The sequence below is a fragment of the Kitasatospora sp. NPDC058478 genome (assembly GCF_042720345.1).
In the GTDB taxonomy this organism is placed as follows: domain Bacteria; phylum Actinomycetota; class Actinomycetes; order Streptomycetales; family Streptomycetaceae; genus Kitasatospora.
In genome coordinates this window covers 1-44,919 of sequence record NZ_JBHXML010000084.1, presented here as the reverse complement: position 1 = coordinate 44,919, position 44,919 = coordinate 1, and the positions used below count along the sequence as shown (strand labels likewise).

Sequence of the window (44,919 nt, the reverse complement as noted above, 5' to 3'; positions counted from 1 at the left end):
TGGCACGCTGTTGAGTTCTCAAGGAACGGACACTTCCTTCGGACCGCCTTCCAGCGGGCCCTCCGGGCGCTTCGTTCTTTCGTGTTTCCAGCTTATCAGATCCTCGCGGCCGTTCTTACCGGCTTCGTTTCTCCGAATTCCCGCTGGCGGGATTTCCTTCGAACTTCGCTCCGAAGCTTATCAAAGCTTTCGGTGTGCTCAGTCCGCGGGATTTTGCTTCGTCGAAGGATGCGCATTCATAAAACGCGCTCACCTCGATTTGGCGGTGTCGTAGACACTAACGCCCGGGACTGACCGTTGTCCAGTCTGTCCCAACCGTTCAAACCTACTAGCCCACCCTCACCACGTCAATGGTTTGGTCGGGATGCGAGAAGAGTACCAGGTCAGAGGCGTGTGGATCACCTCGCCTCAGGCCGCGACGGGTTGCAGATCCGCCCGATCGGCCGCGTCCAGATCACCGACTTCGCCGGCCTCGGCGGCCTTTCGGCCCCACACCAGCGCGTAGAGGAGGAATGCCGCCTCGGCCAGCACGCCGATCGAGATGCGCGCCCAGGTGGGCAGTCCGGAAGGGGTGACGAACGCTTCGAGTACACCGGAAACGGCCAGCACCGTCGCGAGGCCGATGGACATGCCGATGATGGAGCGGCCCTGTTCGGCCAGGGCCGTTCCACGGGTGCGCGGGCCGGGGTCGATGACCGTCCAGCCGAGGCGCAGACCGAGGCCGCCGGCCACGAACACCGCGGTCAGCTCCAACAGGCCGTGCGGGATGAGCAGGCCGAGGAAGACGTCGAGTCGCCCGGCGGAGGCCATCAGCCCGACGCCGACACCGAGGTTGACCACGTTGGTCCACATCACCCAGAGCACCGGGAGACCCAGCGCGATCCCGAACAGCAGGCACTGCACGGCGATCCAGGCGTTGTTCGTCCAGACCTGTGCGGCGAACGAACTCGCCGGGCGGTCCGAGTAGTACGACTCGTACTGCCCGCCCGGGCGGGTCATCTCCCGCAGGTGATCCGGGGCGACCAGGCTGTTGCGGACCTCGGGGTGGGTGGCCATCCACCAGGCGAGCACCGCAGTGGCCAGCAGCGAGACGACCGCGACCGGCACCCACCAGCGGCGCGCGCGGTACAGCGCGGCCGGGAAGCTCACCGTGTAGTACCGGGCGACGTCGTGCCAGCCGCTGCTGCGCGATCCGGTCACCGCGCTGCGCGCCCGCGAGACCAGGCCGGTCAGTCGGCTGAGCAGGGCCGGGTCCGGTGCGGCGGCCTGGACCTTGGCCAGGTGGCCGGTGGCGCGCTGGTAGAGAGTGACCAGTTCGTCGGCCTCCTCCCCGCTGAGCCGGCGCCGTCGGGCGAGGGCGTCCAGCCGTGCCCACTCCCCCTGGTGGGTGGCGACGAAGACGTCCAGGTCCATTCGGCGGCTCCATGGTCGGCGGTGGGCGCGAGGGGCCCGGTCGCGGGCGGGCGGACGGGCGGGTACGTACGGACACGCGCGGCCCAGCATGCCAGGAGCGGTGGGCACCCCGGCCGCCGGGATCTCACTTCCCGTGCGGCCACCGGGCGCCGTATGTTTGCGGCTGCGGATCAGACTGCGGAGAGCAGGTCGTGGGGGTCGGTCCGGGTGACGTCCCTCCCCTCGTCCGTGCCGCCCTCGGCGGCCTCCATGAGTGAGCTGTACGGCTCCACGAACGTGAACGGACAGGTGTCTTGAGCGACCTGGTGACGGGTGAGGCGGTCGTCCTCGACCTGCAGACGGCGAAGCTTCCCAGCCGGGCGCTGGCGATCACGCTGGACCTGCTCGTGGAGTTCGCCGCCCTGTTCCTGGTCTCGCTCACCCTGAGCGTCGCCCTGATCGGACTGGACGGTGCAGCGCTGGCGGCCACGCTGATCGGGTTGCTGGTGTTCTTCCTGGTGGCCGTGCCGGTGATGGTCGAGACCTTCAGCCACGGGCGCTCGCTCGGCAAGGCCGCGCTCGGCCTGCGGGTGGTGCGCACCGACGGCGGCCCGGTGCGGTTCCGGCACTCGCTGGTGCGCGGGCTGGTCGGCTTCATGGAGCTGGTCGCCATGACCGGCGTGCCGGCGGTGATCACCTCGGCCGTGAACGCGGACGGCAAGCGGCTGGGCGACATCTTCGCCGGGACGGTGGTCGTCCGCGAGCGCACCCCGGGTGGTGGGACGCCGCCCCCGCTGCCGCCCGTGCACCCGCACCTGCTCCAGGCGATGGGCCGGGAGCTGGTCGCGATGGACCTGTCCGCGGTGCCGGAGCCGCTCTGGCTGGCGATCCGCCAACTGCTGGGCCGCATAGGCCAGTTGGACCCGGCGGTGGCGCTCCAGATGTCCACCCGGCTGGCCGGCGACCTGGCCGCCCGGACCGGTCACCCGGTGGCGCAGGGGCTGCACCCGGCGGCGTACCTGGGCGCGGTGCTCACCGAGCGCCAGCGCCGGGAGTGGACGCGGGCCCAGGCGCAGTGGCAGCGGACCGCGGCCCCCGCACCCGCCGCGTGGCCGGCTCCCGCGCCCCAGCCGGCCGCCCCCTCCTTCGAGAAGCCCGCCCCGCCCACCGCCGACCAGCCGTCCCCGGCACCGGCACCAACCCCGGAACCGGCCCCGACACCGGCCCCCGACACCGGCTTCGCGCCGCCCGCCTAGGCTCACCGCGCCCTCGGGCCCGCCGCCCGACCCACTCAGCCCGGCCCGCGCAACCCGGACCTACTCCCCGAACTGCGCCGGCCAGGCGTTCGGCGGCGACGCCAGCTCCTCCAGTTCGATCCCGTCGGCCGCCAGCACCACGTCCCCCGCGAGGTGCACGACCTGCTGCTCGCCGGTCTCCAGGTCCGCGACCTGGTACCGCTCGACCAGCAGCGGCCCGGAGTCGGTCTGGTGCGTGTCGACACCCTCCAGCAGCCACCCCTGGTCGAAGGTGCGCGGCGCCAGCACCGGTTCGGTGAACGCGACCAGCCGCACCCGCGCGCTCGCCCCCTCCCGCAGCCGCAGCAGCCGGGCGGTGGCGACCAGGAAGGCCGGCGAGCCGCCGGTGAACCCGTGCGCCCGGTCGTGCCCCTCCACGCTGTGCTCGCCGCCCGGGTCCGCCGCGTCCGTCCGGACCCAGGCGACGCCGTCCACCGCGCCGCCGCGCACCTGCCAGCCGCCGGCCCGCAGCTCCATCCGCAGCGGGCGGGCCCGCGAGTCCAGGGTGAGGTCGACGCTGCCGATCACCCGCCCGTCCGGCGCGTAGGTCTTGGAGACGTACCGCCAGCCGGCCGCCCCGGGGGCGCAGCTGAAGCGCTCCTCCCCGAGCAGCACGCGGTCGTGACCCAGAGGAGTCATGGCTGTATGGAGCGAGTACCGGCCGTTGGGCATGCCCGAAAGCCTACGTGCGCATTCGCATGCAACGTTCGGGGCGGGTGCCCGCATTAGGGGGGTGGACGGCGCGCACGAGCGCCGACGACACGAGGGAGAAGGGGGGCGCAGATGGCGAAGCAGGCACGCGACGAGGAGTTCACGGAGTACGTGACTTCCAGGAGCGGCTGGCTGCGCAAGGTCGCCTATCTGCTGTGCGGGGACTGGCACCGCGCGGACGACCTGGTCCAGGAGACCATCACCAAGCTGTACGTGAACTGGTCGCGGGCAGGCCGCATGGAGAACCTGGACGGCTACGCCCGCAGGGTGCTGGTCAACACCTTCCTGGCCGAGCAGCGCACCTCCTGGTGGCGGCGGACCAGCCGGCCGGGCACCGACCTCGACACCGAGTCCGTGCCCGTCGACCTCGACGCCTCGCTGGACCTGCGCCACGCCCTGGCGACGCTGCCGGCCCGCCAACGGGCGGCCGTGGTGCTCCGGTACTACTGCGACCTGACGATCGACCAGGCCGCCGACGCCATGGGCTGCTCGTCGGGCAACGTCAAGAGCCAGAGCTCCCGGGCCCTGGACACCCTCCGCGGCAGGCTCGCCGCCCGCCCCACCGTCGCAGAGAGGACGCCATGACCAGCAAGGATCACCACGACCTCACCGCCCGGCTGACGGCCCTCGCCGACGGGTCGGCGCCACCTGCGCGGTTCGACGCCGACCGCTCGATCGCCGAGGGCACCGCCCGGCTGCGCCGTCGCAAGCGCGCCGCGGTCGGCGCCGTCGCCGCCGTGACGGTGGCGGTGGTGGCGACCACCGCGCTGCTGGCCCCGGGAAGCGGCACCGTCACCCCGACACCGCCGGCGGGGCCCACCCCGAGCACCTCGCCGTCCTCGACGCCGACTCCGACCCCCACCCCGACCGTGAGCGGCATCGACCCGCTGACCACCGAGGTCCACTTCGGCTGGCTGCCCGACTGGGTGGGCGGCGAGCAGCACATCGGCTACGAGACCGGCTACCACGGCATCTACGCCCAGGCCCGAGGCGCGGGCAAGAACGCTGCCCGCATCAGGCTCTCCCAGTACCCGGCGGGCTCCGAGCCCCCGATGACGGGGGTCAACGTGAAACTCAGCAAGGTCGACGCCGAACCGGTCAACGGACGACCGGCCTACCGGGTGGTCGCCGACCAGCCCGAGAGCTACCAGCCGACGCTGCGCTGGCTGACCCCCGAGGGCCGCTGGGCCGAGGTCAGCGTGGACGGCCAGACGCCCGGGGACGTCACCGACGAAGTCCTCCACAAGGTCGCCACCGGCGTCCGGTTCGGCCACTGGAACGTCCCGCTGCCGGTGCAGTTCACCGGCCTGCCCGAGACGTTCAAGGCCACCGACGTCATGCTCTCGCGTCCGGACCTGGACGGCGTCGGCGCCTGGGACCTGTGGCTGATGTTCCAGGTCGAGGGGAAGAACGTCTCGGTCAGCATGCGGCCGGTCGGGCCGCGCCCGGTCTACACCAGCACGGACGGCTCGCCCTACACCGACCCGCACCCGCCCTTGGAGTCCGTCCAGAACGGGGTGGAGATCTCCATCGGCACCGGAGCCGGCGATCCGCCCTCCCTGGAGCAGCTCGGTGGCCTCCCCTGGATGCTCGCCCACACCAAGGCCCTCGGCCCGGACGCCGCCGACTGGACCACCGACGTCATCGTGCCCTGAACACAGACCGCCGAACGCGCCGGTGGCCGGCACCCCTGCGCAGGGGTGCCGGCCACCGGCGTACGCCGCACCGCGTCAGCCGCGGTTCACCGCATCAGTAGCGGTACTGATCCGCCTTGTACGGGCCCTCGACCGGGACGCCGATGTAGTCGGCCTGGTCCTGGCTCAGGGTGGTCAGCTTCACGCCGAGCGCGTCGAGGTGCAGCCGGGCGACCTTCTCGTCCAGGTGCTTGGGCAGCACGTAGACGCCGATCGGGTACTGCTCGGTCTTCGTGAACAGCTCGATCTGGGCGATCGTCTGGTTCGCGAAGGAGTTGGACATCACGAACGACGGGTGGCCGGTCGCGTTGCCCAGGTTCAGCAGGCGGCCCTCGGAGAGGACGATGATGGTGCGGCCGTCCGCCTTGCGCCACTCGTGGACCTGCGGCTTGACCTCGGTCTTCACCACGCCGGGCAGCTGCGCCAGGCCGGCCATGTCGATCTCGTTGTCGAAGTGGCCGATGTTGCCGACGATGGCCTGGTGCTTCATCCGGGCCATGTGGGAGGCCATGATGATGTCCTTGTTGCCCGTGGTGGTGATGAAGATGTCGGCCGTCTCGACGACGTCCTCCAGGGTGGCGACCTGGTAGCCGTCCATCGCCGCCTGGAGCGCGCAGATCGGGTCGATCTCGGTGACGATGACGCGGGCGCCCTGGCCGCGCAGCGACTCGGCGCAGCCCTTGCCGACGTCGCCGTAGCCGCAGACGACGGCGACCTTGCCGCCGATCAGGACGTCGGTGGCGCGGTTGATGCCGTCGATGAGCGAGTGGCGGCAGCCGTACTTGTTGTCGAACTTCGACTTGGTGACCGAGTCGTTGACGTTGATCGCCGGGAACAGCAGCTGGCCGTCACGGTGCATCTCGTACAGGCGGTGGACACCGGTGGTGGTCTCCTCGGTCACGCCCTTGATGGTGGCGGCGACCTCGGTCCACTTGTTCGGGGAGTCCTTGAGGGTGCGGTTGAGCAGCTCCAGGATGATCCGGAACTCGTCGTTGTCCGCGGTGGACGGGTCCGGCGCGGCACCGGCCTTCTCGAACTCGACGCCCTTGTGGATCAGCAGGGTGGCGTCGCCGCCGTCGTCCAGGATCATGTTCGGGGTCTTGCCCTCAGGCCAGGTCAGGGCCTGCTCGGTGCACCACCAGTACTCGTCCAGGGTCTCGCCCTTCCAGGCGAAGACCGGCACGCCCTGCGGGTTCTCCGGGGTGCCCTCCGGGCCGACCGCGATGGCGGCGGCCGCGTGGTCCTGGGTGGAGAAGATGTTGCAGGAGCACCAGCGGACCTCGGCGCCCAGGGCGGTCAGGGTCTCGATGAGGACGGCGGTCTGCACGGTCATGTGCAGCGAGCCGGTGATGCGGGCGCCGGTCAGCGGCTTCGACTCGGCGTACTCGGCGCGGATCGACATCAGGCCGGGCATCTCGTGCTCGGCCAGCTGGATCTCCTTGCGGCCGAACGGCGCCAGGGAAAGGTCGGCGACCTTGAAGTCACCGGTGGTGTCGGTCGACATGCGTCTGCTCCTCGCTGATGGGGTGGGCGTGGCCAAGGTCCTGTGTGTGCGGTCGCAGCGGGGCGGGGCCGTACGGGTGCACGGCTACGCCGGGGCGGCCGGATCCGTGGTGCTGGACCGGTTCCCTGCTGCGCAGCACAAACCGTCGGAGGACCTCTCTCCCTCGACCGGGGCACACCCCACAGGGGCGGACCGCCGATCAACCGCCATCAGCAGCGACGTTCTGGCTCTGGTGACGAATCTACACCGGCGGCCCCACCGGCCGTCCGCCGATGAGCGATTTCGGCCTCGGACCGGACGGGTCCTCAAGCGGATCCCAGCCGGCCCCCTGGTCCGCCCCCGGCCGGCCCCGGCCAGGGGCGGCCCGGCGCCGGTCAGTGCGAGGCGCCGGGCCCGGGCCCGCCGGGGGTGGCCGCCGGGTCCTCGCCCGCGGCGGCCTTCTCGGCGCTGTAGACGTCGGGCTCCAGGTAGATCGCCCGCGCGATCGGGACGGCGGCCCGGACCCGCTCCTCCGCCGCGTCGATCGCCTGCGCGACGCGGGCGGCGCTGTCCTCCGCGTTGACCGCGATCTTGGCGGCGACCAGCAGTTCCTCCGGCCCCAGGTGCAGGGTGCGCATGTGGATCACGCCGGTGACGGCCTCGCCGTCCACCAGCGCCTCGCGGATCCGGCGCACCGAATCCCGGTCGGCGGACTCGCCGAGCAGCAGCGACTTGGTCTCCAGGGCGAGCACCACCGCGATCACCACCAGCAGGAGGCCGATGCCCAGGGTGCCGACGCCGTCCCAGACGCCGTCGCCGGTGACCACGGTGAGCGAGACGCCGAGCAGCGCGAGCACCAGGCCGATCAGCGCGCCGGCGTCCTCCAGCAGCACCACCGGCAGCTCCGGGGCCTTGGCGGTGCGGATGAACTGCACCCAGCCCTGGCCGCCCTTGGCCTTCGCCGACTCGCGCATCGCGGTGAGGAAGGACCAGCCCTCCATCGCGACGGCGAAGAGCAGCACGCCGACCGCCCAGCCCCAGGAGTCCAGCTTCTCCGGGTGGTTGACCTTGTGCCAGCCCTCGTAGATCGCGAACAGGCCGCCGACGCTGAAGAGGACGATCGCCACCAGGAAGCCGTAGACGTAGCGCTCGCGGCCGTACCCGAACGGGTGCTCCTCGTCCGCCTCCCGGCGCGCCCGCTTGCCGCCGATCAGCAGCAGCACCTGGTTGCCCGAGTCGGCGACCGAGTGCACGCCCTCGGCCAGCATCGACGAGGAGCCGGTGAAGCCGAAGGCGGTGAACTTGGCCACCGCGATCGCCAGGTTCGCGGACAGTGCCGCGACCAGTGCCTTGGTGCCGCCTTCTGTACTCATGCTTCGGGTCCCTCCGCCGCAATGGCTGGTCGCGCTGCTCCGTCGAGCGCTTACCGTACCGGCCGTGCGGCGCGGCTCAGGACTGCGCGGCGGCGAGCCCGAGGTAGACGGCGGCGAAGTCGGTCAGCGCGACCAGGTCGGCGAGCGCGTGCAGCGGGTCCGGCCGGCTGGTCGCGTACTCGGTCAGCCGGACGTCGTGGGCGCCGGCCAGCCGGTGCGCGCGGGTGACGCCGAAGCTGCGCGGGCCCGCGTCGTCCTCCGGCACCTCGGCCGGCCCGCCCTGCTCCTCGGGCGCGCCGCCGGGACGGACACCGGACTGGGCACCGGGCGCCCCCGGGACGTGCCGCAGCAGCAGGACCTGGAGGTGCAGCGGATCCGGCTCGTCGACCCGGTCGCGGAAGAAGTCGTCCGGGTCCGCGCCCGCGCCCAACTGGCCGGTGAACATGCCGCGGTGGGCGGTCAGCACCTGCGGCAGCGGCCCGGCCAGCGCCGGGCGGCCGGCCCGTTCGGCGAGCTGGGCGGCGAAGCGGGTGGCGACGGCCCCGGCGATCGGGCCCTCGGCCCACAGCAGCGGGACCGTCCCGGCCAGCCGGGCGGCCAGGCCCTTGGCCGGGTTGGTGTACGCGGCGGCGTCGGGGCGGCAGCGGACGGCGGTCGCGTCCAGCAGGTCGGCGACGGCCGGCAGCGCGTCGTACGGCAGCTGGGTGATGCCGATCTTCTGGGCGAGCGCGAGCAGCGGGGCGAGGTGGGACCACAGCGCGGCCGGGTCCTCGGCGGGGAGGTCCGGCTCGGCGGCCGGGCCGGCGGGCGCCTCGTCCTCGGGCAGCGCGGAGGCCACGTACGGCAGCGGCAGCGCGCGCACCTGCAGCGCAGCCTCGGCCAGCGGGCTGCCCGCCGGGGCGGTGACCACGATCGCGCAGCCGCGCGCGTAGGCCTGCTCGGCGAGGCCGACCAGGCCCGGTTCGCCGCCGTCGGCGGAGCTGACCACCAGGAGGTCCAGCGGGCCGGCCCAGCCGGGCAGTTGCCAGCCGAGCCCGGCGGTGAAGGCGGGCGGCGCGCCGGCCCGGTCGGCGCGCGGGGCGGCCGCCTCGGTCGGCGGCAGCGTGGTGATCAGGCCGGCGTGGCCGGCCAGCGCGGTCAGGATCTCGCCCGCCGTCAGGGCGCTGCCGTGGCCCGCGACCAGGACGGCGCGCGGGCGGCCGTCCGGGCGCAGCCGGTCCAGGCCGGCCGCGTCGGCCAGCCGCAGCGCGGTGCGGACCCGCGCGCCGGCACCGGCCAGGGCCAGCAGGGCGCGGTCGCGGTCGGCGCGCTGCAGGGCGGCCGGGTCGTCGAGCAGGGTGTCGTCGAGCATGCGGCGGGCCTCCGGCTGCTGTCCTGTGCGCGCTGGGCTGGCGGGGTGGGGGCTTCGCCCCAAGGATCAGGCCGGGCGGCGGGCCTCGTCCACCAGCAGGACCGGAATGCCGTCCCGGACCGGGTACGCGAGGCCGCAGTCCGCGCCGGTGCAGAGCAGCTCGGGCTGCTCCTCGGTGCCGCCCTCGGTGAGCGCGGCCCGGCACTGCGGGCAGACCAGGATCTCCAGCAGGAAGGATTCGAGCTTCATGGGGCTCTCCAAAAGTCGGGGGGTGGCACGGCGGTGCCCCGGCCGATAGGCAACCCTACCGGCCGGGGCACAGGAGGCCTCGGTCAGGCGCGGACGATGGCGAGCACGCCGTCGCGCAGCTCGGCCATCTTCGCCGGGTCCTTGGCCTCGGCGTTCAGGCGCAGCAGCGGCTCGGTGTTGGAGGCGCGCAGGTTGAACCACCAGTCCGGGCCGGCCACGGTGAGGCCGTCCAGCTCGTCGACGGTGGTGCCCTCCAGGCCGGCGTAGGCGGCGCGGACGGCGGCGGTGCTGGCGGCCTGGTCGGCGACGGTGCTGTTGATCTCGCCGGAGGCGGCGTAGCGGTCGTACTCGGCGGTGAGCGCGGACAGCGTGCCGGGCTGCCCGCCGAGCGCGGCCAGCACGTGCAGCGCGGCCAGCATGCCGGTGTCGGCGCGCCAGAAGTCGCGGAAGTAGTAGTGCGCGGAGTGCTCGCCGCCGAAGACGGCGTCGGTGACGGCCATCTCCTGCTTGATGAAGGAGTGGCCGACCCGGGTGCGCACCGGGTTGGCGCCGAGCTCGCGGACCACCTCGGGGACGGTCCAGGAGGTGATCAGGTTGTGGATGACGGTCGGCTCGGCCTCGCCGGCGGCCTGGGCGCGGGCGATCTCGCGGGCGGCGACCAGGGCGGTGATGGCGGACGGGGAGACCGGCTCGCCGCGCTCGTCGACGACGAAGCAGCGGTCGGCGTCGCCGTCGAAGGCCAGGCCGAGGTCGGCGCCGACCTCGCGGACCTTGGCCTGGAGGTCGACGATGTTCTTCGGGTCGAGCGGGTTGGCCTCGTGGTTGGGGAAGGTCCCGTCCAGCTCGAAGTACATCGGGACGAGCTCGATCGGCAGGCCGTCGAAGACGGTCGGCACGGTGTGGCCGCCCATGCCGTTGCCCGCGTCCACGACGACCTTGAGCGGGCGGATCGCGGTGAGGTCGACCAGGCCCAGCAGGTGGTCGGCGTAGCCGCGCAGGGTGTCCTGCTCGGACAGCGCACCGGGCTTGACGTCCTTGGCCGGGACGGTGACGGTGTCGTCCTCGCCCGTCCAGGACTCGACCAGCTCGCGGATCTCGGAGAGGCCGGTGTCCTGGCCGACCGGGGCGGCGCCGGCCCGGCACAGCTTGATTCCGTTGTACTGGGCCGGGTTGTGGCTGGCGGTGAACATCGCGCCGGGCAGGTCGAGCTTGCCGCTGGCGTAGTAGAGCTGGTCGGTCGAGCAGAGGCCGATCTGGACCACGTCGGCGCCGTAGGCGGCGGCGCCCTCGGCGAACGCCCGGGTGAGCGACGGGGAGGAGGGGCGCATGTCGTGGCCGACGACGATCGCGGACGCGCCGGTGACCTGCACGAACGCGGCGCCGAAGGCCCGGGACAGGTGCTCGTCCCACTGGTCCGGGACGACGCCTCGGACGTCGTAGGCCTTCACGAGCTGCTTGAGGTCGCGCACTGCGGCTCCACCCTGGTCTCTGTACTGGTCGGTGTGCGTGTGATCGGCGGCTGGCCGCCCACGGTCACGATACGTCGGGGTCACCGCCCGTTCGGTCGACGGTCCGCGGTGACGGTAGACGGGCAGCGTACCCAAGTCGGACGAACGCCCGGTGCAGGCCCGGGCGGGGTACGGCGTCGGCTGTGCGGCGTCAGTTGTCCGGCGAGCGCAGGACGCGCAGGTGGCCGCGGCGGCCGCCCTCGGTGGACTCGCCCTCGGACCCGCGGCCCTGACGGGGGGTCTGCGGCCGGGCGGCCTCGCGGACGGCGTTGGCGAGGGCCTCCAGGTCGTCACTGCTGCGGCGCAGCGGCCCGGCCTCGGCGGCCAACCGGACGACCTCCCAGCCGCGCGGGGCGGTGAGGCGCTCGGCGTGCTCGGCGCACAGGTCGTAGCAGTGCGGCTCGGCGTAGGTGGCGAGCGGGCCCAGGACGGCGGTGGAGTCCGCGTAGACGTACGTCAGCGTCGCGACGGCCGGCCGGCCGCACGCGGTCCGCGAACAACGACGTACAGAGCTCACGAGGGTGGACGGTACCGCACTCCTCGCCGGGGAGCGAAGACCGCCTGTCCGGCGGGTGTGCCGTGTCGCGGTCCGCACGCCGGTCCACGCCTCCGCCGCCCCGGGCGTTTCCCCGTCGGAGTAGTCCACTTCCGACCGTCCAAGGACTACCCTCGGCAGTGATATGGACAGCTCTGCACCGCAGTCATCGACGGGACCCTCGCGCCGTCCCCGGCATCGCGACCGGCACGGCAGGGGGCTGCGCGGCCCGCTGGCGCCGCCACAGGTGCCGATCTCGCTCACCCGCTCCGAACTGTTCGACGACTACGTGCGCGAATCGGTGGAGCGTCTTGAACGGCGCTGGCCGCAGCTGATCGAAGTGGAGTTCGCCGTCCAGGAGGTGCCGCTGCACGAGCCCGACGCGGCCGACGGCGAGGACGGCGTGCCGCTGGGGCGGGTGCTGCCGGGCAAGCAGGGGCGCAAGAGCCAGATCGTGGTGTACCGGCGGCCGGTGGAGATCCGGGCGAAGACCCGCGAGGACCGCGCGGCGCTGGTGCACGAGATCCTGATCGAGCAGGTGGCGGAGCTGCTGGGACTGTCCCCGGACGCCATCGACCCGCGCTACGACGAGGACTGAGCACGCGGACGGGGCGGTACCCGGGCCTGCCGGGTACCGCCCCGTCCGACCGGTCAGCGCAGGACGACGCCCGGATCCTGGCCGGCCCGCGGGACCCTGACGGTGCTGTGGTCGTCGCGCAGCGCCTGGATGGTGAACATCGGCACGTCCTTGGCGGGCAGCGAGAGCATCCGGGCGGCCATCACCGGGCCGCCGGAGACGGTCTCGACGGTGAGCGCGAAGCTGCCGTTCAGCCCACCGGGCTCGGGCGCCGGGAGGGCGACCGTGCCGCCGGCCGGCAGCTGGACGTCCTTGCTCACCGGGGTGCCGCCGCCGCTGCCGGCCGAGGCGGTGACCCGGACGGTGGCGGCGTCGCCGGCGGAGGTCAGGAACAGCGTGGACGCGCCGGCCCGGTTGTCGGCGACCGTGGCGCGGGCCCCGACCGGGCCGGTGCCGGTGAGCCAGGCCGCGTCGCTCTTGCCGCCGCCCCCGGCCCGGTCGACCCGCAGGCCCGCCACGACCCGGGTCGGGTGCTTGTCGTCGGTGGGCGACAGCCGCAGCCCGGCGACCTCGTCGCGGGTGACCTTGCCGAGGTCGACGGCGGCCACCATGCCCGCCTTGATGTGGATGGACTCGTTGCCGGCCGGGGTGAACCAGCCGTTCTTGCCGGAGAGCTGGATCTTCAGGTCGGCGTCGTCCTCCGGCGGCGCCCAGACCACCAGGTGGGCGGCGGAGGTGTCGGCGGGCAGGCCTGGCAGCACCTGGGTGGCCGCCGGTTCGGCCGAGGCCGGGATCCAGTCGGCGCCCTTGGCACCATCGGCGGCGTGCAGCGCGGCACCGACCCGCCCGCTGCGGGCGACCACGTGCACGGCGAGGTCGTTGACCGCGCCCTTGCTGATCGTCGGCAGCAGCACGGACTGGGAGCTGCCGGGGGCGACGGTGATGCCGTTGGCGGCGTCGTTCTCGATCAGGCCCTTGTCGCCGTACAGCTTGATGTCGACCACGGCGGCGGAGGACTCGGTGTTCACCAGGCTGACGTAGTCGACCCGGTCGCCGGCCGTGCTGGCCCCGGCGAACCAGAAGCTGGTCCCGGCGGGGGTGCAGGTGAGGCCGGACAGGCCGAGGCCGCGCTGCTCGGTGACCACGGTGGTCTGGGTGACGGTGAAGCCGGGGGCGAGAGCGCCGGTGGCGACGGCCCCGGTGCCGGGCGCGGTGTCGCCGTTGGCGGCCGGGCCGGTGGCCGGGGCGCCGGGCTTGGCCAGGGTCAGCCGGGCGTCGGCGGGCGCGGCGCCCTTGTCCGGAGCGGCCGGAGCGGCCGAGCCGGACGGCGCGGCGGGGGCGCCGGACGCCGGGGCGGAGGGGGCGGTGGTCGGCGGGGTCGCGGGCGCGGCGGCGTCGGAGAGCCAGCCGGCCCCGCCGGTGGCGCCGCCCGCCCCGGGCGGGGTGTAGGCGGTGAGCGTGGTCGAGCCGGTCAGGCCCTGGAGCGGCTGCGGGCAGACCGCCGCCGTCCGCTCGACCTGCGCGGTGGTCGGGGCGACGCCGCCGTCCGCCTTGGCGGGGACGGCCGGCGGGCGCGTCTCGGCGATCCCGAACACCGCCGCGAGCACGACGGCCGCGGCCAGCAGGGACTGCGTGGTCCTGGTGCCCCCGGACCGCCCGGCCGGCCGGGCGGAGGCCGCGGGCTCCGGCGCCTGGGCCGGGGCGTGCCCGGACTGCCCGGACTGCCCGGCCTCGGCGGTCTCCGTCGGCTCGACGGCCTCGGGCGCGGACTTCTTCCTGAATGCGGGCTTCTTCATCGCGGGTCAGCTCCCCGATCCGTGCTGGTGCGGGTACCGGCCCGTGCCGTTGGGGTCGTTCGGGTCGTTGGGGTCGTAGTAGGGCTCGGCCTGCGGCTGCCCCGGCACCCACGGCTGCTGGTGCTCCGTCTGCTGGTAGGGCTGCTGCTCGTAGCCGTACTGCTGCTCCTGCGGGTACGGCTGCTGCTCGTAGCCCTGCTGCGGGTACGCCTGCGGCTGGTAGCCCTCGTAGCCCTGGCCGTCGTACCCCTGGCCGCCGTACGGCGCGGCCACCGGCTGCTGGGCCGCGTACTGGTCGTAGCTGTACGGGTCGGCCTGCTGGTACGTCTGGTACGGGTCGGCGTACGGCTCGGTCTCCTGGACGGCGGCGGCCGCCTGGACCGCCTCGGCCATCGGCTCGCCGGCCGGCTGCGCCGGGATCGCGCCCGGCGGGCCCTCGTACACCCCGCCGTCCTCGCCGCCCTCGCCGCGCTCGGCCATCCGGCGGGCCCGGCGGCTGCCGGGGGCGGGCGCCTGCGCCTGGGCCGCGGCGGCCAGCGCGGCGGCGGCCACCACCTCCTCGGGCAGGTCGTCGTCCTTGTGGCTGCGGCGTCCGGGCAGGGCCAGCACCAGGACGGTCAGGCCGAGCAGCACCTGGGCCCAGATCCAGCCGGTGTGCGCGAAGCCGTCCTCCCGGGTGACGGTCAGCTTGCCGCCGCCGGCCGGGAGCTTGAAGCCCTGCGCCCAGCCGTCGACCGTGACGGACTCCAGCGCGGTGCCGCCCACGGTGGCCTTCCACTCGGGTGCGGCGGACTCGGCGAGCCGCAGCACCCGGCCGTCCGGGCCGGCCGGGACGGTGGCGGTGAGGTCGCGGGCCCCGGCCGGGACGACCACCGGGGCGGCGCCCGGGGCGGTGATCACCGCACGGACGGCGGGGGCGCCGGTGACCTGCCAGAGCGCGGAGTCGCCGTCCTGATTGGCCTTGACCAGACCGGGGGTGGTGTCCAGGACGTCCTTGTAGGTGCCGATCACCGACTGCTGGACCAGCACGTAGGCGATGCCGTAGCCGGAGAGCGCACCGGCCTGGTCGGCGCCGGAACCGGCCAGCAGGCTGCCGACCATCTTGTTCAGGCCGTCCTGGGTGCCGGTCGCCGGGTCGACGGTGGACTCGGCCTGGCCGAGCGTCAGGCCCGCGCCGCGGACCACGGTGTAGCGGACCGCGCCGCCGCCCGGGTCGCCGGTGACGACCAGGGTGCGGGACCGGTCGGTGGTACCGGCCTCCTCCGCGATGAACGCGGGCACCTGGCCGGCCTGGGCCCGGTGCAGCGGCTTGCCGGCGCCGGTGAGCGCCCACCACAGGCCGGTGCCCAGCGGGGCCAGCACCGCGGCGGCCACCACCAGCGCGGCCACCGGCTGGCGCCAGCCGAAGGCGATCCCGGCCACTCGGGCGTTGGCGCCGTCGGCACCGATCGCGGCGGCCGCCAGCAGGGCGATCCCGGCGATCAGCGAGGCCGGGCCGGCCCAGGCGGGCACCGCCGGGCCGCCGGAGGCCGGGGTGACGGAGGTGCCCGCCACCGCGACCGCGAAGACCAGACCCGCACCGGCCGCACCCCAGGCGGACAGCACCGCACGGCGGCGGTCGGCGCGCAGCAGTGCGGCGAGCGCGGCGAGCACCACGCCGGCCGACAGCCAGACCGGCGGCACCCCGGCGCCGCCCGGGTTGACCAGCAGCAGGCCGGCCGCGCTCGCACCGGTGCCGTGCAGGCCGGGCAGGCCGGCCTCCAGCAGCAGCCACTGCGGGTGCGCCAGCACCGACAGCGACCACGGCGCCAGCACCAGGACGGGCAGCGCGAGGATCACCAGGACGCGCAGGCCGAGCAGGCGCAGCGCGGCGCCGCCCGAGCCGAAGGCACCGCCGCGGACCACCGCGACGACCAGCGTCGCCAGGCACAGCGGCAGGGCGAGCGCCCAGGTCAACGGCACGAAGGAGGTGGCCAGGGTGAGCAGCAGGACGGTCATCCAGACCGGCCGCCACCCCGGGCGGGCGCCCTTGGCGGCGCTCTCGTCGCGGATGCCGAGACCGGCCGCGATCGCGGCGGCGCGGGCCAGCGGCGGCAGCAGCACGGCGAGGACGGCGGTGCCGATCCGGCCCTGGGCGAGCGCGCCGGTCGCGGCGGGCAGCAGCGCGTAGGCGGCGCTGGCCCAGGCCCGGACGAGCTTGGAGTCCAGCAGCGGCCGGGACACCAGGTAGGCGCTGACCGCGGACAGCGGCACGGTGAGCACGACCAGCAGGGTGAGCGCGAGGTCGGCGTGGTCGAACAGCACCCAGGACAGCACCGCGAGCACGCCGAGGTACGGCGGCGCGGCGGCGGCGGAGCCGGTGCCGATCGGATGCCAGGCGTCCGCGTACATCGACCAGAGGCCGCCGGCGCCGTCGGTGGCCGGCAGCAGGGCGCCGCCGAACAGCTCGCCGCTGCCGAACAGGCCGCGGCAGGCGATCAGGGCGAACACCAGCAGGGCCGCGAACAGCACCGGCGCCGGACGCCGGGCCAGCTTCTTGATCAGCGTGAACTGCTCGACGACCAGGTCCTCGTCGTCCTCGCCGCCCGGCCCGGCCTCGACCGTGCCGTGCCGGCCGGTGTCGTCCCCTCCCCCTATGCCGAGGGAGCCGATCACGCCCTCGACGGCGAGCCGGGCGGTGGCGCCGGGCGGCGGGAAGAGCGTGCGGTCGTCCAGGGCGTCGGCGGCCCGGGTGCGGGCGCGCTGCTTGCGCGCGGCCAGCAGCCGGGGGAAGCGGACGAGTTCGTGGCCGAGGCCGGTGAGCTCGTCGAAGGCCTGGCGCGGGTCCTTGCCGAGCAGGTTGGTGACGGCCCGCAGCAGGGTGCCGAGCACCAACCGCAGCAGGACGTAGGGGAAGAGCGCGCCCTTGCAGTTGGCGAGCAGGGTGTAGACGGCGCCGGCCTTGTCCACCCGGTGCGGGTGGGCGGGGCCGCAGTCGATGGCGCGGCGCTCGCGGCTGGCCGCCTCGGCGTGCCGCAGCACGGCGTCGGGGGCGACCACCACGCGGTGGCCGGCGGCGTTGACCCGCCAGCAGAAGTCGGCGTCGTCGCGCATCAGCGGCAGCGCCTTGTCGAAGCCGCCGAGTTCCTCGAAGACGTCGCGGCGCACCAGCATGCCGGCGCTGGAGACGGCGAGCACCGGGCGGACCTGGTCGTGCTGGCCCTGGTCCTGCTCGCGGCGGTCGAGGCCGGTCCAGCGGCGGCCGGAGCGGGCGATGGTGACGCCGACCTCCAGCAGCTGGCGGCGGTCGTACCAGCTGCGCAGCTTGGGGCCGACCACGGCGGCGCTGGGGGTGGAGTCGGCGACCTGGAGCAGCCGGCGCAGCGCGTCGGTCTGCGGCTCGCAGTCGTCGTGCAGCAGCCAGAGCCATTCGACGGGCTGGGTCTCGCGCGGGCCGCCGCGGCCGAGGTCGTCCTCCTGGGCGAGCGGGTCGCCGAAGTCGTCCCAGCCGCCGGTGACCGGGTCGTAGCCGGAGGGGTCGAGCCGGTACGGCAGGTCCTCCGGGCGCAGCGGCGGGCTGCTGAAGACGGCCTCGGCGACGGCGGTGCCGAAGCCGGCCCGGCGGCCGAGGAGCAGCGGGCCGCTCTCGGGCAGCCAGTCGGCGAGGGTGTCCGCCAGCAGTTGCGGAGAGTTGTCGGTGGAACCGGTGTCGACCGCGAGCACCCGCTGGACCTGGCGGTCCTGGCCGAGCAGGCCGGCGAGGGCCTGCGGCAGCCAGCGGGCCCCGTCGTGCGAGACGATCACTGCGGTGACCAGGTGGCGCGGGTAGGCGGGCGGCCTGGCAGCGGTGAAGCCGCTCTGGTGGCTGTAGACGGTCATCGAGTGCGCGGGCCTCAGTTCTCGGTGGACACAGCCGGTGAACGGCAACCGGATGGCGCACCACACTAACGGCTCCGGATGGCGGCTTCGTCCGCGGTGCCGGTGCGGGACCGGTGAAGAGCCGGCAGGGAACACGAAAGCGCCCCACCGCCGCGGTGAGGCGCCCGTACTGCCGTGTGGTTGTCGAAGGGTCAGCGGGGGTCGGCGGCCGCCCCGGTCAGACCGCGCTCTTCTTGAGCCGGCGGCGCTCGCGCTCGGAGAGGCCGCCCCAGATGCCGAACCGCTCGTCATTGGCGAGGGCGTACTCCAGGCATTCCGAACGGACCTCGCAGGCGAGGCAGACCTTCTTGGCCTCGCGCGTGGAGCCGCCCTTCTCGGGGAAGAAGGACTCGGGGTCGGTCTGGGCGCACAACGCGCGCTCCTGCCAACCGAGTTCCTCTTCCTCCTCCGCGATGCCGTCACCGATCAACAGCTCAAAGAGCTCGCTCATGTGGCGCGCCTCCTCTGCCCCTACTTGGCGTCCCCGTGGTTGCCGTTGCCTCGTGCGGCCGACGACACGAGTGAAATTACAGTTGCGTCACTCTGGCTCAGTCAAGCCGAGCTCTGGTATTGGGGCGAGGATTCACTCCCCGGCACCAAGCCGTTACGAATAGTGTACATATTCGGACACATTGGACCTTCGATCCGAAAGCCCTGAACGGCGTCGAACCAGCCACAACCCTTCGGCGAGTGACGCTCGGTCACCATCACAGGCCGGTCATCGCCCTGCCTTCCCGGCGATCTTCCCATCGAAACATAGAGCGTGATTTATCACCCCATCCGGGCAACTTCTTGGCGTAACCCTCTCGAATGCCGCATCCCTGTGTTTGACACCGGCCCCACGGATGCGGTCTCCTTTCCCCCATGTCAGAGTTCGCCAGCCCCCGGAGCGGTTCCACGCTCCGCCGTGCCGTGAACTCTTGTTGTCGCCTCTGCTCCTGCTGTATCTAGGCGCCCGCGTCCCACCGCGCGCCGCCCCCAGGAAGCACAGAGGCCGCCCGCGATTCCCGTCCCAGGACATCCCGGATCCGGCTGATCCCCGACGAACCAGCCGCCACTCCGAGGACGACTCCCGTGCGTATGACCCGCATCCGCAAGCGGAACCGCGACCGCAACAAACTCGCCCGCCGAAGCCCCTCCCCCACCGCGCCCACCGCGCCCACCGCGCCCGCCCGGGGCTGGACCGACGGCCTCAGCGACGTCTCCATCGCCGGCGACCCGCTCGCCTTCCCGCACCTGGCCCGCACCGACCTGCCCCGCCACCCCACCACCGTGGCCGGCCACGCCCGGCTGATCCGCGAGATCGCCGCCGACCGCGCCCGCTGGGAACCCCTGGTCCGCTACGACGCGCTCACCCGCTGGTACGCCCGGCTGGAGACCGGCCCCGGCTACGAGGTCTGGCTGCTCAGCTGGCTGCCCGGCCAGAGCAGCGGCTTCCACGACCACGGCGAGTCCTCCGGCGTGATGACCGTCGTCCAGGGCGAGCTGATCGAGCGCTCGCTCACCCGCGCCGGCGAGGGAGCCCGCACCCTGCGCCCCGGCGGGCAGCGGGTCTTCTCCTCCGGCTACCTCCACGAGGTGGTCAACGGCACGCTCGAACCCGCCGTCTCCATCCACCTCTACACCCCGGGCCTCACCGAGATGAACCAGTACGGCGGCACCGCCGTCCCCGAGCAGCACCCGCAGGCCCAGGCCGAGGCACACTGAGCACCCGCCCCCGTCAGCCCGGCCGTCGCACCCGCCGGCGACCGGACCTACGACCGGGCTGACGGGCAGTCGGACCGTGGCAGGATGAACCCATGCGCATCGTGGCACTGGCAGGCGGAATCGGCGGAGCGCGCTTCCTGCGCGGACTCCTCGCGGCGGTCGGACCGCAGGACGAGATCACCGTCATCGGCAACACCGGCGACGACATCCACCTCTACGGCCTCAAGGTCTGTCCCGACCTCGACACCGTGATGTACACCCTCGGCGGCGGCATCCACGAGGAGCAGGGCTGGGGCCGCACCGACGAGACCTGGTCGATCAAGGCCGAGATGAAGGAGTACGGCGTCGGCCCCGAGTGGTTCGGGCTCGGCGACCGCGACTTCGCCACCCACCTCGTCCGCAGCCAGATGCTCACCGCCGGCTACAGCCTCAGCCAGGTCACCGAGGCGCTGTGCGTGCGCTGGAAGCCCGGCGTACGGCTGCTGCCGATGAGCGACGACCGGGTCGAGACCCACGTGCGGATCACCGACGAGCAGGGCACCCGGGCGATCCACTTCCAGGAGTACTGGGTCAGGCTGCACGCCGCCGTCGACGCCGAGGCGATCATCCCGGTCGGCGCCGACACCGCCAAGCCCGCGCCCGGCGTCCTGGAGGCCCTCGCCGCCGCCGACGTCATCCTCTTCCCGCCGTCCAACCCGGTCGTCTCCATCGGCACCATCCTCGCCGTCCCCGGCATCCGGGAGGCCGTCGCCGCCGCCCCCGCCCCCGTCGTCGGGCTCTCCCCGATCATCGGCGGCGCCCCGGTGCGCGGCATGGCCGACAAGGTGCTCGCCGCCGTCGGCGTCGAGGCCACCGCGGAGGCGGTCGCACTGAACTACGGCTCCGCACTCATCGACGGCTGGCTCGTCGACACCGCCGACCAGGCCTCGGTCGCCGCCGTCGAAGCCGCCGGGATCGCCTGCCGGGCCGTCCCGCTACTGATGACCGACGTCGAGGCCACCGCCGAGATGGCCCGGGCCGCCCTCGCCCTCGCCGAGCAGGTGCGCAAGTGAGCGGGCGCGGGCGCGGGCGCGGGCGCAGCGGGGCGGGCGCATGAGCCTGCAGATCCTGCCGGTCGAGGGGCTGCCGGAGATCGACGCCGGGACCGACCTCGCCGCGCTGCTCGCCAAGGCCGGCGAGTACCAGGACGGCGACATCCTGATCGTCACCTCGAAGATCGTCAGCAAGGCCGAGGGCCGGCTGCTGCACGCCGCCGACCGCGAGGCCGCGATCGAGGCCGAGACCGTCCGGGTGGTCGCCCGGCGCGGCCACGCCCGGATCGTCGAGAACCGCAACGGCTTCGTCATGGCCGCCGCCGGCGTCGACGCCTCCAACACCGCCCCCGGCACCGTCCTGCTGCTGCCCGAGGACCCGGACGCCTCCGCCCGCGCCCTGCGCGGGCGGCTCCAGCAGCTCACCGGCCGCCGGCTCGCCGTCGTCGTCACCGACACCTTCGGCCGGCCCTGGCGCAACGGACTCACCGACGTCGCCATCGGCGCCGCCGGACTGTCCGTACTGGAGGACCACCGCGGGCGCACCGACAGCCACGGCAACGAGCTGGCGCTCACCGTCACCGCCACCGCCGACGAACTCGCCGCCGCCGCCGACCTGGTGAAGGGCAAGACCAGCGGCGTGCCGGTCGCCGTCGTCCGCGGGCTCGGCCACCTCGTCACCGCCGAGGACGGCGACGGCACCCGGCCGCTGGTCCGCCCCGCCGTCGACGACATGTTCCGGCTCGGCACCTCCGAGGCGCTGCGCCAGGCCGTCACCCTGCGGCGCACCGTCCGCTCCTTCACCGACGCCCCGGTCGACCCCGGCGCCGTGCGCCGCGCCGTCGCCGCCGCCGTCACCGCGCCCGCCCCGCACCACACCACGCCGTGGCGGTTCGTCCTGCTGGAGACGGCGCAGACCCGCACCCGGCTGCTCGACGCGATGCTCGCCGCCTGGCAGCGCGACCTGCGCGAACTCGACGGCTGGGACGACGCCCGGATCGCCCGCCGCACCGCCCGCGGCGACGTCCTGCGCGAGGCGCCCTACCTGGTGGTGCCCTGCCTCGTCATGGACGGCTCGCACCACTACCCCGACCAGCGGCGCGCCGCCGCCGAACGGGAGATGTTCACCGTCGCCGCCGGCGCCGCCGTGCAGAACCTCCTGGTCGCCCTCACCGGCGAGGGCTACGGCTCCGCCTGGGTGTCGTCCACCATGTTCTGCCGCGACACCGTCCGCGCGGCCCTCGACCTCCCGGACGGCTGGGACCCGATGGGCGCCATCGCCGTCGGCCGCCCCGCCGAACCCCCGCGCGAACGCCCGGACCGCAGCGCCGACACCTTCATCGAGGTGCGGTAGCGGTTCAGAGACCGCGATAGACCTCGCGGCGATTGCCAACGGCCACCACGAGGATCACCAGCACGCCGTCGTGGATCTCGTAGGCCACGCGGTAGACGCCGACCCGGAGACGGTAGAGGCCGACGTGACCCGCCAGCTTCTTGACATCCGGGCCCTCGACGTAAGGGTCCTCGCCGAGAACGGTGAGCGCGGTGAGGATCCGCATCGCGTCGACCTGGCTGATGTCACGCAGCTGGCGCCTGGCATGCGAGGTGAAGCGGAACGCGTACTTCACGCAGCGCTCCCGGAGGAGTCCTTGGGCGAGTCGAACAGGTCGGCCAGGAGCTCGGCCATGGTCACGGTGGGATCGTTCCGGTGCTGCTCGGCCTCACGGGCGAGCAGTTCGTCGGCGGCATCCTCGACGGCATCGAGGATCTCGATCGGCACGACCGCTCCGACCCGCTCGCCCTTCCGAGTGATCACGGTGATCTCGCCGGCCTCGGCCTGGGTGACCACCTCGGCGAGGTTCGCACGCAGTTCCCGGATGCTCAGTGCGTCAGTCATGCATCAAGCGTACACATCGGCGTGTACACCGCACAGCGCTTCCGGTTCAGCGCCGCCGGTGGTCGTCGGGGGTGAGGCGCGAACGCCCGGACCGCGGCGCCGACACCTTCATCGAGGTGCGGTGAGGATCAGCCGTCGAGGTCGTCCGGCAGCAGCCGGAAGGCCTTGTGGTTGGTCAGCGGCCTGATCGCACGGAAGTGGCGACGGTCGACGGTCAGCACGGCGTCGGTCCTGAACTCCGCGGCCAGCGCGACGTTGATGGCGTCCGTCAGGCCGATGTCCAGGTCCGGGTACTGCCGCATGACCGCCCGCGCGGTGGCAAGGTGCGCACCCACCTCGGGCACCTCGAAGCGGCCGATCGCACATCGGTCGATGATGTCGTCCAGAACGCGCATCGCCATCGCGGCTCCGAGTGTCCGGTGCGCGAGGTAGTCCAGCTCGGCCAGCACCAGCGGCGAGATGACCAGATGGCCGACCGTACGCAAGGCCTTCAGGCAGGCGTCGTGGTCGGGTTCCTCACCGGCGTATGCGGCGAGCAGGGCGCCGGTGTCACCGACCACCGCGACGTCGGTCACCTGCCGAATCCTTCCATGTGCTGGTCGAGGTCGGCCAGAATGCGCCCGCCGCCACCGGGGATGACCGGCATGTCGTCGAGCTCCTCCCCCATCGGATCGGTCCGGAAGGGGTAGACGGGTGCGGCCAGGCTCGGCGGCAGGATGGTGGCCACATGCCTGCCGTCCTTGGTGACGGTGACGGTCTCGCCCCGCTCGACGGCTCCTATCACCCTGGCCGTCTGCTGGTTCAGCTCCCGCATGGTTGCTTCCATGCGAGGCAGTGTACTACGGCGTAGTTCATCGCCGCCGGTGGTCGTCGGGGGTGAGGCGGGGGCCGTAGCGGGGGGCGTGGGGGGTGGTCGCCAGCAGGAGGCGGCAGAGGCGGTGGCGGTGCGGGCGGTAGGGCTCCAGCAGGGCGAGCATCTGGGCGTCGTCGCTGCGGGGGCGGCCGGCCAGGGCCCAGCCGACCAGGTTGGGCAGGTGGAAGTCGCCGACCGAGACCGCGTCCGGGTCGCCGTTGCTGCGTTGCAGGGTCTCGGCGGCCGTCCAGGGGCCGATCCCCGGGACGGCGGTGAGCCGGGCGAAGGCCTCGACGTGGTCCATCGCGGCGGCCTCCTCCAGCCGGGGCGCCAGCCGGACGGCGCGCATGACCGTCGCCGAGCGCTTCGGGTCCACCCCCGCGCGGTGCCACTCCCAGCTCGGCACCAGCGCCCACTCCCGGGCCGACGGCGCCACCCGCATGCCCTCGGCCGGGCCCGGCGCCGCGGTGCCGAAGTCCCGTAGCAGGGTGCGCCAGGCGCGGTAGGCCTCGTCGGTGGTCACCTTCTGTTCCAGGATCGCCGGGACGAGGGACTCCAGGACCAGCCCGGTGCGGGTGAGGCGGACCGCGGCGGTGCGGCGCTGGGCGTCCCGCAGCGGGCCGGGCGGCAGCACCAGGGCCTCCGGATCGTCCTGCGCGCCCAGCAGCGTCGGCAGCCGCTCCAGCAGCCACGTCGCACCCGGGCCCCAGGCCGTCGCTTCCACCTCGCCGGCCGCCGGGCGCGCCAGCACCCGCAGCGTGCCGATCCCGGCCGGGGTCCGGGACGCCCGCCAGAGCGCGCCGTCGCCGGTGGTGCGGTACGCCGGGTCGGCGGGGCCCCGGCGCAGCGGCAGCAGCGTCCGGGCGACGTCCAGCGGGAAACCCGGCCGCCAGCGCCGTACCGACTCGCCCGTCACCGCCGCGCACCTCCTCCGCTGTCCGGCTCCACCGCCTTCGCCGACCATGGGGATATGAACGATACGCGGCTGCCGGAGCTGTCCTCCGGGGACGAGAGCGCGGTGCGGGCGCTGTACCACCGGGCGCTGGAGGGGTGGAACCAGCGGGACGGTTCGGCCTTCGCCGGGCCGTTCGCCGAGGACGGGGAGGTGATCGGCTTCGACGGCACCCGGCACTGCGGACGGTCGGTGATCGCCGCCGAACTGGGGCGGCTCTTCGCGGACCACGCGACACCGGAGTACGTGGCCAGGGTGCGCCGGGTCCGCGCGCTGGGGCCCGGGGTGGCGCAGCTGGACGCCGTCGCGGGGCTGGTGCCGGACGCCGCGGAGGACCTGGACCCGGCGCTCAACGCGGTGCAGACGGTGATCGCGGTGAACGCCGGGGCGGGCTGGCGGATCGGGCTGCTGCAGAACACGCCGGCGCGCTACGACCTCCGGCCGGATCTGGCGGCGGCGTTGACGGCGGAGCTGCGGGGGCTGGTCGGGCGGGGGCCGGGGCCGGCGTAGGGCGGTGCGGTGCGGTGGGGTGCGTCAGGGGGTCTGGATGCGCACCGCGGCCGTACGGAGGGCGGGGAGCCGGGCGTAGAGGGCGTTGCCGGGGCACTCGGTGTTGAAGGCGTCGCGGTGGCCGGAGACGGCGTCGAAGTCGACGACGGTGCCCTTGGGGTAGCGGCTGGCGTCGGAGGCGGAGGTGAGCTTGGTGCGGCCGTCGGCGGGGTGGCCGGTGAGGCCGAGCTTCCAGCCGGCGATGGCGGCGAGGCCGTCCAGGAGGGGCTGGGGCGGGGCGTCGCCGACGTAGGTGCCGATGGCGGCGACGCCGGCCGAGTCGGTGTTGAAGCCGAGGGTGTGGGCGCCGTGGACGGGCTGGTCGACGCCGCCGGCCCGGCCCTCGTAGACGGTGCCGCAGCGGTCGACCAGGAAGTTGTAGCCGATGTCCCGCCAGCCGCTGCTCTGAACGTGGTACTGGTAGATCGACCTGATCACCCGGGGGGCGTCGGAGCAGGCGTAGTCGGTGGCGGTGGCGGTGTGGTGGACGAACACCTCGTGGACCGGGCCGGTGTACTCGAAGGCCTGGTCGCGCAGGGACTCGTCCGCGCCCCAGCCGGCCCGGGTGACGATGGCGGGGCGCGGGGCCTGGTGGCCGTCGGCGGGGCGGCGGGGCAGGACCCGGGCGGCGGGCGCGGGCGCACCCTGGCCGGGGTCGACCAGGTCGAGCCGCAGGCCGGGCGGGGGCCCGGCGGGGCCGGGGCGCACCTCGACGGCGACGCCGTCGCTGCGGCCGGTCCACAGGGGCGCGGTGGCGCCGCGCGGGGCGAGGTCGGGGCCGTCCTCGGTGTCGGCCTCCAGGTCGTGCCAGTCGCCCCAGCGGCCGGTGGCCGCGTCCCGGGTGCGGACCCGGACGGCGCCGCCGGCCAGCGCGTCCGCCGGGCCGTCCCAGCCGACGCCGAGGAGTTCGAACGGCCGGGTGGTGCGCGGCGCCAGGGCCGGGCCGGGGCCGAGCGGCAGCGAGGTGACCGACCCGCCGCCGGCGGAGCCGCGGCGCCGGACGCCGTCGGGGTCGGCCGGGCCGGCGGTGGCGGCGGGCTGGAGGAGCAGGGCGGCGGTGCAGCCGGCGAGCACGGCGGCCGGGAGGGAAAGGCGCATAAACCGGATGGTGGCGGCAAATCGGGCCACTCGCCACGTCGCCTCGCGCCCGGTCCGCCACCCCTCCCGACGGCCCACTCGAAGGCCGTAGGCTGGGGCGCACCATGACTGCGCATTTCGCTGCCGATGCCCGCACCCCCGTCGAACTGCTGCACGCATATCTGCGAGGCGGCACGCCCACGGTCGATCCCGCGGCCCCGCTGGTCACCTTCTACGACGACGCCACCGGTGAACGGGTGGAACTGTCCGCCCGGACCTTCGACAACTGGGTGGCCAAGACGGCCAACCTCCTCCAGGACGAGTTGAACGCCGGCCCGGGCGACCGGGCCGTACTGCTGCTCCCCGCCCACTGGCAGAGCGCCGTCTGGCTGCTGGCCTGCTGGTCGGTCGGGGTGGCGGTGGTGCCCGGCGGCGACCCGGCCGCCGCCGACCTGGTGGTCAGCGGCCCGGACGGACTGACGGCCGCCCACGCCTGCGAGGGCGAGCGGGTGGCCCTGGCCCTGCGCCCGCTCGGCGGACGCTTCCCGCAGCGCCCCGACGGCTTCCTCGACTACGCCGCCGAGGTGCCCGGCCAGGGCGACCGCTTCGCGCCGTACTCGCCCGTCGCCCCGGACGGCCACGCGCTGGAGACCGCCGTGGACGGGCTGCCGCTGAAGCTGACCGGCGAGCAGACCGTCGCGCTGGCCCGGGAAGGGGCCGCCCGGCTCGGACTGGAGCCCGGCGACCGGGTGCTGTCCACCTTCTCGTTCGACGACTGGACCGGCCTGGAGGCCGGTCTGCTGGCGCCGCTGGCGGCCGGCGCCTCGGTGGTGCTGTGCCGCAACTCGCAGGGGCTCGACCCCGAGCAGTGGGAGAAGCGGACCGAATCCGAACGGGTGACACTGCGCCTCGGGTAACCCCCGGGTCGGGCCGGGCGGGTAGGGATCCCTGCCATGGCCGAGGACGACACCGCGCACCCCCCGACCGACCCGCCCCCGACGGATGCGCACCCTTCCGAACCCGGACGCCCGCGTCGGCGCCGGCGGTGGCTGATGATCACCGCCGGCGTCGTCGCGTTCCTGCTGGTCGCCACCGGGGCACTGCTCTGGATCGCCTACCGCAAGCTGGACGGCAACATCCGCACCGACTCGGCCACCGACCGACTGCTCGCCCAGCTGGAGGCCGAGCGGCCGAGCCGGACCGCCGGGGCCAAGGGCTCCGAGAACATCCTGCTGATCGGCAGCGACGACCGCTCCGGCACCAACTCCTCGTACGGCGGCGAGCCGGGCACCCAGCGCTCGGACACCACGATCCTGCTGCACCTGGCCGCCGACCGGAAGCACGCGACGGCGGTCTCCATCCCGCGCGACGTCATGGTCACCGTCCCCGCCTGCGAGAAATCGGACGGCACCCGCAGCAAGGCCGGGCTGATGCAGTTCAACTGGGCGTTCGAGATGGGCGGCGCGGCCTGCTCGATCCGCGCCGTCGAGCAGCTCAGCGGCATCCGGATCGACCACTACGTGATCCTCGACTTCAACGGCTTCAAGACGATGGTGAACGCGATCGGCGGGGTCGAGGTGTGCGTCCCGCAGGCGATCCACGACAAGGACGCCAGACTCGACCTGCCCGCCGGGCGGCAGACCCTGCACGGCGAGCAGGCACTCGGCTACGTCCGGGCCCGGGAGAGCCTGGGCGACGGCAGCGACACCCAGCGGATGGGCCGTCAGCAGCAGTTCCTGGCCGCGCTGATCCGCAAGGTGCAGTCGCAGGGCGTGCTGCTGAACCCGGCGCGGCTGTGGCCGGTGCTGGACGCGGCCACCTCCTCGGTCAAGGCGGACGGCGGGCTGTCCTCGCTCGGGGCGCTGTACGACCTCACCCAGGACCTGCGGGACATCCCCTCGGCGGACGTGGTGCTCCTGACCGCGCCGCGCCGCCCGTACCGGTACGACTCGGACCGGGACGAGTTCGTGCAGCCGCAGACCACCCAGTTGTTCACCGCGCTGCGGGACGACCGGTCGGTCGCCGTCCGGCCGCCCGGTTCGGCGCCGTCGCCGGGCGCCGTCGCCGGGGCGGGCGTCGGTGTCGGGGCGGGCGTCGGTGTCGGGGCGGGCGTCGGGGCGGGCGCGAGCCCGAGTCCAAGTCCAAGTCCGGTGGCGGCGGGTGCGGGCGCGGGGTCGGACGGGGCTGCGGGGGCCGCGGGGGCCGCGGGGGCTCCGGCGAAGGCGTCACCTTCGGCGGACGCCTCGCCCACCTTCGAGGGACGCACGGCCGACGTGGACGCCTGCGCGCAGCACTGATCGCGGCTGCGCCGCAGGTCGGCGCGGGTTTTCCGGAAATCCCGCACACCCAGGGGACTTTACCCGGCCATTACCTGGACATGGCGCAGATCACACCGGAACGATTCAGTCGTTCGGCTCGTCTAGTGTGTCCGGATCGGCCCGCCGAACGGGCGAGCCGGAGCCGTGACCGGTCGGAGGTAGGGAACCCCCGTGCAGCAGGACAAACCGGAGGTCGATCCCGCCGACCAGTGGACGCGCGACCCGGAAACCGGCCAGTACCGCCTCGACCCGGCCGCCGGCATCCCCGGGCAGCGCCGCCGGACGGCCGACCGGAGATCCCCCGAGGAGACGCCGGCCACCGAGTCGGCCGGGACCGCCGACGTCCCCGGGCCGGGCCGCCGCGACTCCCGGCGCCGGGCGGCCGCCGCCGCCAAGCGGACCCGGCGCCGCCGGGCGCTCAAGTGGACCGCCGGGGCCGGCGCCCTGGTGATGGTCGCGGGCTGCGGCGGGGCGTACTACCTGTACCAGCACTTCAACAGCAACCTGACCTCCGTCAAGGTCCAGCTGGGCAACGAGGAGGAGCGGCCCAAGGCCGCCGGGGACGCGCTCAACATCCTGGTGCTGGGCACCGACAGCCGGCAGGGCCTCGGCCGCGAGTACGGCAACGAGGGCAGCGCCGGGCACGCCGACACCACGCTGCTGTTCCACATCTCCAAGGACCGCTCCAACGCCACCGCGATCAGCATCCCGCGCGACCTGATGGTGCCGATCCCGGAGTGCCAGAGCGGCAGCGGCAAGAAGATCCCCGGCTCCGCGCGGGACATGTTCAACAACAGCCTCGGCCAGGAGGGGCGCGACCCGGGCTGCACCTGGAAGACCGTCGAGAAGATGACCGGGATCCGGGTCGACCACTTCGTGCAGGTCAACTTCGAGGCGGTGAAGACGCTGTCCAGCGCCGTCGGCGGGGTCGAGGTCTGCGCGGCCAAGGACATCAACGACAAGGACTCGCACCTGAAGATGAGCAAGGGCCGGCACGTGGTCCAGGGCGACGAGGCGCTGGCCTTCGTCCGCACCCGGCACGCCGTCGGCTTCGGCGGCGACCTCACCCGCATCCCGCTCCAGCAGCAGTTCATCAGCTCGATGATCCGCAAGATCAAGAGCGACGACACCCTGACCAGCCCGAGCAAGCTCTACAAGCTCGCCGACGCCGCCACCAAGGCGCTCACCGTGGACTCCGGGATCGGCAGCGTCGACAAGCTCAAGGACCTCGCGCTGGACCTCAGCAAGGTGGACACCAAGAACATCACCTTCGCCACCGTGCCGGTCCTGGACGACCCCAAGGACAAGGACCGGCTGGTGCTCAAGCAGCCGGACGCCGGGCAGCTGTTCTCGATGGTCGCGGGCGACCGCTCGCTGACCGAGACCGCCGCCCCCGCCGACGCCGCCACGGCCGCACCGGAGACCGCACCGGCGGCCCCGACCGCCGCCGCCCCGACGGTGGACCCCAAGGACGTCCGGGTGACGGTGCGCAACGGCAGCGGGACGCGCGGGCAGTCGGGGCCCACCGTGGAAAAGCTCCGCACCAAGGGCTTCGCCAAGGCCACGACCGCCCCCGACGCGCCCGTCACCGCGACCACCACGGTGTCCTTCCCGACCGGGCAGGACGCCGCGGCCGCCGCCCTGGCCGCCGCGCTCGGCCTGCCGGGCGACGCCGTCCGGCCGGACCCGAAGGCGGATCCCAAGGGCCCGCTGGTGCTGGTGCTCGGCAAGGACGTCCTCGCCGCTCCGGCGGCGGCCCCGACCGAGGCACCGAAGGACCTCCAGCGGGTGCAGGCGGACGACACCGACGCGTGCGCCAAGTAGCTAGGGGCCCCGGGCCCTACGTCGGCGCGAGGGTGCCGCCCGTCTCCCGGTAGTGCTCGCCGGTGCGGGGGCAGCGCCAGCGGCCGTCGCCGACGGGTTGCAGCGGCTCGCCGGCGCGGCCGACCCAGCCGATCCGGCGGGCCGGGACGCCGGCGGCCAGGGCGAAGTCCGGGACGTCCCGGTGGACCACCGCGCCGGCCGCGACCAGCGCCCAGCGGCCGACCGTCACCCCGGCGACCAGGACCACCCGGCCGCCGATCGAACAGCCCTGACGGAGCGTCACCCCTTCGGCGTGCCAGTCCTGTTGACGCTTGGGCCGACCGTCGGGGGTCACCGCGCGGGGGTGGCGGTCGTTGGTGAGGACGGCGGCGGGGCCGATGAACACCCCGTCCTCGACCAGCGCGGGCTCGTACACCAGCGCGTGGTTCTGCAGTTTGACCCGGTCCCCGATCCGGACGCCGGGGCCGACGTAGGCGCCGCGGCCGATCACGCACTCGGCGCCGACCACCGCGCCCTCGCGGACCTGGGCGAGGTGCCAGACCGTCGTCCCCGCGCCGATGACGGCCCGTTCGTCGACGTCCGCGCTCGGCTCGATCCGGGCCGCGCCGGGCCCGCCCTCAACTGTCGCCATGCGCACCGACGATAGCGGCGCGGGCTCGACCGTCAGGGCTTGTCCGGCAATTCGCGCGCCCGGCGGGAATTGTCGGACAAACCCTGCCGGGTCGGCGTCAACTCGCCCTGGAGAGCACATCCTTGGCGGCCGGTCCGACGCTGCCTATCACCCGGCGGGCCAGTGAGCGGGGCGAGGTGAGGAAGCCGAAGCCCCAGCTGAGGTGCATGGTGGCGAGCGCCACCGGCAGCATCGCCCTGGCCTTGAAGGACAGGCCGCGGCCGCCGACCAGCCCGCCGCCGAGGATACCCAGCAGGTACGCGCCGGGCACCGCGAGGAGGGCCGGGTGGACGGCGACGCCCAGCACCAGCCCGAGGGTGACGGCCAGCAGGGCGGTCGGCGGGGCCAGGTAGCGGAGGTTGACCGAGCCGCGGTGGTAGCGGGTGACCACCCGGCGCCAACGGCCGTAGTCCTTGTACTGCTTGGCCAGCGCCTTCACCGACGGCCGGGGCCGGTAGGTCACCTTGAGCTGCGGGGTGAACCAGACCAGCCCGCCGTCCTGGCGGATCCGGTAGTTGAGCTCCCAGTCCTGGGCGCGGATGAACTCCTCGTTGTAGCCGCCGAGCTTCTCCAGCACCTCGCGCCGGAACACCCCGAGGTAGACGGTGTCCGCCGGGCCGGCCAGGCCGCCGGTGTGGAAGGCGGCGTTGCCGACACCGATCTTGGAGGTCATCGCGGCGGCGACCGCGTTCTCCCACTCGGTCTCGCCCTCGGCGTGCATGATGCCGCCGACGTTGGCGGCGTCCATCTCGTCGAGCAGCCGGACCGCGGTGGTGATGTAGCCGGGGGTGAGCAGCCCGTGGCCGTCCACGCGCACCACTATCGGATGGCGCGAGCCGCGGATCGCGGCGTTCAGCCCTGCGGGGGTGCGACCGGTGGGATTCGGCACGGTCCGTACCCGCGGGTCCTCCGCCACCAGTTCGGCCGCGATCTCCGCGGTCCGGTCGGTGGACGGACCGAGGGCGATCACCACCTCCATCGGCCCGGGGTACTCCTGGTCCAGGATGCGCCGGACCGCCGTCCGCAGGTGTCGTTCCTCGTTGAGCACCGGCATGATCACGGAGACAGCCGGCAGCTCCTCAGCAGCCTTGGTGTTCATCGGGGCCAACCGTACCGGTGCGGACACGTCTCCGTCTTGTCCCGGTCTGGGCCGCTGCACGCAGCCCGCGACGCCCGGTTGGACTCCTTGATCACGTCCACCGTACTCCGCTCCGCGTACGGGCCCGCAGCCGGGTCGGAACGGGCGGTTTCCGGAGGACGGGACGGAGCCCGGGAGAGCGCCCCCGGCGGGGTTCGGCGGCGGCCGCGCGGGTTCGGTGCAGGTTCGGCGCAGGTTCAGAGCAGGTGGTGAACGATGGTGAAGAGCGCGTAGCCGGCCAGCGACAACCGGTTCAGCAGGTGCTGCGGGCCGCCCAGCCGGTCCGGCAGCGACCGGTGCGGACGCAGGTCCGGCCGGTGGGCGGCGGTCGCGACGGCCCGGGCCAGCTCGACCGGGTCGTAGCGGTCCCCGAAGTGTCCGGCCAGCCAGGCGGCCGGGCGACTGCCGACGGTGACCTCCTCACCCGAGCGCAGCTGGACGGTGAGCAGGTTGCGGTGGACGGCGGCCGCGTTGATCTCCTGCCACCGGAAGGTCCGGGTGCGCAGCGCGGTGGCGATCCGCAGGCCGTCCCGGTCGGCGACCATCTGCCAGGAGAGGGTGCGGCCGCAGGCGAGGATCGCCACCGTGCCGGTCAGGAGCGGGTGCACCAGGCCGCCCCACCAGCCGCTCCGGCCGAGCAGCACGACCAGGCCCGCGAGCAGCAGGGCGGGCACCGGACCGGCCACCGCCCGCAGCGGCAGCGGCATCTCCCAGCGCCGGGCGGGCACCGGTTCGGCGTCCGGCCCGGCCGCGGGGGCGGCGGCCACCGTCTCGGCGGTCAGGGCGGCGACGGCCAGTTCCCGCTCCCGGTAGCCCTCGGTGCGCCGGCCCGGCCGCGGGGCCCGGGCGGCGGGGGCGACCACGGCCGCCACCCAGCGCGGGTCGTGGTCCAGCAGTCCGGGGCGGACCAGGAGCTGCTGCTCCGGCCCGTCGGGCCCCCGGTACAGCACGGCCGGCACGCTCCGGCCGGCGCGGGCGAGCCAGGCGGCGGCCTGCTCCGGGGTCAGCCGTTCGAAGACGTCCCCGGGCTCCTCCTCTTCCTCGTCGTAGGAGACTTCGAGTTCGAGGTGGTCGGCGTCGTCGTCCTCGGTCTCCAGGTGTTCGGGCACCCAGGCCGGGCCCTCGCCGTCCGGGGCGCCGTAGCGGGCCCAGCGGTAGCGGTCGCGCTCGACCAGCCGCCAGAGCGCGGGGCCGTCCGGCGGGCCGTCCAGCGGCTGCACCAGCAGGTCGCCCTGGGCGTCGGCGCGGACCCGGACGGCGAGGGCGGGCGCGGAGCCCGCGAAGGGGGGCCGGGAGCGGCGGGCGTTCGCGGTGGCGGCCGAGCCGAGCAGCAGCAGGCCGGGCAGGGCGAGCAGGCCGCCGGCGGTCAGCGCGCCGGTGAGGTCGTAGTCGTCGCCGGCGGCGCGGACGGCGGCGCCGTCCACCAGCAGCGGGACGGGCTCGCCGGGCTGCGGCGGCCGGGCCCACCAGACGTCCAGCCGGGCGGTGCGTTCCGGGCCGCCGCCGGGCGGGTGGAAGCGGACGGTCAGGGCGCCGTCCTGGTCGGTGTCGCCCGCGGTGCCGGTGACCTGGTCGGCCCGTTCGGCGCTCGCCTGCTGCCGGGCCTGCCCCCACAGCCCGTACAGCGGGAACGCCAGGGCGGCGGCGAGCAGCAGTGCGCCGAGCGCGCGGCGCAGCACCGGCGGGCCGTCGGGGTGGACGGGCGAGGGCGCTCCGGCGGCGGTCCAGGGGAAGGGGACGGGCGGGGCCATCAGTTCGTCGAGCTGCTGGCGGGCGCGGCGGCGGCCGAGCTCGGCGCCGATCAGCGCGGCGGAGAGCAGCAGGTGGAGCAGGACGGCCGTCCAGCGGCAGAGCGGGGTGACCAGGCCGTGCGGGGCGTACCAGAGCACCGCGAGGACGGCCGGCGGGACCAGCGCCCGGCCGCGGAACCGGCCGGCCAGCAGGACCACTTCGGCGAGCACCGACCAGGCGGCCAGCGAGGAGCCCCAGGTGTCCCGGCAGACGCCTTGGACGTTGCAGTCGCCGGGGGTCGGCTCCACCGCGGTGGCCAGGATCACGAAGGCGGCCGGCAGCAGCGCCGACCAGCGGCTGTCCAGGCGCCAGGCGGTGCGGGCGGCGCGCCAGCGGGCGGCAGCGGCGGCGGTGAGGGGCGCGGCGCTGGGCAGCGGCGGGGCGTCCGGGGTATCCGGGGCGAACATCGGACGATCATCTCAGTCGGCCTGGGGCGGCCCGTGCCGCAGGGGCCGGGTGCTGCCCGCACCCGGCCCCTGCCCCCCGTTCCCCCCTCGGCGGCCCCCCACCGCCGGGTCCTGCGGCCCGCGCCGCCCGGTCAGTCCGCCTCGACGGCCCCGGTCGATCCGTCTCGATGGCCCCGGTCAGTCCGTCGCGATGGCCGCGAGGACGTTCATCCGCCCGGCCCGGAAGGCCGGGACGAGGGCGGCGACCAGTCCGATCACCACCGAGGCGACCAGCGTCACCGCGAGCGTGGTCGTCGGGACGGAGAGCGTGGCCAGGCCCTGGTCGCGCAGCACCCGCTGGGCGGTGACGCCCCAGGCCAGCCCGAGCCCGGTGCCCAGGACCGCGCCGAACACCGAGATCACCACGGCCTCCAGCCGGATCATCCGGCGCAGCTGGCGGCGGGAGAGCCCGATCGCCCGCAGCAGGCCGATCTCCCTGGTCCGCTCGACCACCGACAGCGCCAGGGTGTTGACCACCCCGAGCACGGCGACCGTGATGGAGAGGCCGACCAGGCCGTAGATCAGGTAGAGCAGGGTGTTGACCTGGGACTGCACGACCTCCTTGTAGCCGGCCTGGTCCTTGATGGTCAGCTGCGGGTACTCCTTGAGCGCGCCCTCCAGGGCGGTCAGCGTCTTCGCGACGTCGGCTCCGGAGGAGGCCTTGGCGAAGAACGTCCAGACCGGCGGCTGCTCGTCGGCGGGCACGGCCCTGGCCATGGTGTCGAAGTCGACGAAGGAGCCGTCGCCGAACAGCGAGCCCTTCGCGAACACGGCGCCCACCGGCAGCACCTGGGTGCGGCCCTTGCCGTAGGCGACGGTCACCTGGTCGCCGACCTTCAGGCCGTGGTCCTTCGCGAAGGCCTCGCCGATCCCCAGCTCGCCCCGCCCGATCGCGTCCACCGAACCGGCGGTGACCGGGAGGTGGAAGTCGGTGCCGAAGAAGGCGGGCGGCGCGGCGGTGAGGTTGGTCTTCGCGCTCCGGCCGTCCGGCAGCTGGAGCTTGGGGTTGAAGAACTTCTGGGTGGTGACGTGGTCGATGCCCGGGGTCCGGCGGACGGCGTCCAGCATCTCGGGGGTGATGGAGGTGCGGCCGCCCTGGACGATGTAGTCCGCGCCCACCGACCGGTCGATCTGCGCGTTGGCCGAGGTGACCGTCGAGGCGCTGAACACCGAGGAGCCGATCACCAGCGCCAGTCCGATCATCAGCGCGGCGGCGGTGGCCCCGGTGCGACGCGGGTTGCGCATCGCGTTTCGCTGGGCGAGCCGGCCGGACGAGCCGAACAGCGCCGGCAGCAGCGCGCCCAGCACCCGCACCACGGCGGTGGCCAGCAGCGGGCCGAGCACCACGAAGCCGATCAGGGTGAGCAGCACGCCGAGACCCAGGTACTGGCCGCCGGTGGCCGCCTTCTGCGCCTGCGCGGCCAGCACCAGCAGACCGCCGCCGCCCGCCGTCAGGACGAGGCCGACCACCGTGCGGACCAGGTTGGCGCGGCCCTCGGCCGGCGTGCCGTGGTCGCGCAGGGCGGCCATCGGCGCGATCCGGCTCGCCCGGCGGGCCGGGACCCAGGCCGCCACCAGGGTCACCACGATGCCCAGGGCGTACCCGGCGAGGAACACCGTCGGACCGATCTTCAGGTCGCCCGCGTCGAGCTTCATGCCGATCGCGTTCATCAGCTTGATCAGGCCGACCGCGATGCCCAGACCGGCCGCGACCCCGAGGGTCGAGCCGAGCACGCCGAGGATCAGCGCCTCGACCAGGACCGAGCGGTTCACCTGCTGGCGGCTGCCGCCGATGGCGCGCAGCAGGCCGATCTCCCGGGTGCGCTGGGCGACCAGCATCGAGAAGGTGTTGATGATCAGGAAGCAGCCGACGAACGCCGAGATGAGCGAGAAGCCGAGCATCGCGTTCTTCATGAAGCCGAGGCCGCTGCCGATGCTCTTGGTGTTCTCGTCCTTCTGCTCGGCCGCGGTCTTGACCTGGTAGCCGGCGCCCAGCTCGGCCAGGGCGTCGGCCTTCAGCCGGTCGTTGCCGCGGCTGCCGTCGCCGAACGCCTCGACCGAGGTGTACGCCTGCTCGCCGAGCAGCACCTGCTGGGCGGTCGGGGTGTCCAGGAAGGCCAGCGCCGCACCGGGGTTGGTGGTGGTGAAGGAGGCGATGCCGGAGATCGTGAACTCGTGCCGGCCGTCGGCGTTGTCGACCCGGAGCTTGGCGCCGACGCCGAGTCCGGACTTCTTCGCGGTGTCCGCGTCCAGCACCAACTCGCCCGCGTTCCGCGGGGCGTGGCCCTGGGTGAGACGCACCGCGCTGCGCGGGGTCTCGGTCCAGTTGCCGACCAGGGTCGGCGCACCGGAGGTCGGGCCGACCAGCTTGTTGGTGGCCGGGTCGACCAGGGTCGCGTTCTCGACCATGACCTGGCCGACCGCCGACTTCACCCCCGGCACCGCGGCGAGCTGCTGTGCGGCCGCCACCGGGACGGTCCGCGGCTTGTCTGAGGCCTGCTGGTCGTCGTCCTCGGCCGGCTTGGGCGGCTGGACGGAGACGTCGGAGGCGGTCGCGGCGAACAGCTTGTCGAAGGTGCTGGTCGCGGTGTCGGAGAAGACCAGGGTGCCGGAGACGAACGCGACCGACAGCATCACGGCGATCAGGGAGAGCACCATGCGGCCCTTGTGGGCGAAGAAGCTCCGCAGAGCGGTCTTGAGCAGCATCTGTCCCGTCCCGCCCGCTCAGCTGGTCCGCTTGCCGTCGAAACGGCGCATGCGTTCGAGGACGGAGTCGGCGGTGGGCGCGTGCATCTCGTCGACGATCAAGCCGTCGGCGAGGAACAGCACGCGGTCCGCGTAGCCCGCGGCGACCGGGTCGTGGGTCACCATCACGATGGTCTGGCCCAGTTCGTCGACCGAACGGCGCAGGAAGGTGAGCACCTCGGCGCCGGCCCGGGAGTCCAGGTTGCCGGTGGGCTCGTCGCCGAAGATGATCTCGGGCCGGGCGGCCAGCGCCCGGGCCACCGCGACGCGCTGCTGCTGACCGCCGGAGAGCTGCGCCGGGCGGTGCTTGAGCCGGCCGGCCAGGCCGACGGTCTCCACCACCTGGTCCAGCCAGGCCTGGTCCGGCCGGCGGCCGGCGATGTCCATCGGCAGCGTGATGTTCTCCAGCGCGGACAGCGTCGGGAGCAGGTTGAACGCCTGGAAGATGAAGCCGATCTTGTCCCGGCGCAGCCTGGTCAGCTGCTTGTCCTTGAGGCCGGTGATCTCGGTGTCGCCGATCCAGATCCGCCCGGCGCTGACCGTGTCCAGGCCGGCCAGGCAGTGCATCAGGGTCGACTTCCCGGAGCCCGACGGGCCCATGATCGCGGTGAAGCGGCCGCGCTGGATGTCGACGTCCACCGCGTCGAGCGCGGTGACCCTGGTCTCGCCCGCGCCGTACGCCTTGCTGACCCGGCGGGCCGCGGCGGCGACGGCGGGCGCGCCGTCGGGAAGCTGGGGGTCGTACACGGCTGTGGCTGCCGTCGTCACTGGAGTCTCCTAAGAAGTGGGCCCGACCGTCGACCCCGGCCGGCCCCTCCGTGCGCGGGCATGCCGCAGGACGCGGGCATGGCGCAGGAAGGGTCGTCGACCGGGAGTTGACCCCACCCACCGGGCCCGGCGGGCGCCGGCTCCCGGGAGAACCTCGCCCCTCGTCGGCACGAGCGGGGACGTCCACAACGTTATGAGCAACGGCGGGCACGCTCGTCATCCGCCGGAATGAAGCCGCCCGACCAAGGATCTACGGGGCGCGGCGCCCCTCCCCCTAGGGGGTGCCGCGGCCCGTCTCGGGGACGCCCCGTACGGGGTCCGGGCCCCGGTTCCTCAGCCGGTCAGCGCCGGTGCGGCCAGCCGCTCCAGGGCCTGCGCGAAACCCTCCACGACCGGGGCCAGCAGGGTGTCGGTCTCGCGCTCGACCAGGGTCGTCCCGTCCTCCCTGGTGGTGATGTGGCGGTCGAGCACGAACCAGCCCTGGGTGATGTGGCCGGCGCCCATCGAGCTGAGCACCGGGCGCAGCGCGTAGTCCACCGCCAGCACGTGCGCGGGCGAGCCGCCGGTGGCCAGCGGCAGGACGGCCTTGCCGGCCAGCGCGTACTGCGGGAGCACGTCCAGCAGGGCCTTCAACAGGCCCGAGTAGGCGGCCTTGTAGACGGGGGTGCCGATCACGACGCCGTCCGCCCGGGCGAACAGCTCGGTCACGGCGACGATCTCCGGGTGGTCGAAGTCGCCCGACAGCAGCGCGTGCGCGGGCAGGCTGCGCGCCTCGAACGGGACGACGTGGTGGCCGCGGGCCTCCAGCCCGGCGTCGACGTGGCGCAGCAGGCGGGTGGTGCGGGAGGTCGCGGACGGGGAGCCGGAAACGGACAGGACGGTGGCCATGGGGTTCACCTTTGGCTGGAGGCGGGGGCGGCACGACGCGGCGCAGGAGGACCGCTGCGGGTCGGAGCCCGGGAAGGTGTTTCGACGTGCTCGACGTGCTCGACGCGTTCGAGGTGATGTGCTCGGCGTGGGTGGGGTGACGCCGAGGTGGTCCGGTGGGCGCGCTTCAGCCGCGACAGAGCGAACAGGCCACACCACGCCGCAGGTCGACGTGCCGCCGACGCGTGAGTGCCCAACGCTGATCCATACCCGAAATGCAAACACGCTGCGTTCGAACCGGTCAAGAATCGTTTCGCCAGTTGAACGGCGGGTGACGTGACGCGTGGTGACCGGGCTCACGTCGACCCGGCGCCCGCGCCGCCCCGCCCCGTCCCGCCCCACCGTCGTACGGCCGCGCGGAAGTTGCGGCGGAACGATCCGACCCGTGCATCAAAACTGCTACAAGCGACCTGGTGAGTACCCCGGGGGGAGTCAGCACGAGCGGGGTCGGGCATCCTCGACGACATGAACACGTGGCAGGAGGGCCGCCCGGGAGGCGGCGGGAACCCGTACCGAGACGGGAACCCGTATGGGGGCGGCGGCAACGGCGGCGCGTACGGGCGCGGCGGGGGCGGCGGGGCGGCCGAGCCGCCGCTGCCGTCGTCGATGAACCCGCGCGGGCCGGGTGCGCCCGCGCCACGACAGCCGGAGCCGTCGCGGCTCGGCGGCGTCCCGCCGCAGGGTCCGGGCGGGCAGCCCGGCGGCCGTCCCGGGGGGCCTGGTGGGCCTGGGGGCCCCGGTGGTCCTGGTGGTCCTAACGGTCCCGGGGGTCCCGGACGGCCGGGTGGGCCCGGGGGGCCGGGCGGCGCCCAGCCGGGCGGTATACAGACCAAGCGGTGGCCGCGGCGCCGGATCGTCAAGTGGTCGGTCTTCGGCCTCCTGATCGCCGTCATGGTCACCGCCGTCTCGACCTGGTTCTGGGCCGACTCCAAGCTCAACCACGAGAACGTGCTCGCCGACTACCCCGGCCGCCCGCCGGCCGGCAAGGGCACCAACTGGCTGATCGTCGGCTCCGACAGCCGCCAGGGCCTCACCGACTCGGAACAGGACGACCTGCACACCGGTCACGACACCGAGGGCAAGCGCAGCGACTCGATGATGGTCCTGCACGTCGGGGACAACGGAAACACCCTGATGAGCATCCCGCGCGACTCCTGGGTGCCGATCCCCGAGTACAAGAGCAGCAGCGGCAAGACCCTCAAGGGCACCACCTCGAAGATCAACTCGGCCTTCGGCAACGGCGGCGGCCGCCTCCTCGTCCAGACCGTCGAGCTGAACACCGGCATCCGCATCGACCACTACGCCGAGATCGGCTTCGCCGGCTTCGTCGGCATCGTCGACTCCATCGGCGGCGTCGAGATGCACATCGACCAGGACCTCAAGGACAAGGACTCCGGCCTCGACCTCAAGGCCGGCGACCAGACCCTCAACGGCAAGCAGGCCCTCGCCTTCGTCCGCCAGCGCCACCAGATGGCCGACCAGGACCTCGGCCGGATGCGCAACCAGCAGAAGTTCCTCGGCGCCCTCGCCCACCAGGCCGCCTCCCCCGGCACCGTGCTGAACCCGTTCACCTTCTACCCGCTGGTCGACTCCGCCCTCGGCACCCTCATCGTCGACGACGACGCCGGCCTCACCGACCTCGGCTCGCTCTTCCTCGCCATGAAGGACGTCAACGGCGGCGGCGGCAAGACCCTGACCGTCCCGATCGGCAACCCGGACTACCGGACCAAGACCGGGGAGTCGGCGGTGCTGTGGGACGCCGCCAAGTCCAAGCAGGTCTTCGACGCCTTCAAGAACGACACCGCGGTACCGGACATCAAGTAACCCCTTGTGACGTGAAGTAGCCGCGCCGCCACAATGGGTGGATGTCACTCGTCACCGCGCTCGTCTACCGCCGCCGCCACCGCCTCCTGGGCCGCCTGGTCCAGGAGGCGCTCGCGCTCTACGGCATGGAAGTGCCCGCCGCCTGCGAGATCGGGCCCGGGCTCGTCGTGTTCCACCGCGGCTTCGGCACGGTGCTCCACCCGTACACCACCCTCGGCGCCGGCGTGACGCTCTACAACGGGGTCACCATCGGCCGGGCCGACCCGTGGGTGCCGCAGGAACGGAGCGCCATGCGGCGGGTGGTGGTCCAGGACGGCGCGGTGCTGTGCGCGGGCGCCAAAGTGGTGTGCAAGGAGGGCGTGCTCACCGTCGGCGCCGGCACCGTCATCGGCGCCAACGCCGTGCTCACCCGCTCCACCGGGCCCGGCGAGATCTGGGCCGGCGCCCCCGCCCGCAAGGTCGGCCTGCGGGACGGGGCCCGGACGGCGGCCTGACCAGCCGACGGGAGCAGGCCCGTACCGCAGTCGCCTAACCCGCCTGCGGGAGCAGGCCGGTGCCGCACTCGGGGAAGCGGACCAGCCACTCCCCCTCGCCGCCGGCGGCCTCGGTGGCGCCCGCGTAGCCGTAGTGGATCAGCCGCCCCTCGCCGCCCGCCAGCCAGCGGGCGCCGGTCAGGTGCACGGTCAGGGCCGCCGGGCGGTGCGGATCGGGCCGCTCCAGCACCAGTTCGTGCTCGGCCTCGCCCGGCCGGAAGGCCACCGCGGTCTCCGTGGTCGGCCGGCGCGGGCTGCCGCCCTCCCGGTACGTCCAGTACGCGGCCACCGTCACCGTGAGCGCGCCGTCCACGCCGCCGGTGCCCGGCCGCACGTACTCCTCGTCCGGCACCCAGCGCGAGTGGTGGCGGATCTCCTCCGACCCCCAGCGCTCGTCCCAGCGCACCCAGTAGCCCGCCACCCGCTTGACCGTCATGACCTCGCAGGCGACCCGCACCGCGATCCGCGCCGGATTGACCGGCTCGCACGAGGCGAGCGAGACCACCGTCACCTGCTCGTACGTCACCGCGCCGTCGTCGGCGTCCTGTTCCATCGGTGAACCACCTTGCCGGAGTGTCGAGTTCGCCGCGGCTCCGACCGCGCACGGAGAGCCTAGAGCGACCGCGCCGGCGCACGCAGTGATTGCCCGGTTCCGGCCCGCCCGCCCACCCACCCGGCTACCCTGCCCCCGCACTCCGGAAGCCAGTCGAGGCCGAAGTGGTCCAGTCGGGCGACCAGGGCCTACGCCGCCCGCCGGACATGCCGCCTCCGGACACGCCACCGCCCCGGGGTGGGAAGTCGACTGATCAGACTTCCGCGGCCGGGGCGGTGTGCGGTTTCGAACTGATGAACCGGTGACTACTCGACGATGCCGGACTTGGCGATGGTGACCTTCGCCGAGGTGCGGCCGCTCTGCGAGCCGAGCTTCTCGACCGCCGTCACGACGTCCATGCCCTCGACGACCTCGCCGAAGACGACGTGCTTGCCGTCCAGCCAGTCGGTGACGATGGTGGTGATGAAGAACTGCGAGCCGTTGGTGTTGCGGCCGGCGTTGGCCATCGACAGCAGGCCCGGGCGGGTGTGCTTGGCCTGGAAGTTCTCGTCGGCGAACTTCTCGCCGTAGATGCTCTTGCCACCGGTGCCGTTGTGGTTGGTGAAGTCACCGCCCTGCAGCATGAACTGCGGGATCACGCGGTGGAAGCCGGAGCCCTCGTAGCCGAAGCCGTTCTGGCCGGTCGCGAGCTCGCGGAAGTTGCGGGCGGTCTTGGGGACGACGTCGTCGTACAGCTTGAAGACGATGCGGCCCGACGGAACGCCGTCGATCTCGATGTCGAAGAAAACGTTGGAAGCCATGCAGGGATCATGGCACGACCCGTCGGCCGACGCGCGTCACCCCCGGCACGGCGCCGGGTGGCGGTCCCGTGTTATCCGGCCGGTGCGAGGGCCGCGGAAGCTAACATCGGCGTCAGGTTCAAGCGGTCACGGCGACGGGGTGGGCGGCATGCGGATCGGTGAACTGGCCCGGCGGACGGGCGTGAGCGAGCGCTCGCTGCGCTACTACGAGCAGCAGGGCCTGCTGGCCGCCCGGCGGACCGACGGCAGGCACCGGGAGTACCCGGAGCCGGCGGTGGACCGGGTCGTGCTGATCCAGGAACTGTTCGCGGCCGGGCTGCACAGCCGCACGATCTACAAGATCCTCCCCTGCATGCGCGACTCCGACGGCGGCCCGAACGAGGTCGCCACCCCGCTGCTGGTCGAGGAGCTGGCCTCCGAACGGGACCGGATCGACCGGATGGTCACCGACCTGCTCCGCTCCCGCGACGTGCTGGACGAGGTGATCGCGACCGCCTCCGGCCGGCCGCGGGCCGGGGCGGCGGAGGCCGACCCGGTGTAGCCGACGCGGTGTAGCCGACGCGGTGTAGACCCGGGCCCGGGGCTCAGGCCTTCAGCTTGCGCCAGACCGCCTCCAGGGCCGCGATGTCGCCCTCGTCGAGCCGGTCGGTGAAGACCGGCGCGAGGACGGCCCGCCGGGTGGCGTCGGCCTCGGCGAAGGCGGCGCGGCCCTGCCCGGTCAGTTCGATCCGCACAGACCGGGCGTCGGAGGCGGAGGGCGTGCGGGCCACCAGGCCGCGTGCGGCCAGGGCGTCGACCACCCGGGAGACCTGGCTGCGGCTGAGCATCGTCTTCGCGCCCAGGTCGGAGGCGGCGACCGGCTCCTGCTGCCCGTTGAGCCAGAGCATCACCTCGAACCAGGACAGCGACAGCCCGTGCACCCGGGTGAGCTCGCGGTCCACCTGGGCGGCGAGGGTGGTGCCGGCCCAGACCAGGCCGTAGAAGGCGTGGTCCCGCTCGGACAGCGGGCCCAGGGAGAGGTCGGCACGGTTCATGACGTTCATCGTACCGAGGTGCGTGCGCGTGCACGGATTCCGCGCACGCGCACGACCAGGGCGGCCGGGCAGGACCTAGAACGCCTGGTGGTCCGGCTCGCAGACCGTGCCGGGCGGCGGGAGCTCACCGCTGACCAGGTACCGCTGCTCGCGGTCCCAGGCGCAGGCGCTCGGGTTGCCCAGCGCCGTGTGGCCGTAGCCGTGGACGGTCAGCAGGCGGCCGCGGGCGAGGGTGTCGGCCAGCGCGCGGGAGCCTTCGTAGGGCCAGGCCGGGTCGCCGGTGAGGGCCACGACCAGGATCGGCGCGGAGGTCGGCCGGTTCCACGGGCCGGTGTAGCGGTCCCGGGCGGCCTCGGCCGGCCAGGCGGCGCAGCGCTGGTTCTGCCAGACCAGGTACGGGCCGGTGGCGCCCGCACGGGCCCGGGCGAGGGCGGACAGCGCCGGGTAGGTGGTGTCGGCGGCCGGGTCGGCACCGGAGGCGGGCGGGTTGACGGTGTCGGCGCAGAGCGCCCCGAGGGTCTGCGCCTGCTTGGGCTGGCCGCCGGTCGGCAGCGGCGCCGAGGCGTCCGGGGCGGCGGTCCACAGCTGCTGGAGCAGTCCGCCCAGCGCCGGCCAGCCGGTGCCGGGGGCGTTCGGCACCGGGGTGGCGGCGTAGAGCATCGGCAGGACGGTGGAGGCGGTGGAGGCCTGGTCGAAGGTGACCGCCGCCGGCGGGGTGCCGAGCGTCACCGGTGTCCGGCCGAGCCGGTCGAGCAGTTCGGCGAACTTGGCGCGGGTGGCGTCCCGGTTCGCCGCCGCGAAGGCGCAGGCGGTGGGGCCGGCGTCGGCGCACTGGTCGAGGAAGGCGTCGAGGGTGCGGGCGCCGGCGAGGTCGCTGCCGGTGCGCAGGAACGGCGGCAGGGCGCGCTGCTGCGGCGAGCGCCCGGTGGACCAGGCGACCGGGTCGGGGGCGCTGTCCAGCACCATCGCGCGCACCCGAGTCGGGAAGAGGTTGGCGTAGGTGGCGCCCAGGTAGCTGCCGTACGAGGTGCCGAGGTAGCTCAGCCGGCGGTCGCCGACGGCGGCGCGCAGCAGGTCCAGGTCGCGGGCCGTGTCGGCGGTGGAGAGGTGGGCGAGCAGGCCGGTCCGCTCGTTGTCGGCGCACTGGCGGCCGAAGCGCGCGTACGTCGTCGCCCAGGCCGACTCCTGGGCGGCGCCGACCGGGTAGCCGGCCGACAGCCCGGCGAGCAGGCCCTGCTCGGCCGCCGCGTCCGGGAAGCACTGCGGCAGGGTGGAGTCGCCGACGCCGCGCGGGTCGAAGCCGACCAGGTCGAACCGCTCCCGCACCTGCGCCGGGAGCATCCCGTACACGGCGGGCAGCGCCTGGGTGCCGGGCACGCCCGGGCCGCCGGGGTTGAAGAACAGCGAGCCGATCCGGTGCGCCGGGTCGGTCGCGGGGTGCCGGATGACGGCCAGCTCGACGGTGCGCCCGGCCGGGTCGCGGTAGTCCATCGGCACCGTGGCGCGGGCGCAGTCGAAGTCCGGTACGCAGGACCGCCAGTCCAGCCGGGGCACCGGCGCCGCCGGGGCCGCCGGGGCCGCCGGGGCCGCCGGGGCCGCCGGGGCCGCCGCCGCCGAGGCG

The 44,919-nt window shown here is 73.9% G+C and carries 41 protein-coding genes; 14 read left to right on the top strand and 27 right to left on the bottom strand.

Annotated features, from left to right (window positions below):
* Positions 1 to 408: 408 nt before the first annotated feature.
* Positions 409 to 1,413, bottom strand: coding sequence for a stage II sporulation protein M (locus ACFWPT_RS35090; protein WP_063349146.1), 1,005 nt, complete (start codon positions 1,411 to 1,413; stop codon positions 409 to 411).
* A 293-nt stretch (positions 1,414 to 1,706) separates the two neighbouring features.
* Between ACFWPT_RS35090 and ACFWPT_RS35085 the strand changes: the two genes are divergently transcribed.
* Complete coding sequence (locus ACFWPT_RS35085) at positions 1,707 to 2,648, top strand: RDD family protein (RefSeq protein ID WP_380486799.1); 942 nt, start codon at positions 1,707 to 1,709, stop codon at positions 2,646 to 2,648.
* A 60-nt stretch (positions 2,649 to 2,708) separates the two neighbouring features.
* On the opposite strand, the gene ACFWPT_RS35080 is transcribed toward ACFWPT_RS35085, so the two are convergent.
* A complete protein-coding gene (locus tag ACFWPT_RS35080; RefSeq protein WP_350886472.1) occupies positions 2,709 to 3,359 on the bottom strand; it encodes a hypothetical protein in 651 nt (216 codons plus the stop codon).
* Positions 3,360 to 3,470: 111 nt separating this feature from the next.
* Here ACFWPT_RS35080 and ACFWPT_RS35075 point away from each other — a divergent pair, with 111 nt between their 5' ends.
* On the top strand, positions 3,471 to 3,983 hold the full coding sequence (locus tag ACFWPT_RS35075; RefSeq protein ID WP_380380942.1) for a SigE family RNA polymerase sigma factor: 513 nt from the start codon (positions 3,471 to 3,473) through the stop codon (positions 3,981 to 3,983).
* Complete coding sequence (locus tag ACFWPT_RS35070) at positions 3,980 to 5,053, top strand: hypothetical protein (RefSeq protein WP_380486797.1); 1,074 nt, start codon at positions 3,980 to 3,982, stop codon at positions 5,051 to 5,053. Before ACFWPT_RS35075 ends, ACFWPT_RS35070 begins: the two co-directional genes overlap by 4 nt.
* Positions 5,054 to 5,147: 94 nt before the next feature.
* On the opposite strand, the gene ahcY is transcribed toward ACFWPT_RS35070, so the two are convergent.
* The 6 genes from ahcY to ACFWPT_RS35040 all read right to left on the bottom strand — a co-directional run bounded on the left by ahcY (position 5,148) and on the right by ACFWPT_RS35040 (position 11,651).
* The gene (ahcY, locus tag ACFWPT_RS35065) at positions 5,148 to 6,596 is read right to left on the bottom strand and encodes an adenosylhomocysteinase (RefSeq protein ID WP_063349141.1); all 1,449 of its coding nucleotides are present in this window, start codon (positions 6,594 to 6,596) and stop codon (positions 5,148 to 5,150) included.
* A gap of 374 nt (positions 6,597 to 6,970) precedes the next feature.
* Entirely contained in the window at positions 6,971 to 7,948 is a 978-nt protein-coding gene (locus ACFWPT_RS35060; protein ID WP_380430764.1) for a cation diffusion facilitator family transporter, read from the bottom strand.
* Between the two features lie 76 nt (positions 7,949 to 8,024).
* Positions 8,025 to 9,299, bottom strand: a complete 1,275-nt coding sequence (locus ACFWPT_RS35055) for an SIS domain-containing protein (protein ID WP_380343738.1) — start codon at positions 9,297 to 9,299, stop codon at positions 8,025 to 8,027.
* 66 nt (positions 9,300 to 9,365) lie between these two features.
* Positions 9,366 to 9,548: a Trm112 family protein gene (locus ACFWPT_RS35050; protein WP_063349138.1), complete on the bottom strand. Its 183-nt coding sequence runs from the start codon at positions 9,546 to 9,548 to the stop codon at positions 9,366 to 9,368.
* Positions 9,549 to 9,631: 83 nt separating this feature from the next.
* Complete coding sequence (locus ACFWPT_RS35045) at positions 9,632 to 11,017, bottom strand: phosphomannomutase/phosphoglucomutase (RefSeq protein ID WP_063349137.1); 1,386 nt, start codon at positions 11,015 to 11,017, stop codon at positions 9,632 to 9,634.
* A 190-nt stretch (positions 11,018 to 11,207) separates the two neighbouring features.
* Positions 11,208 to 11,651, bottom strand: a complete 444-nt coding sequence (locus tag ACFWPT_RS35040; RefSeq protein ID WP_079136306.1) for a DUF3499 domain-containing protein — start codon at positions 11,649 to 11,651, stop codon at positions 11,208 to 11,210.
* Between the two features lie 85 nt (positions 11,652 to 11,736).
* Here ACFWPT_RS35040 and ACFWPT_RS35035 point away from each other — a divergent pair, with 85 nt between their 5' ends.
* Positions 11,737 to 12,189: a metallopeptidase family protein gene (locus ACFWPT_RS35035; protein ID WP_079135840.1), complete on the top strand. Its 453-nt coding sequence runs from the start codon at positions 11,737 to 11,739 to the stop codon at positions 12,187 to 12,189.
* A gap of 53 nt (positions 12,190 to 12,242) precedes the next feature.
* Here the strand turns inward: ACFWPT_RS35035 and ACFWPT_RS35030 are convergent, their stop codons facing one another.
* From ACFWPT_RS35030 to ACFWPT_RS35020, 3 genes are all read right to left on the bottom strand, one after another.
* Entirely contained in the window at positions 12,243 to 13,964 is a 1,722-nt protein-coding gene (locus tag ACFWPT_RS35030; RefSeq protein ID WP_380486794.1) for a DUF5719 family protein, read from the bottom strand.
* Between the two features lie 6 nt (positions 13,965 to 13,970).
* Positions 13,971 to 17,822, bottom strand: coding sequence for a glycosyltransferase family 2 protein (locus ACFWPT_RS35025; RefSeq protein ID WP_380377359.1), 3,852 nt, complete (start codon positions 17,820 to 17,822; stop codon positions 13,971 to 13,973).
* Positions 17,823 to 18,039: 217 nt separating this feature from the next.
* Complete coding sequence (locus ACFWPT_RS35020; RefSeq protein WP_063349134.1) at positions 18,040 to 18,312, bottom strand: WhiB family transcriptional regulator; 273 nt, start codon at positions 18,310 to 18,312, stop codon at positions 18,040 to 18,042.
* Between the two features lie 629 nt (positions 18,313 to 18,941).
* On the opposite strand from ACFWPT_RS35020, the gene ACFWPT_RS35015 reads away from it, so the two are divergent.
* From ACFWPT_RS35015 to ACFWPT_RS35005, 3 genes are all read left to right on the top strand, one after another.
* Positions 18,942 to 19,568 carry a cysteine dioxygenase gene (locus ACFWPT_RS35015; protein WP_380486801.1) on the top strand — a complete coding sequence of 209 codons (627 nt, stop codon included), beginning with the start codon at positions 18,942 to 18,944 and terminating at the stop codon, positions 19,566 to 19,568.
* A gap of 92 nt (positions 19,569 to 19,660) precedes the next feature.
* Positions 19,661 to 20,620: a 2-phospho-L-lactate transferase gene (gene cofD, locus ACFWPT_RS35010; protein ID WP_363377420.1), complete on the top strand. Its 960-nt coding sequence runs from the start codon at positions 19,661 to 19,663 to the stop codon at positions 20,618 to 20,620.
* A 40-nt stretch (positions 20,621 to 20,660) separates the two neighbouring features.
* A complete protein-coding gene (locus ACFWPT_RS35005) occupies positions 20,661 to 21,953 on the top strand; it encodes a coenzyme F420-0:L-glutamate ligase (RefSeq protein ID WP_380377358.1) in 1,293 nt (430 codons plus the stop codon).
* A 4-nt stretch (positions 21,954 to 21,957) separates the two neighbouring features.
* On the opposite strand, the gene ACFWPT_RS35000 is transcribed toward ACFWPT_RS35005, so the two are convergent.
* The 5 genes from ACFWPT_RS35000 to ACFWPT_RS34980 all read right to left on the bottom strand — a co-directional run bounded on the left by ACFWPT_RS35000 (position 21,958) and on the right by ACFWPT_RS34980 (position 24,313).
* On the bottom strand, positions 21,958 to 22,227 hold the full coding sequence (locus ACFWPT_RS35000) for a type II toxin-antitoxin system RelE/ParE family toxin (protein WP_380377356.1): 270 nt from the start codon (positions 22,225 to 22,227) through the stop codon (positions 21,958 to 21,960).
* Positions 22,224 to 22,496, bottom strand: a complete 273-nt coding sequence (locus ACFWPT_RS34995; RefSeq protein ID WP_380486792.1) for a type II toxin-antitoxin system Phd/YefM family antitoxin — start codon at positions 22,494 to 22,496, stop codon at positions 22,224 to 22,226. Before ACFWPT_RS34995 ends, ACFWPT_RS35000 begins: the two co-directional genes overlap by 4 nt.
* Positions 22,497 to 22,624: 128 nt before the next feature.
* Positions 22,625 to 23,071, bottom strand: a complete 447-nt coding sequence (locus tag ACFWPT_RS34990) for a PIN domain-containing protein (RefSeq protein ID WP_063349129.1) — start codon at positions 23,069 to 23,071, stop codon at positions 22,625 to 22,627.
* Positions 23,068 to 23,322: a type II toxin-antitoxin system Phd/YefM family antitoxin gene (locus ACFWPT_RS34985; RefSeq protein WP_063349128.1), complete on the bottom strand. Its 255-nt coding sequence runs from the start codon at positions 23,320 to 23,322 to the stop codon at positions 23,068 to 23,070. The genes ACFWPT_RS34990 and ACFWPT_RS34985 overlap by 4 nt, the downstream gene beginning before the upstream one ends.
* A 25-nt stretch (positions 23,323 to 23,347) precedes the next feature.
* The gene (locus tag ACFWPT_RS34980; protein WP_380486789.1) at positions 23,348 to 24,313 is read right to left on the bottom strand and encodes a DNA-3-methyladenine glycosylase family protein; all 966 of its coding nucleotides are present in this window, start codon (positions 24,311 to 24,313) and stop codon (positions 23,348 to 23,350) included.
* Positions 24,314 to 24,319: 6 nt separating this feature from the next.
* Between ACFWPT_RS34980 and ACFWPT_RS34975 the strand changes: the two genes are divergently transcribed.
* Entirely contained in the window at positions 24,320 to 24,811 is a 492-nt protein-coding gene (locus ACFWPT_RS34975; protein ID WP_363377415.1) for an SgcJ/EcaC family oxidoreductase, read from the top strand.
* 24 nt (positions 24,812 to 24,835) lie between these two features.
* On the opposite strand, the gene ACFWPT_RS34970 is transcribed toward ACFWPT_RS34975, so the two are convergent.
* Positions 24,836 to 25,948, bottom strand: a complete 1,113-nt coding sequence (locus ACFWPT_RS34970) for an N-acetylmuramoyl-L-alanine amidase (RefSeq protein WP_380486787.1) — start codon at positions 25,946 to 25,948, stop codon at positions 24,836 to 24,838.
* Positions 25,949 to 26,052: 104 nt separating this feature from the next.
* Here ACFWPT_RS34970 and ACFWPT_RS34965 point away from each other — a divergent pair, with 104 nt between their 5' ends.
* The 3 genes from ACFWPT_RS34965 (at position 26,053) to ACFWPT_RS34955 (ending at position 30,069) form a co-directional block, all read left to right on the top strand.
* Complete coding sequence (locus ACFWPT_RS34965) at positions 26,053 to 26,844, top strand: TIGR03089 family protein (protein ID WP_380486784.1); 792 nt, start codon at positions 26,053 to 26,055, stop codon at positions 26,842 to 26,844.
* 36 nt (positions 26,845 to 26,880) lie between these two features.
* The gene (locus tag ACFWPT_RS34960) at positions 26,881 to 28,224 is read left to right on the top strand and encodes an LCP family protein (RefSeq protein WP_380486782.1); all 1,344 of its coding nucleotides are present in this window, start codon (positions 26,881 to 26,883) and stop codon (positions 28,222 to 28,224) included.
* A gap of 192 nt (positions 28,225 to 28,416) precedes the next feature.
* Positions 28,417 to 30,069, top strand: a complete 1,653-nt coding sequence (locus ACFWPT_RS34955) for an LCP family protein (protein WP_380377346.1) — start codon at positions 28,417 to 28,419, stop codon at positions 30,067 to 30,069.
* Positions 30,070 to 30,085: 16 nt separating this feature from the next.
* On the opposite strand, the gene ACFWPT_RS34950 is transcribed toward ACFWPT_RS34955, so the two are convergent.
* The 6 genes from ACFWPT_RS34950 to ssuE all read right to left on the bottom strand — a co-directional run bounded on the left by ACFWPT_RS34950 (position 30,086) and on the right by ssuE (position 38,515).
* On the bottom strand, positions 30,086 to 30,700 hold the full coding sequence (locus ACFWPT_RS34950) for a DapH/DapD/GlmU-related protein (protein ID WP_380486780.1): 615 nt from the start codon (positions 30,698 to 30,700) through the stop codon (positions 30,086 to 30,088).
* A 97-nt stretch (positions 30,701 to 30,797) separates the two neighbouring features.
* Positions 30,798 to 31,838 (bottom strand): glycosyltransferase family 2 protein, encoded by a 1,041-nt coding sequence (locus ACFWPT_RS34945; RefSeq protein WP_063349120.1) that lies wholly within the window; start codon positions 31,836 to 31,838, stop codon positions 30,798 to 30,800.
* 236 nt (positions 31,839 to 32,074) lie between these two features.
* Entirely contained in the window at positions 32,075 to 34,075 is a 2,001-nt protein-coding gene (locus ACFWPT_RS34940; protein ID WP_380486778.1) for a hypothetical protein, read from the bottom strand.
* A 177-nt stretch (positions 34,076 to 34,252) separates the two neighbouring features.
* Positions 34,253 to 36,820, bottom strand: a complete 2,568-nt coding sequence (locus ACFWPT_RS34935) for an ABC transporter permease (RefSeq protein ID WP_380486776.1) — start codon at positions 36,818 to 36,820, stop codon at positions 34,253 to 34,255.
* A gap of 18 nt (positions 36,821 to 36,838) precedes the next feature.
* On the bottom strand, positions 36,839 to 37,627 hold the full coding sequence (locus ACFWPT_RS34930; RefSeq protein WP_380343698.1) for an ABC transporter ATP-binding protein: 789 nt from the start codon (positions 37,625 to 37,627) through the stop codon (positions 36,839 to 36,841).
* Between the two features lie 333 nt (positions 37,628 to 37,960).
* Positions 37,961 to 38,515 carry an NADPH-dependent FMN reductase gene (gene ssuE / locus ACFWPT_RS34925; protein WP_063349116.1) on the bottom strand — a complete coding sequence of 185 codons (555 nt, stop codon included), beginning with the start codon at positions 38,513 to 38,515 and terminating at the stop codon, positions 37,961 to 37,963.
* Between the two features lie 930 nt (positions 38,516 to 39,445).
* On the opposite strand from ssuE, the gene ACFWPT_RS34920 reads away from it, so the two are divergent.
* Together ACFWPT_RS34920 and ACFWPT_RS34915 are read left to right on the top strand one after the other, a co-directional pair.
* Positions 39,446 to 40,378, top strand: coding sequence for an LCP family protein (locus tag ACFWPT_RS34920; protein ID WP_244293658.1), 933 nt, complete (start codon positions 39,446 to 39,448; stop codon positions 40,376 to 40,378).
* A gap of 41 nt (positions 40,379 to 40,419) precedes the next feature.
* Positions 40,420 to 40,872 carry a hypothetical protein gene (locus ACFWPT_RS34915; protein ID WP_063349114.1) on the top strand — a complete coding sequence of 151 codons (453 nt, stop codon included), beginning with the start codon at positions 40,420 to 40,422 and terminating at the stop codon, positions 40,870 to 40,872.
* A gap of 34 nt (positions 40,873 to 40,906) precedes the next feature.
* Here the strand turns inward: ACFWPT_RS34915 and ACFWPT_RS34910 are convergent, their stop codons facing one another.
* Both ACFWPT_RS34910 and ACFWPT_RS34905 read right to left on the bottom strand, forming a co-directional pair.
* A complete protein-coding gene (locus tag ACFWPT_RS34910; RefSeq protein ID WP_380486773.1) occupies positions 40,907 to 41,464 on the bottom strand; it encodes a hypothetical protein in 558 nt (185 codons plus the stop codon).
* Between the two features lie 305 nt (positions 41,465 to 41,769).
* Positions 41,770 to 42,264 carry a peptidylprolyl isomerase gene (locus ACFWPT_RS34905; RefSeq protein WP_063349110.1) on the bottom strand — a complete coding sequence of 165 codons (495 nt, stop codon included), beginning with the start codon at positions 42,262 to 42,264 and terminating at the stop codon, positions 41,770 to 41,772.
* A gap of 148 nt (positions 42,265 to 42,412) precedes the next feature.
* Here ACFWPT_RS34905 and ACFWPT_RS34900 point away from each other — a divergent pair, with 148 nt between their 5' ends.
* Complete coding sequence (locus tag ACFWPT_RS34900; protein ID WP_380486771.1) at positions 42,413 to 42,805, top strand: MerR family transcriptional regulator; 393 nt, start codon at positions 42,413 to 42,415, stop codon at positions 42,803 to 42,805.
* A 43-nt stretch (positions 42,806 to 42,848) separates the two neighbouring features.
* On the opposite strand, the gene ACFWPT_RS34895 is transcribed toward ACFWPT_RS34900, so the two are convergent.
* Together ACFWPT_RS34895 and ACFWPT_RS34890 are read right to left on the bottom strand one after the other, a co-directional pair.
* The gene (locus ACFWPT_RS34895) at positions 42,849 to 43,298 is read right to left on the bottom strand and encodes a MarR family winged helix-turn-helix transcriptional regulator (protein ID WP_063349108.1); all 450 of its coding nucleotides are present in this window, start codon (positions 43,296 to 43,298) and stop codon (positions 42,849 to 42,851) included.
* A 75-nt stretch (positions 43,299 to 43,373) separates the two neighbouring features.
* The coding region (locus tag ACFWPT_RS34890) for an alpha/beta hydrolase (protein ID WP_380486769.1) at positions 43,374 to 44,919 on the bottom strand (1,546 nt) is incomplete at its 5' end.

What these genes read in the sequence shown, in the direction of transcription:
- ACFWPT_RS35090 (WP_063349146.1), bottom strand. Translation starts at nt 1,413, where the DNA reads ATGGACCTGGACGTCTTCGTCGCCACCCACCAGGGGGAGTGGGCACGG.
- ACFWPT_RS35080 (WP_350886472.1), bottom strand. Translation starts at nt 3,359, where the DNA reads ATGCCCAACGGCCGGTACTCGCTCCATACAGCCATGACTCCTCTGGGT.
- ACFWPT_RS35075 (WP_380380942.1), top strand. Translation starts at nt 3,471, where the DNA reads ATGGCGAAGCAGGCACGCGACGAGGAGTTCACGGAGTACGTGACTTCC.
- ACFWPT_RS35070 (WP_380486797.1), top strand. Translation starts at nt 3,980, where the DNA reads ATGACCAGCAAGGATCACCACGACCTCACCGCCCGGCTGACGGCCCTC.
- ahcY (WP_063349141.1), bottom strand. Translation starts at nt 6,596, where the DNA reads ATGTCGACCGACACCACCGGTGACTTCAAGGTCGCCGACCTTTCCCTG.
- ACFWPT_RS35060 (WP_380430764.1), bottom strand. Translation starts at nt 7,948, where the DNA reads ATGAGTACAGAAGGCGGCACCAAGGCACTGGTCGCGGCACTGTCCGCG.
- ACFWPT_RS35055 (WP_380343738.1), bottom strand. Translation starts at nt 9,299, where the DNA reads ATGCTCGACGACACCCTGCTCGACGACCCGGCCGCCCTGCAGCGCGCC.
- ACFWPT_RS35050 (WP_063349138.1), bottom strand. Translation starts at nt 9,548, where the DNA reads ATGAAGCTCGAATCCTTCCTGCTGGAGATCCTGGTCTGCCCGCAGTGC.
- ACFWPT_RS35035 (WP_079135840.1), top strand. Translation starts at nt 11,737, where the DNA reads ATGGACAGCTCTGCACCGCAGTCATCGACGGGACCCTCGCGCCGTCCC.
- ACFWPT_RS35030 (WP_380486794.1), bottom strand. Translation starts at nt 13,964, where the DNA reads ATGAAGAAGCCCGCATTCAGGAAGAAGTCCGCGCCCGAGGCCGTCGAG.
- ACFWPT_RS35025 (WP_380377359.1), bottom strand. Translation starts at nt 17,822, where the DNA reads ATGACCGTCTACAGCCACCAGAGCGGCTTCACCGCTGCCAGGCCGCCC.
- ACFWPT_RS35020 (WP_063349134.1), bottom strand. Translation starts at nt 18,312, where the DNA reads ATGAGCGAGCTCTTTGAGCTGTTGATCGGTGACGGCATCGCGGAGGAG.
- ACFWPT_RS35015 (WP_380486801.1), top strand. Translation starts at nt 18,942, where the DNA reads ATGACCCGCATCCGCAAGCGGAACCGCGACCGCAACAAACTCGCCCGC.
- cofD (WP_363377420.1), top strand. Translation starts at nt 19,661, where the DNA reads ATGCGCATCGTGGCACTGGCAGGCGGAATCGGCGGAGCGCGCTTCCTG.
- ACFWPT_RS35005 (WP_380377358.1), top strand. Translation starts at nt 20,661, where the DNA reads ATGAGCCTGCAGATCCTGCCGGTCGAGGGGCTGCCGGAGATCGACGCC.
- ACFWPT_RS34995 (WP_380486792.1), bottom strand. Translation starts at nt 22,496, where the DNA reads ATGACTGACGCACTGAGCATCCGGGAACTGCGTGCGAACCTCGCCGAG.
- ACFWPT_RS34985 (WP_063349128.1), bottom strand. Translation starts at nt 23,322, where the DNA reads ATGGAAGCAACCATGCGGGAGCTGAACCAGCAGACGGCCAGGGTGATA.
- ACFWPT_RS34980 (WP_380486789.1), bottom strand. Translation starts at nt 24,313, where the DNA reads ATGGTCGGCGAAGGCGGTGGAGCCGGACAGCGGAGGAGGTGCGCGGCG.
- ACFWPT_RS34975 (WP_363377415.1), top strand. Translation starts at nt 24,320, where the DNA reads ATGAACGATACGCGGCTGCCGGAGCTGTCCTCCGGGGACGAGAGCGCG.
- ACFWPT_RS34970 (WP_380486787.1), bottom strand. Translation starts at nt 25,948, where the DNA reads ATGCGCCTTTCCCTCCCGGCCGCCGTGCTCGCCGGCTGCACCGCCGCC.
- ACFWPT_RS34965 (WP_380486784.1), top strand. Translation starts at nt 26,053, where the DNA reads ATGACTGCGCATTTCGCTGCCGATGCCCGCACCCCCGTCGAACTGCTG.
- ACFWPT_RS34960 (WP_380486782.1), top strand. Translation starts at nt 26,881, where the DNA reads ATGGCCGAGGACGACACCGCGCACCCCCCGACCGACCCGCCCCCGACG.
- ACFWPT_RS34950 (WP_380486780.1), bottom strand. Translation starts at nt 30,700, where the DNA reads ATGGCGACAGTTGAGGGCGGGCCCGGCGCGGCCCGGATCGAGCCGAGC.
- ACFWPT_RS34945 (WP_063349120.1), bottom strand. Translation starts at nt 31,838, where the DNA reads ATGAACACCAAGGCTGCTGAGGAGCTGCCGGCTGTCTCCGTGATCATG.
- ACFWPT_RS34940 (WP_380486778.1), bottom strand. Translation starts at nt 34,075, where the DNA reads ATGTTCGCCCCGGATACCCCGGACGCCCCGCCGCTGCCCAGCGCCGCG.
- ACFWPT_RS34935 (WP_380486776.1), bottom strand. Translation starts at nt 36,820, where the DNA reads ATGCTGCTCAAGACCGCTCTGCGGAGCTTCTTCGCCCACAAGGGCCGC.
- ssuE (WP_063349116.1), bottom strand. Translation starts at nt 38,515, where the DNA reads ATGGCCACCGTCCTGTCCGTTTCCGGCTCCCCGTCCGCGACCTCCCGC.
- ACFWPT_RS34920 (WP_244293658.1), top strand. Translation starts at nt 39,446, where the DNA reads ATGGTCACCGCCGTCTCGACCTGGTTCTGGGCCGACTCCAAGCTCAAC.
- ACFWPT_RS34915 (WP_063349114.1), top strand. Translation starts at nt 40,420, where the DNA reads ATGTCACTCGTCACCGCGCTCGTCTACCGCCGCCGCCACCGCCTCCTG.
- ACFWPT_RS34910 (WP_380486773.1), bottom strand. Translation starts at nt 41,464, where the DNA reads ATGGAACAGGACGCCGACGACGGCGCGGTGACGTACGAGCAGGTGACG.
- ACFWPT_RS34905 (WP_063349110.1), bottom strand. Translation starts at nt 42,264, where the DNA reads ATGGCTTCCAACGTTTTCTTCGACATCGAGATCGACGGCGTTCCGTCG.
- ACFWPT_RS34900 (WP_380486771.1), top strand. Translation starts at nt 42,413, where the DNA reads ATGCGGATCGGTGAACTGGCCCGGCGGACGGGCGTGAGCGAGCGCTCG.
- ACFWPT_RS34895 (WP_063349108.1), bottom strand. Translation starts at nt 43,298, where the DNA reads ATGAACCGTGCCGACCTCTCCCTGGGCCCGCTGTCCGAGCGGGACCAC.